Below are 57,307 nucleotides of genomic sequence, written 5' to 3' on the forward strand. Positions count from 1 at the left end.
ATGACCATGCGCGCCTGCTCGGAGAGCTGCACGCCCGCATCGAAGTACTTCAGGCTGAACCAGCGAATCTTCAGGTTGATGAAGGCGTTCGCTTCGGCGTTCAGGAGGCCGTCGAGGGTCACGTAGTTCGTGCTGGGCACCTGGCTGCGCAGGCCGTTTGCGTCGCCGTCGTCGCAGTTGAGGGTGCGGCCGCCATCGTGGTTGTACAAGCAGAACGGCGTCTTGTTGAACGAGAACAGCTTGAAGGTCTTCTGCGCCTGCAGGTTGCGCTGCTGCGCCTGAATCATCGCGCCGGACCGTGCGTAGTCGATGTTGCTGCTGCTCAGGTCCGCGCTCGCCTCGATGTCGCCGTCCTGAATGATTTCCTCAAGGGCCACGTCGGTGGTGTACACGAAGGTGGTTGCGCCGGACGGGACGATGCCCGTGACCTTGCCGAGCACGCCGTTCGGCGCGGCAGGCGTGGGGCGGCTGGCGACCGTGTGGCCAGGTTGCAGCGTCGCGAGGACCGGGCTGCTGCTGCTGAATTCCAGGACGCGGCCGTCCGGCGAGACGCTCAGCAGGCCGGCGCGGTCCTGCTCGCCGAGGACGCGGGTGGTGGCAGGCACGACGGTGTCCTGCTTAGCGCCGTCGCTGTTCCAGGGGTTGGCGTTCTGGTCGTTGATGGCGACCCAGAAGCGCGTGGTGGCGGGGACGGTGCCGTTCGCGTAGAAGCGCCACCCGCCGGGCTGGCCGTCCGCCTGGCCGTCGTGGAATTCCGCCATGCGCCAGCCGGCGCCGAACTCGGTGGCGCACACCTGGTTGGCGACGTTCAGGGACGTGAGGGCGCGACCCGTGATGGGCGGCGTGACGCGCACCTCTCCGCCCGCCCAGCCGTTGTAGAAGTCCACGGCGAGGCCGGCGGGGGCGGGGCGGCCGTCGGGGTTCAGGCACAGCAGCGGCAGTTCGGTGTCGGCGTCGGTGTCGCCGGCGTACGGGTCGGTGGCGGCGTCCGCGCCGACGCGCACCACGCCGTTCTGTTCGTCGAGCAGGCGCCAGGTCATGCCGCGCCACGCGCTGGGGCTGGCCGGGGCGGGCATCATGGCGTTGCGCACGGGAGCGCGGTACTGCGCGGGGGCGAGGTCCTTGGGGGCGGTCATGGTGCCGGCGGTGGCCTTGGTGGGCGTGGGGGCCGTCTGGGTGCTGCAGGCGGACAGCAGGGCGGTGAGGGTCACGGCGGCCAGGGTGAGGTGCTTCATGGGGACTCCAGGGGTGAGTGAGAACGTGGGTGGGCGGCGGGCCGGACGGTCCGGCACGCAGTGGTGGTGGAGCGGGGTGTGCGGGGCGCCCGCTGGGACGCGCCGTGGTGGGCGCGCCCCAGCGAACGCGGGGCGTGAGGGGGCCGCGCAGACCCGGCCGGAACCGGACCTGAGGGGCGCAGAGCCAACCGCCCGGGCGGGGCCGGGCAGCGCTCAGTGGGGTGCGATGAGGGGTGCGGCGTGACGTTGCGGGCGCATTCGCCGTCTGCTGGGTGCAGGCGCGGAGGGGCGGTGACCGTTCCGGTCACACGGGCGCCGCAAGCCCCTACGGGGAACCAGTACGGGTGGGAGGACCCTCAGGACAGCCAGGGGAACGGGAAGCCGCCCGTGATGCAGCAGACGGGGTCGCCGTCACCGGGGTTGCTGAGCGTGTCGGCCTGGGAGATGGGGGCGAGCAGGAGGGCCAGGGTGGGCAGGAGGACCAGGAACTTTTTCATGCCTGCAGTGTGCCGGGCAGGGGGTTAATCGGCGGACAATCCCCGGGCACACGCCGGTGGAGGGGGCGCGGCGCGCCCCCTCCGGCGGTCAGGACGGCGTCACGCCGAGTTCCTGCGCGAACACGCGTTCGTAGCGGCGGCGCGTCAGGTCCAGCTGGTGCGGCGCGTCACCGCGCTCCAGGCTGCGCAGAAGGCCCTGCCAGCCGCGTTCCTCCAGCGGTTCGAGGTCCACGGCGCGCGTGTACGCTTCGCGTGCCGCGAGCGGCTGCGTGTTCAGCAGGGCGTCGCCGACGCTGAGCGCGCAACTCAGCGCCGCGTCATGGAAGCGCAGGCGCGCGTCCTGCACCCACTCGCTGGTGCTGTGCGTCAGGAACTCGCCGGTGTAGAGCGCGAGGGCGCGCTGCCACTGGCGCAGGTCGTGCGCGCGGCTGGCGGCGTCCACGTCCGCCGCGTCGAGCTGCACCGTCCAGCAGGGGTGCAGGTGGTACTGCCCGCCCTGGTGAATGATGGGTTCCTCTCCGTCCGGCACGAACGCGCGCAGCGCGGTGCGGAGCGTGCGGACGGCCTGCTTGAAGTACGATTCCACGCCGGGACGGTCACTGCCGTCCCACAGGGCGTCCACGAGCGTTTCGCGGCGGGTGGGACCGTGCAGGGCGAGGTGCACGAGCAGTTCCTGCGCTTTTTGCAGGCCGATGCGGATGGGCGTGCGGTCCACGCGGACGGCGAACGTCCCGAACGTCTGGAGGGTCAGCGTCACGTGGTTCTGCCCGGCGCGCTGCGCGAGCCGCTCGAAGCGCCGCCCGCCCAGGCCGCGCGCGGCGCACGCGGCGTACAGCGGCGCGAGACGGTCGAGGTCGAGGGTCAGGGCCGGTTCGCCGCCGACGGTGTCCAGCAGCGTGCGCAGCGGCGCGACGTGGGTCTCCTCCAGCGGGCCCTGCGCGCGTTGCAGGTCGAGCAGGAACGCGTGCGCGCGCAGCCGGAAGCTGTCCATCAGGGCGAGGCCGTCGGCGGCCTGCTGCAGGGACGCGCGCGCCTCGGGCGCGCCCCGGCGGTACTGGCACAGGCCGCGGTAGAAGTGCAGGACGGTCGCGTCGAAGCTGCTGAGCGGCAGCAGGGACTCGATGGTCTCCTCGAACGTCTCGAACGTCCACTCGCCGGCCCGCCAGTGCGCTTCGGCCTGCAGCGCCTGAATCACGACCGTGAAGCGGTGGCGCGCGGCGCGCTGCTCGAGGGCGCGGACCGCCTGGAGGTCCTGGAGGGCCTGCGTGAACTGCGCCTGCAGCACGCCGAATTCCGCGCGGATCAGGAGCGCTTCGGCCATGCGGGCGTCCTGGTGTTCGGCGGCGAGCGCGATGGTGCGCTGCAGCAGTTCGGTCGCTTCCGGCACGCGGTTCAGGTAGAACGAGCGGTAGCTGAGGTCCAGCATCAGCGCGAGGCGTTCGCGGTGAATGCCGAGCAGTTCGAAGAGGCGCATGGCTTCGCGCGCGGTGGCTTCCTGCTCCGTGAAGCGTTCGGCGGCGGCGTACGCGCCCTGCAGGAAGTACAGGCAGCGGGCGCGGGCGTACAGGTCGTCGGCGGGCACCTGCGCGAGCGCCTGCTCGGCGACGTGCACGCCGTGCGTCACCTCGCCCAGCTCGATGTGCCCGCGCGACTGGCTGCAGCGCAGCCACGCCGCGATGTGCGCCTCGGGCGTGGCCTCCAGGCCGCGCACGGCGTGCTGGATGCGCTGGCGGTGGTTCTGGCGTTCGCCGGCGAGGAGGCTCAGGCCTAACCACACGCGCGCGTCCGCGTTCGGCTGCGCGGACAGGCGCAGCAGCGCGAGTTCCGCTTCGTCCACCTGCCCGAGCTGGTAGTGCGCGAACGCCTGCTGCGCCTGCGCGCGGGGCGTGCTCGGGGCCTTGCGACCCAGCAGGCGCAGCACGTCGGCATACTGACCGCGCCGTTCCGCGTCGTTGAGGGCGTCCGGCGGGGTGGGCGCGGCGTGTTCGCCCGCGGCGACCGGGTCGAGGCGGACGTACCACGCGCCGGCAGCGTCGACGCTGAGCGTCCCGCCCCGCCAGGGGCCGGCGTCGCGCAGGAGGTGCCGCTGGTAGTTGCCGAGTTGCAGGCCGCAGCGCACGCGACCCTGGCGGGTCCAGATGCTCACGGTTTCATCGTCGGGCTGCACGCGCAGCGCCTGGCCGTTCAGGTGCACGCCGGTGCGTTTCAGGCCGCCGCGTCGGGTGTGGCGCGCCTGCTCCACGGGGCCGCTCAGGGTTTTGAGCAGCGCGGGCGGGAGGGTGTCGGCGTCGGGTAGGCCCTGCAGCAGGGCGAGCACAGGCGTGTGCAGGTCAGCGCGGGCGCGGCGCAACGCGAGGTTGCCGAGACGGTGCAGGGTGTCGCGCAGGTCGCCGAGGGCGGCGGCCTGTTCAGCCGTGACGAGCAGGGTGAGGCGGAGCGCCATGCCTCAGCGTAAAGCAAAAGGGGGGTTCAAAAGGTCATGACTTCGTCCTGCGCGGCATTTTTCACATAAATTTAAGACTCATAAATCAGGCTTTAGGTTGCGTTTTCGCTGTGCAGTACGTGGCGCACGCGCCGGACTCAACGAACGCCGCCCACGCCGCCTGCACGGAGGCCAGACGCGCCGCATCCCTCGCTCCCAGACGGGGTGCCGCGCCGCGGTTGCACCAAGGGCGTCCGTGGCACAGCAAAGCCCCACACAAAGGCGAGTGGTGCTCGCTCCCCCTGGGTGCCCTCATCACGCGGGCTTCAGGCCATGCCGGTGCCCGTAAGCTTTTCCGCGACTTCCAGCACGCCCTTGGGGTTCAGGACGCCCTTGAAGAAGATGACGCGTTCGTCGAAGTCGCTGGGGTCCACGCCCGCGCGTTCCAGGTTCAGGCGTTCGCTCACGGCGACGATCACGTCAGTGCGGCCACTCTTGCGCAGCAGGTCGAATTTCTTGCGGAGGTACTCGGGCCGCCAGTACCCGACGATTTCCAGCAGGACGCTGCGTCCGCCCTCGTGAACCAGGCGGAAGTCGGGGATGATGACGCCGCCGGGCACGGGCACGAGGTCCACCTCACGTTCCAGCGTCCACGGGCCACTCAGTTTGGTGAAGCGGTCCGCGAAGCCGCTCTCCAGGGCGCTGTCGTGCTCGTCGGGCACCTTGTAGTGGCTGACGTAGCCGTCGTCACTGGTGAGCTCGAAGCGCCACTCGTCGTCTTCCGGGTCGACCCATGCGAGGTCCCGGCGGGGTTTGAGGGCGGCGGTCAGGTCCCATTTGGTGACGTGCAGCAGCGCCGGGAGGAATTTCGCCATGGCGAGGCCGTAGCGGGTGGTGCCGCCGAACAGGCTGGTGGGGCCGTCCATGGTGAGCGTGAAGCCGTAGTCGGCGTCGCCCTCCACGGTGACCATCAGGCCGAACAGCTTGGTGTACTTCAGGAGCTGTTTGTAGCGGGCGGGTTCGTTGCGGCGGGCGGTGATGATCAGGCTGTACGCGCGGTACAGCACGCCCTGCGCCTGCGCGAGGTTGAAGCGGTCGATGAGCGTGCCGGGTTCGGGCGCGTCGAACTGCACGAGCGTCTGCTGGTCCGGGAGGTCGGCGTACAGGGCTTCGCCGAGTTCCTCGGGTGTGAGGGGGCCGCCGCCGAGCGCGGCGGCGGCCTGCGCGAGCACGTCCGCGCGGCGCGCGCGGCTGGGCGGGTGGGCCTGCGCGAGCTCGAACACCTTCGCGCGGATCAGGGACGGTTCGAGCGTGCCGCCCGTTTCGAATTCGGCGTGGTCGCCGGCGAGGATGTGCGCGAGGCCGCGCACGACGCGGTAGTCGCTGCGGCCCGCTTCGAGGGCCTTGAGGGCGTCGTTGAGGGGGGCGCGTTTCTCGCCGACGTGCGCGGTGAACGTGTCAATCAGGGTGGTGATGAGCGTGAGGTTGCCGGGCGTGGGTTTCAGGCGGCGCGGTTCGACGATGCCGGCTTTCACGCGGAACATCAGCAGGTCAGTCGGAAGCATTGATGTCCTCCCAGAAGTTCACGCCGGCGTCCATGCCCAGGTCGCTCCGGGGTTGCCACTGGCCGCGGCGTTGCTGGCTGACGCGTTCCTCGCTGGTGCCTTCGGTGACGACCTCATACAGCACGGCCCGTTTGTCTTTCGCCTGGCGGAGGATGCGGCCGAGGCGCTGGATGTGTTCGCGTTCGGTGGCGGTGCCGGACAGGACCACGGCGACGCTCGCTTCGGGCACGTCGACGCCTTCATTCAGGACGCGGCTGGTGACGATCACGCGGTACTCGCCGCTGCGGAACTTCTGCAGCAGCGCGTGGCGTTCCTTGACGGGCGTCTGGTGCGTGATGGCGGGAATCAGGAATTCGCGGCTGATGCGGTACACGGTGGCGTTGTCGTCCGTGAAGATGAGGGTGCGGTCCTTGGGGTGGTTCGCGAGGATCTCTTCGAGCACGCGGAGTTTGCCGTCGGTGCCGTACGCGAGGGCGCGCGCTTCGCGGTGCGCGAGCATGGCCTTGCGGCCGTCGGGGCTGCCGCTCTGCATCACGAACTGCTTCCAGCCGTCAATGGAGCCGAGGCGGATGCCGCTTTTTTCGAGGAAGCGGTTGCGGGTGCTGATGAGTTCGGCGTAGCGCTCGGCTTCGCGGGGGCTGAGGCGCACGAGGATGCGCACTTCCTGGTAGTCGGCGAGGGTGCCGCCGCGCAGGTCTTCGGGCGCGCGCGCGTACACGACGGGGCCGATCAGGTCGTTCAGGTCGCGTTCGCGGCCGTCGCTGCGTTTGGGCGTGGCGGTGAGGCCCAGGCGGTACGGGGCGAGGCTCATGTCGGCGATGACGCGCGTGAAGTCGGATGGGAGGTGGTGCGCTTCGTCGAAGATCAGCAGGGCGTAGCGTCCGGCGAGGTCTTCGGCGTGGATGGCGGCGCTGTCGTACGTGGCGACCAGGATGGGCGTTTCGTCTTTGCTGCCGCCGCCGAGCAGGCCGATGTTGGCGTCGGGGAAAGCGGCGAGCAGGCCGGAGTACCACTGGTGCAGCAGGTCGAGGGTGGGGACGCAGATGAGGGTGGGACGCGGGGTGTCGCGCATGGCGAGTTGCGCGACGAGGGTTTTGCCGGCGCCGGTGGGGAGGACGACGAGGCCGGTGCGGCCCGCGCGTTTCCAGGCGCTCAGGGCTTCTTGCTGGTGCGGGTAGGGTTGGACCTCGCGCGCGAAGGGGAGTGTGAGTTTGTCGTACGTGGCGGCCTCGTCGCGGTAGGCGACGAGGTGGTTGCGCAGCAGTTCGCTGATCGTGCGGTAGGCGCGTCCTGGCGCGCGGTGCGTCTGGGCGCGGGCGTCCCACGTGAAGAGGTGGGCGACGACGTCGGGCACCTCTCGCATCACGAGGGTGCCGCGGTCGAGGCGGAGCACGGGCGTCACCTGCGAATCCTAACGGGTCGCGGTGTGGGGGACCGTCGGGCGGGCACGTTCTGATTATTACAGAAAATGACTACGTATTATGCCCAAGGCGAGTTTGGCCATGCTCATGAAGAAAGCCTCAGCCACCCCACCGGCCCTCCCCCACTGCCCTTTGGGCAGACCTGAAGCCCCCACACACAAACCCCAAAGCCCCAAAACGCCGTCCAGCACGGCCACTCCCAGAAACGTTAGCGGACGCCACCCCCAAACAGGCACGCTTCGCGTGAAGCGCCGTAAGGCGCCCCCTCAGCCCAGCCTTCAAACGACTCAAGACGCCCCGACCCGCCACCCATCCGCCTCCGCAACCGCCCGAGTTCAATAACAACCGTCGTCCAGTACGGCCACACCACCCCCCTTCGGAGGAAAAGCGCATGTTCTACCACGACAACAAACTGCAGTACACCGTCCGCGTCGATACCCCCGACCCCCGCTTCGCCCGCCTCCTGCAACAGGCCATCGGCGGCGTCGAAGGCGAAATCCGCGTCATGCTGCAGTACCTCTTCCAGGCGTGGGGGAACCGCGGCCCCACCAAATACCGCGACATGCTCCTCGAAACCGGCACCGAGGAAATCGGCCACGTCGAGATGCTCGCCACCGCCGTCGCCCTGAACCTCGAAGGCGCCCCCGCCAGCCTGCAGGAACAGGCCGCCACCACCAACCCCATCGTCGGCGCCATCATGGGCGGCATGGACCCCCGCCAGTACCTCTCGGCGGGCATGGCCGCCCTCGCCAGCGACGCGAACGGCGTCCCCTTCGACGGCTCGCACGTGTACGCCAGCGGCAACATCGCCGCCGACATGTACTCGAACGTCACCGCCGAAGCGACCGGCCGCGCCCTCGCGTGCCGCCTGTTCGAACTCACCGACGACCCCGGCATGAAAGACATGCTGCGCTTCCTGATCGCCCGCGACACCATGCACCAGCAGCAGTGGCTCGCCGTCATCGAGGAACTCGGCGGGCACAAGGGCGTCCTGCCCATCCCCAACAGCTTCCCCGACAGTGAGCAGGTGCAGGACGTCGCCTACGACTTCTTCGCCACCGGCATTGAGGGCGTCGAACCGCCCGCCGGGCGGTTCACGAGCGGCCCGTCCCTCGACGGCAAAGGCGAATTCCGCCTGCGTCTCGCGCAGCCCATGGGGCAGGAGCCGAAACTCGCGCCGCCCATCCCGCAGGCGTACGCGCAGACCGAGCAGCTCCTGGGCGCCGACGCCATGAGCGCCGACGCGACCACCAGCGTCATCACCACCGACCCCGACGACACGAAATAACGCCCTCACGAGGACGCCGCCGGGCCATGGCCCGGCGGCGTCCTCAGCGCGTTCCAGCGCGGCCAACGTGGCTCAAGTCGGACGCCTGTCAGATCCCGCGGCCTACACTACAGGTATGCCCGCTGCGCCCCGCCCCGAGAACGAGTACGCTCGCCTGCTCGACCTCGCGCGTTACGACATCCTCGACAGCGCCCCCGAGGAGACCTTCGATCGCCTCACGCGCCTCGTCGCCCGTACCCTGCGCGCACCCGCCGCCATCATCAACTTCGTCGACCAGTACCGTCAGTGGGGCAAATCCTGCTTCGGCACCGGCGACTCCACCGGCCCGCGCGAACACTCCTTCTGCGCGTGGACGATCCTCAGCGACGACGTTATGGTCGTCGAGGACGCCACCCAGGACGCCCGCTTCGCCGACAACCCGCAGGTCACCGGCGCGCCGCACATTCACCTGTACGCCGGCGCGCCCCTCATCACCCCCAGCGGTCACCGCCTCGGGTCCATCTGCGTCATCGACTCGCAACCCCGCACCCTCGACGACGACGACCGCCGCGCCCTGCAGGACTTCGCGGCGCTCATCATGGACGAACTGGAATTCCGCGTCCGCAACAAGGAACTTCAGCAGGAAGTCGGCGCGCAGGCGCAGGTCATGCGCGAACTGCGCCGCACCGCCACGCACGCCCACACCCTCGAAGCCGTGAACGCCCTGCTGGACGCCCCCCTCACCCCCGAGGACGCCACGCTCGCCGCCGCCCGCGCCATCGGCGAAGCCATCCACGCCGATTGGACCGGCCTCGTCACCGCCGTGAACGGCGCCCCCACCGTCCAGACCGCGCATCACCTCCCCGACACCCCCCCGGCCCTGCTGGACTTCGCCGCGCACCTGCAGGAGTACCAGGGTGTCACCAGCACGCTGCTCGACACCACCACGCCCACGTACATCGAGGAGTACGCCCTCCACCCCAACGCCATCGGCATCGCCGTCGAAGCGGGCCTCAGCGCCGCCGCGTGGCTGCCGCTCGGCCGCTACGACGACACGGTGTTCCTGCTCGTCGCCGTCCGCGCGGACCGCGGGCGACGCCACGCCTGGCGCGCCAGCGACCGCGCCCTGCTCGACGCGGCCGGCCGCAGCGTCCGCAGCGCCCTGGACCGCCGCACCGTCCAGGCCGCTGCCGAACGCGCCGCACGCCTCGACACGCTCACCGGCGCCGGCAACCGCCTCAGCTTCGAGGAGGACCTCAACGCCCGCATTCACAGCGGCGCGCCGTTCACGCTCGCCGCCATCGACCTCGACGGCTTCAAATCCGTCAACGACACCGAAGGGCACGCGCAGGGCGACAAACTGCTGCGCGTCTTCACCGCCACCCTGCAAAGCGAAATCAGCGACGCCGGCCGCGTCTACCGCCCCGGCGGCGACGAGTTCGCGCTGCTCAGCCCCCTGAGCGCCGAAGAGATCGAGGAGATCGTGGACGTCGCGGTCGTGGCCGCGCGCGGCGTCACGACCGCCCGCGTCGGCGCGAGCGTCGGCGTCACCGCCTTCCCGGACGACGGCACCACCCCGGACACGCTGCTGCGCACCGCCGACGACCGCATGTACGCGGTGAAGCGACGCCGTCAGGCCCTGCGCGACGACACGCCCGGCACGTAAGGGCCGCGCGAACTCACAGGAAACGCTTCAGGGCGCGCCGTTGCTTCAGGGCGCGCCCTCGTCACACCATGAGGCATGACGCCCGTGGAAGCCGGCCTGTACTGGTTCTGCCTCGCCGCGCTGCTCGCGAACGTGGTCCTGATCATCACGCTGCTCGTCCGCCGACGGTGGCTGACGGCGCTCCTCACTGCCGTCCTGGTCGGCGCAGGGGCGTACGTCATCGTCGTCCGTCCGTGGTTACCTCCACACGACGTGAACCTGCTCGAACCCTGGAAGACCGACGGGCGAGCAGGATGAGGCCCCGTGCGCATCTGGCGGAGGGGGCGTGCGCTTTCGTGCTGATCACCGTCCCCCAACCGCTAGACTCCTCGTGGCCGCTCTGAGCTGCCTGTGAGGAAACCATGAAAAACCTGCTCCCCCCCCTGAGCCTCGCGCTCGCCCTCGCGGCCTGCTCCCCTACGCCCGCGCCCGCGCCCGCACCGGCCCCCGCCGAGCCCCCTCCCGCCGCCACGTACCCCTACAACCCCAGCGCCAGCGCCCAGGAAAGCGCCGACCCCCGCATCCCCTACGCAGGCGAGTGGGTCTGGCTCGCCGTCTTCAAAGACGGCACCACCCAATACGGCAAGATGAACGTCGACGAACGCTTCGCTCCCGTCGACAAGTTCACGAACATCGGCTCGGCCTGGAACGTCCTGTGCGTCGATGCAGACACCTGCCCCACCACCCCGTACGGGCAGGATGAAGCGATCATTGCCACCTACACCGATGCCGGGAAGTCCTTCCTTGCCGTCACCGGGTACGCAGCGGCCAGCGACAGCCCGCAGTTCGGCATCTTCGACGAGGACGGCGTGGTCACGGTCGAGGACGGCCATGCCTGGATCGAAGGCACAGGCGTGTGGGCCGACGACCGCGAGATCGGGTTCGCCATGATGCAGGTCCACGCGGGCCTCAGCGCCACCAGCACCGGCAAGACCAGCGTCGGCGCCCTGAAGGTCGCGCCCACGATCCGCAACGTCCACGCGCAAGGCACCGCGTCGCTGACCGCGAAGGCCGTCCAACTCCTGAAAAACACGTTCTGAACGCACAGGCGGCTGAGTCCTCAGCCGCCTGCACATGCAGAAGGCCTCGCGTATGCGAGGCCTTCTGTTGTGGTGGGTCGTGTAGGACTCGAACCTACAACCCGCTGATTAAGAGTTATGCCAATGATAACCCCGCCTCAATACACGCAGGACGTGAAATTCCTTAAATAAAATTATAGTAGGATTCGACATCACCGGATCAAGCTGGCGAACTCTGTAACTAAGAAATTTAGTGAAAGTTTTCACGCTTATGCTGCCGCATGATTTGGATCATGATCTGAACTTGGTGGAGGTCATGGTTCGGTCGCCTCGCGCGTCCATTTCCCTGCCCTGCCGTCCTCGGCTCGGCTGCCTTCGTCCCCCAGGCCGCTGCCCGGTCGGTGCCCTTCTCTCCGCCAGCTTCCAGCCCCTTTAGCGCCTTCCGCCGCGCTAACAGACAATTTTTCTATTACGGATAAATCCGAGAGAAAAAGCTGGTGCCCCTTGAGCCTACCGAGCACGTTAAGTCGTGTCAACAGCTTTTGGTGGCGGGAAGGAGGTACGTTCGTTTTTGTAAACAACAACAGAGTGACTAGGTTTACCAGGTCGTTTGAGTCTCAATGACCTTATCCGCTACATAACCTTACTGATCAAGAGCTGGAGTGACGGAGGACCTCCTAGCTCTCAAGAGGAGGCTGCGCAGGGAAAAACACCCCCGGGCTATAGTCAATAGCTTCAGCGCAATGAAGATGTTTTGTCTGCATGACCAGCAAGACTGGCCTACAGCTCGTCTTCAAGTACCTTCATACCGCTTGAGATCAAATGTTGCACGAGCGACAGCTCTAGCCGCTTCCCGATAAGTACAAGAGCAGGCGCGTTCTACAGCTTTCGTCAGATCAAGCAGGCCAACCCCAACTTCGTTACGCACTGCCCGGATTGCATCATCCAGTAGCTCGTCTCTAGCTAGACGCTCCTGAAGTTGAAGCATAGCTTCTTGTGTACGTCGAGGCTTAGGCATGGCTATCACGGTAGCTCAGGTCTCTTCTTCCTAGGTGTTGTTATGTGGCGAGATGTATTTGAAAACTTCACACTAATTCCTATCAGTGCTAGACCGCCATGCTTTACATACATTAAGTCATATAAAAGCGTGGATAGTCTCTCGACTATCACAGTATCTATCTGTAAGCGTCCCCAAAGGGACGCATTTTCTTTTAATCCACAGGAGCATTGTGAGAGCTAAGCAATTTGAGCAATGGCTCCTTACACCTGGAGCTGGCAAGCCTAAGCCGGCACTAGAGGATGTTGCCGACTGGTTCTTCTCTAATGCAGGCAATTACCGAGTTCCTCGCAATGTTCTTGAAGGTGCTCGTCGATGGATTCTTTGGTGTTTAGAGGCTCTATCCCAATAAAGCGTAAGTACAGAAGGGATTGATTTTCGTTCGAAGCGTGATCCGTTCAACCGTAAACGAGTTCTTGTCGTTAGGTATTGTGGGGATCACTTCTTCGTCTACTACGCTCTATCCAAGAACCGAGACAAGAACATCAAGTATTACGCTTTACAGGTCCTATCAGGACAGGAGGAATGAACGTCAGTGAATGACGGGTAGGCCTACTCTCTCCTTACTAAAAGCTGGTACAGCATCTATACGCCTGCCTTACAGGTCCTCATTGAGGACAGGAGGCGAACAACGAGAGCCGGGCAGGAGCATAAGCAGCACAACTTGATGAAATAACAAGCATTAGGCATATGGAGATGTCCCTCCCTTCACCCCTAAATCCCCTCGCGTTCCTTTGGAACTCATAGGGGACTTGGTTTCACCTGCTGACAGGTCCCCTTGGGGGGACAGGAGGAGAGAACGAAGGTGATCGACGGGTAGGGCTAATACACCAACAAGTAAGTACAGCGGCAGCACAAAGGCGAGTAGGCGAGTAGCTTACTCGTCATTTTCTATTTAAGAGACAGGAATCAAGCTTTCCTCGTCCTACACGACGAATTCGCTTGATTTTCATAACCCAAACTTTTCAAGGAGTCGTTATGAGCATTACTTTCATTGATAGCGTGATGGGTTCCGGTAAATCCACCTATGCCATCAAGTACATCAATCAGCATAAGTACACCACGAAAATCATAGTGGCTTCCCCAATTCTCGACGAGGTGGATCGGTACGCACATAACTGTGGCATTCAACAACCGCTTGATATTCCAAGCAAGGCCAGCAATTTACGGCGTCTTCTCCAGCGAGGAGAGAGCGTTAGCATCTCGCACGCTCTGCTTCTGAACATAGACGAAGGCATGTTAGGTGAGATCAAAGCCCAAGGTTACGAGCTCATTCTCGACGAGGTAATTGCCGACGCGATCAATGTTCATTACACCAACAAGGACACCTTGGAAACGATGGTTCGAGCCGGGCTCGTCAATGTCGACCCTGATACGCAAAAGATTACGTGGTTAGAAGCCGAAGACTACGAAGATCACATGGATGTCCGAGACGCCTGTCGCGAGGGAGAGGTATACGCGGTGGACAATCAATACATTGTTTCCCACCTCAACACGAGCATCTTCGAGGCGTTCTCAAAAGTACAAATTATGACCTACATGGCGCCTTACTCCATGCTTGCCAAGCTCTTTATGGTTAAGAGCGTCCCCTTCAACATCGCTACCCTTGACCAGGGCAGAGTAGTCTTCCAGACACCCATGTACTCTGGAAAGCAGTTTGCTTCTCTGATCCATCTTGACAACACACCACGCCGGCAGCTGAACTTCAAGCTTTCGGTCAGTGGTCAAGGCAAGCTCTCCAAGACTAAGCGTAATCGGCTCTCCAGTTATACCAACGGTTTTTTTACACGGTATGGCAAGGGAGTACGTCGATCTGAGCGAATTTGGACGACCTATCGTGCTTATGCCGAAGCTCTTGTCCCTACAGGCACGAGACCACAGTTCGACATGAATAACTTTGTGCAGCACTCAGCAAAGGGCACTAATCAGTACTCGAATGCTTCTGTAGCTGCATACCTTGTCGACAAGCACCCGCATCCAGCAGTGGAGAAATACCTCGTTAAACATAGGGTACCGTTTGCCCGTGGAACGAAGAGCGTCCCCGGGGACCAAGGCTTATGGGCACTGTCTGAGATGATTCAGTGGATATGGCGAACTCGAATTAGAAATAAGGAGTCTATTCGTTTGTACGTTCCTAGTAAGCGCATGAAAAAGCTCCTAGAAGGTTGGCTGCAGTAACAACGAAATTTATAGAACTATTCCGTGGGGTACACCTAACCTTTTTAGGGAAAAGGATTCCCTCGGCACTGCTGGCGCGAAGGGTGACCATACCCCACCGGGTTACTCGTGCCCTCTCCAGGCTTTTGGTATGCCTCCATACCCAGTCCAGGGTATACAGAAAGCGTGCCATTTTTAGGTTCATCTTATATTCTGAGCTTCCACAGAACTTTACATCGCTCACGTCTCTTTTTCCGCCAACTTCGCAATGACCAGGATCTTCTGAATCTTGCATCTATGACGTTGAAAAATGCCACGGAATGGCAAGAAAATAAATACAGAAGTAAGGAGATATAAACATGAGACAAATAGAAGATGATTTTACAATTGAAAATATTGGCGCAAGTCTTTTAGAAGAGTTAGCGCGCGGCTTGTATGAGCCAGCCACAGTGTTACGAGAATACATTCAAAATGCCGTTGACGCACACCGCGACTACCGAAATAAATATGGCGACCTTCCAGATCAAGAAATATTGATTGAGTTTGACGACGATGATATTAGAATTATTGACTTTGGCATTGGTATGGAATTAGCAGAGGTCAAAGATGTGAAGTCGATAGCAATTTCTAGCAAACGAAATCGGAGTTCTGATCTTACAGGACGCAAGGGCGTTGGCATTTGGTCTGGATTGAACTTCTTTTCAAAAGTACACATCAAAACTTCCAAAAAAGGCGTTCCCAATGCATACATCATTGAGATTAATTTCGCTGCTATTCTAAAACACCTTAATTCTGATCAGGTAGTGAATATGAATATTAAGGAGGTAGTAGCTCCAAATTATGCCATATTTGAGACAGAGGAAGCATCCGACAAGCATTATTCTATTGTAACTCTGAGTGCGCCGATTGAAGTCGAATACAGGAAGCAGCTGCTTGATCCGCAAAGTGTCAAGAAGGTAGTTGCCGACATTTGTCCCTGTCGAGTACAACCCGATTTCATCAAGAGACAAGACTTACTAGATTGGTATACTGAGAACGATATCGATCAATTTGGCATTAAAGTTAACGGCGAAGAAGTTTACAAAGCGTTCCCAAGCGCGACTGATGAATTTATCAAAGGTGAGATTAACGTTGATAGCAACGTAGTAGCTAAATACTGGCTTATTCCTCATAATCCCGCAAATAGACAAAACGGGAAATTTCCCGAAAGCAAAGATTACCTTACAGGCGTAAGACTTATTCAGAAGGGTTTCGTTTTAGGAGCTGCTAATCCTTATAGCAAGGACACAATGGAGGGTTATATAACTATTCGCCCTCAATCTTACCTAGATTGGTATGCAGGCGAAATCCATATTCTTGACGAGAGTCTTCAACCAACCTTGGCACGCAACGAACTCCAAAGCACCGAGAAAGAACGGCGTTTTATAAATCAGTTACGCCAATTCTATGGAGATTTAACGACTGACACGCGCGAGGTCGCTTCACTCCGTCAAACAATGTGGAAAATAGTTAAATTCAACACTTTTATACAAGAAGTAGTAGATAAAGGAGAATATACTGAAACAAAAAAGAATGAGGCTATAATCGATGAGATTTTAGATTTTAAGTTTGCAGATAATATTCGCGCCGCAGAAACTAGCGCCAAAAAAGCCAACTATTCATACAAGGCTCTCAAAACATATAAAAATCGCCTATTAAGGGACATAAAAAGAGAAAAGGCAGAGATATTTGATAATTGGAGTGCACTGCAAGGTCTTGTCATCAATTTACCTGACCTATCAGATAGCTCCAACGCTGGCAAACGCGTCAAAACTGTCAATGAGGGTACCGAAAACTCTGCAAGCCAAGCTACACCTCTTCCCAATCCAGTTGTAGGACCATCGGTTAACACCGTAAACACCGACACACCTCCTAATTCTCTGAATACTCAAAGCCAACCCGCACCCAGCGTACAGCTTCAACCAGCTGCCATCTCTCCGAATGTACAGGTTATAACCGATATTACTTCCGAGGGCTTTAAAACAGTTGATTTAAATATTGTGATGGGCATCGTTGCTGAGGTGTTAACAGAAATACTGTCAAATGAACCAGAAAGACAAAAGAAGTATTATAATCAAATTCTCGAGCAGATCAAGGGAAGTGGATCTTGAGCGGTAATCAATTTCCAGAAAGTGACTCAAAAAGAAAACTTCGATTAGAGCACCTGCGAACATTCTCAAGCTTTAGTACAGAAATAGGCAACAAGCTTGTGTATTTCGGCTTTCCATCAGCCGAAATGAAAGATGTTATTGTATGGCAAGGATTGCTGAAGAGAGTTGTCGCTATTGAACGCGACCGTGATATAGCTACGTCAATTGCTATGACGGCAGAGAGCATAGGACTCAGGGATAAAACAGTTATCATTAGGAGAGATCTTTTAGAAGTTTCGGAATGGCTTAGCTTAGACCCATCCCATCGTTCGGCGGCTATCAGCTCGCTTACGCCTTCATTGCAAAGTAATATTAATTTGATATCAAAAGATCACTTTGACATAATCTATCTTGATATGTATGGCGGTTTTGTTTATTTAGATGATCAAGGGAATAGTTCCAATGTCAACATATTGAATAATCTTCTTCGCTATCAAGAGCAATTTCGGAAACCATTCTATATACTAGTTACTTATAATTTACGAGATACGGGAGCAGGCGAGTATCGCAGGTTTGTTGCAGATACGCTATCACAATTGGCAGATAATCAGAATATAAAACCCGACAACCTCGAAAAGGTTAAATCTTTCTATCAAAGCGAAGAAAACGACACAATACCTGCAAGCTTAAGACGAATACGCTTCTCCCTGCCAATTTTTCTAATGAACTCTGCGCGTCACAGTTATGAGATATCGGAGTTCAAATCATGGTATTATGTTAGCAGTAACCATTTCTTTCACGCCTCGCTGCGCTTTACTCCCCGTGACCGTCGGTCACCTCTAGGTAGCACGTGGCCTCACTTAGATGAAATTAGACTTCTTATAAACGAACCTATTATAAAGCTATCAACGGAAAACGGAACAACAGTAGAGCACATCATAGAGACTCCGACTTTATAAGGCGGGAATTATGTCTAGCACAAAAACTACCATAGAATGGACAGACAAAACTTGGAATCCCACAACGGGGTGCACCAAAGTGAGTCCTGGATGCAAATTTTGTTACGCAGAAGGTATCACACGCAGGTTTAAACAAGCCTTCCCTTCAGGTTTTGATTTCGCAATTCACAGAGAAAGACTTGATCAACCAAAAAAATGGAAAAGGCAAAGCAAAATATTCGTCAACTCCATGAGTGATGTTTTCCATGAAGATATGCCTTATGAATTTCTGGCCGAAATATTTGATGTTATTATTAAGTGCCCACAGCATATATTCCAGATCTTAACGAAGAGATCTGCAAAACTGTCCGAACTTGCCTCTGCATTACCATGGCCCGACAACTTGTGGGTAGGGGTTTCCGTAGAGTCGCAAAAACAAGTTTTTCGTGTAGATGACTTACGACGGGTTCCTGCAAGAGTTCGCTTCCTCTCCTGTGAACCACTACTCGGACCTCTAGAATTGGACCTTACTGGCATCCATTGGGTCATCACAGGAGGTGAATCAGGAGCTTCAGCACGACCAATAGATCCTGAATGGGTACGCTCCATACGCGATCAATGCGTGGAGCAGGGTGTTGCCTTTTTTCACAAGCAGTGGGGAGGCAGAAGCCCAAAAGCAAACGGCCGCCTTCTCGACGGCCGTCTTTGGAGTGAATTTCCTGTCGTTGAACAACCTGTTTAGATAAAAAGGCTGCTTCTTAGCCAAGAGAGATCTCTACCGATTACCAATTCACTCATCACAGCATGATGGGTATTTTTCATAGGAATTGCCTCATATTCAAATCCATGTGAATGGGCCATTGCTTTAATTTCCTCAGATACATGGTATGTCATCAAAAAATCACCCGTCAGCTCTTGGGTAACTTTGAAAAGCATCTCGTGATCTAGCTGCCAATGTGTATACAAACGCCGCCCTGCAGCTTTGCCTGTCTCGCTATAGGGAGGGTCAATCAGGAACACAGCAGATTTATTATCTGCTTCAGATTCCATGTGCTCTATTGCATCTCCATTTGAAATAGTGACTCTCTTTTTGAACTGACTCAAATATAGTATTCGGTTTGATAGAGTTGTAGGATACCACCGAGAATGGAGACCCCTGCCAGCTTCGCCATGCTTTAATATCCCGGCACCGGGAGCCATAATGCCACCACGGCTAATCCTATTTCTCACTAATGTATAAAGAGCATCTTTTATCGAATCATTGGGCTTATCATCAGATAAGACAATTTTTACATTCTCTTCAGTAAGGTTATATTCAAGAATGGCTTCTGCCAACAGATGTGCATGATCAGAAAATATCACTTTCCACAAACTCGAAATTCTTTCATCCTTCTCAACTAGCAGAATATGATCGGCAAGGTTGCGGTCAAGGACAGCGCAAGAAAGGCTTGCACCGCCAGCAAACGGCTCAACAAAAAGCGTCGGCCGCTTTTTCCGACTGGACATCCAGTTGACAAAACGCGGGACAAACCAAGTTTTTCCTCCAGGATATCTAAGAGGGCTAAGCATTTTAGAGGAACTTACATTTGACGCCTTTATATTCGCCTCCATATTTACAATCCAGAAATCTTCTATTGGAAATGAGCCAGGGAATCTAAATATGAATAAATTATATCACATTATTTAAAAAATAGTACTCACAGTTAAATTATTTAAATTTCAACTCTCACAAGTATATGTTTGCATAAAAACTATCTCTTCTGGGAACTTAAGCGTGCATTGGTTAATGGGGAGTGCGTTATATGCGACTTTTTCAAGTCTTCGAAATTTAAGTTTACATAACGCTGTGTAACAATAATAGAACTGTGCCCCAGTGTTTCCTGTAAAGCCATAGGGTTACCGTTTGAGGCAATGTAGCTTCGTGCGTATGAGTGTCGAAGCTTATGGGGGCCCACAATTTCTCCAAGCCCAGCACGTTTCCCCGCGCTCATCAGCAGCCCATGCAACCATCGACGGTTTAGCGCACCTCCGACCTCACCCTTGACGACATGAAAGAACCAGGGGGATTCTACGTTACGCTGCTGTGCCCACTTCCGAAGATCCCTAAGGGCTGATGGACTGAATGGCACGATACGATCCCGCCCACCCTTACCGTTTCTGACATACACACAACGATTAACCAGATCGACATCTCCCACCGTCAGGTTGCAAAGCTCCTTACTGCGAATACCTGTATCAAACAGAAGCGCAACAATGGCCTTATCTCTAAAATTACGACAAGCGTTAAGCAATTTGAGAACTTCAATCTCGCTTAACGGTTGCTTTTTCTTAAACGGCGCTCGAGGGTTCTTCAGGCGGGATGGATCAAATTCTGAGTACTCCTCGACATAACACCACTTCAAAAAAATTTTTAGTCCACGCCACCGTGTTGCTATCGAAGACGGGGTGTGGGTAGCCTGAAGAGAAATCAAGTATTGTTGCAAGGTCATTCGGTCGACTGTCGGCTCTTCACCAGAATACTGTTTAAACCTTTCCCAACACTGCCGGTAGTACCTCAATGTCTCAGGAGAAAGGCCTTGATACTCGCGGTCTCCTATAAATAAGTTAAAATGTTGGTTCCAGTTCATGCTGCCTCCTAGTCCTTGACCATGACTCCTCATGGTGGTTAGCTCAATCGGTACCCAGGAAATTGAAAATTTCTTGGCGACCTTGGCGTAAGCCGAGAAGGGGCTGCTGACGATATCAGCGGCATAAAAGCAAAATTCCCCTCCTTATGGAGAGGAATTTCTTCGTCCTGGTGGGTCGTGTAGGACTTGAACCTACAACCCGCTGATTAAGAGTCAGCTGCTCTACCAATTGAGCTAACGACCCGTTAGCTCAGGGAGTATATGGGCTGCGTTCGGCCATGTCAAGCAGGTGGGGGCGGAGGTGGCCGGCGAGGTGGAGGCTGCCCGCAACGATGAGGGTGCCGCCAGGAGGCGTGAGCGTGAGGGCGTGCCCGAGGGCGTGGTGAGGGTCGGGGTGGGCGTGGCCGCCATGTTGCCGGGCGAGGGGGTGGGGGTCGCTGCCGCCTTCGGGGGGGGCGGTGAAGACGCGGGTGGGGGCGACGTTCAGGAGGGGGGCGAGGGTGGCGGCGGCGTCCTTGCGGGCAAGCGCGGCGAACAGGAGGACGTCGGCGTGGGGGACGGCGGTGGCGAGGGCGTGGGCGGCGTGGGGGTTGTGCGCACCGTCGAGGAGGACGGTGCGGCCGTGCACGTGGAATTCCTCGAGGCGCCCGGGGTGCTCGGCGTTCAGGGCGGCGGGGACGCCTGTTTCGTGCCCGAGGTGGCGGAGGGCGGCGAGGGCGAGGGCGGCGTTGGTGTGCTGGTGAGGGCCGCGCAGGCGTGGGGGGTGGGGGACGTGGAAGAGGTGGGGGTGCGTGGCGGGCGTGTACAGGGGCGCGCCGATGTCGGTGGCGACCGCCTGGATGACGTTCAGGGCTTCGCCGGTGGCGGTGGTGAGGAGGGGCACGCCGCGCTGAGCGGCGCGGGCTTTTTCGCGCGCGATCTGCGGGATGGTGGGGCCGAGGGTGGCGGTGTGGTCGAGGGCGACGTTCGTGAGGAGGACAGCGCGGACGCCGTGGAGGGCGTGGGTGGCGTCGCGTTCGCCACCCACGCCGGCTTCCATGATGGCGAGGTCCACGTGGTCCTGCGCGAACGCTTGCGCGGCTAACGCGAGGGTGAGGTCGAAGAACGCGGCGTCGGGAGCGTGGTGCTGTGCCCAACGCACGAATGTGGCGGTGCGGTCGGGGTGGACGGGCTGGCCGTTCACGCGGACGCGCTCCTCGAAGTGCGTGAGGTGAGGGCTGGTGAAGCGGCCGGTGCGGAGGCCGGCGGCGGTGAGGCCGGCGTCGAGCATGGCGCTGACGCTGCCTTTGCCGTTCGTGCCGACCACGCGGAGGTTGGGGAAGTGCTGGTCGGGAGCGCCGAGCGCGTCGAGGAGGGCGCGGGCGGTGGCGGGGTCGCGGTCGCGGCCCGCGCGCGTCTGGGCGTACAGCCAGTCGTACACGCCGGTCATGCCGCTCAGGGTAGCGCTCCCGTATGCTGAGCGTCGATGAGTGACGTGACGCCGCTGGTGGGTGTGGTGATGGGCAGCCGCAGCGATTTTGAGACGATGCAGGGGGCGCTGGAGGTCCTGCGGGACCTGGGGGTGCCGTACGAGGTGCGGGTGCTGTCGGCGCACCGCACGCCGCAGTTGCTGCCGACGTATGGGGCGCGCGCGGAGCGGCTGGGCTTCCGGGCGGTTATTGCGGGCGCGGGGGGTGCGGCGCACCTGCCGGGGATGCTGGCGGCGTTCACGCGCGTGCCGGTGCTGGGCGTGCCGGTGCAGTCGCGGGCGCTCAGCGGGCAGGACAGCCTGCTGAGCATTGTGCAGATGCCGGCGGGCGTGCCGGTGGCGACGTTCGCGATTGGTGCGGCGGGCGCGCGCAACGCGGCGTTGTTCGCGGCGGCGATGCTCGCCACGACGGATGAGGGCGTGCGTGAGCGCCTGGAGGCGTTCCGGGCGCGGCAGACGGCGGCCGTGATGGAGGATCCGTTTTTCGAGGGGCACCCGCAGGCGGGTGAGGCGTGAGCCTGTTCACGGGGCGGACGGTCGGCATCCTGGGTGGCGGGCAGCTGGCGCGGATGCTGGCGCTGGCGGGGCTGCCGCTGGGGGTGCGCGCGGTGGTGCTGGAGCCGGACGCGCAGGCGCCCGCGCGGTTCTGCGCGGAGCACCTGCACGCGCCGTACACGGACGCGGCGGGCCTGGATCGCCTGGCGGCGTGCGACGCGGTGACGCTGGAGTTCGAGAACGTGCCGGTGGAGGCGCTCGCGGCATTGCAGGGGCGCGTGCCGGTCCGTCCGGGCGGGCACGTGCTGCACCTCAGCAAGCACCGCGCGCGGGAGAAGGCGGCGCTGCGCGAGGCAGGGGCACGAACGGCGCCGTTCGTGCCCCTCGAGGCGCCCGGGGACCTGGCAGGCGCGCTCGCGGCCGTGGGGGGCGAGGGCCTGCTGAAGACAAGCGAGCTGGGGTACGACGGGAAGGGGCAGGCGCGCGTGCGCAGTGACGCGGACCTGCATGCCGCGTGGGCGGAGCTGGGCGGGGTGCCGTGCATATTGGAGGGCCTGGTGCCGTTCGTGCGGGAGCTGAGCCTCGCGGTGGCGCGCAGTTCGCGCGGGGAGGTGGCGTTCGGCGGGCTGATCGAGAACGTACACCGGAACGGCGTGCTGCGCGCGAGCACCTTCGTGCCGGGCCGCGCGGCGAACGAGGCGGCCGCGCGGGACATCGCGCGCCGCGTGGCGGAGGCGTGGGGCCTGGAGGGGCTGCTGACGCTGGAGTTTTTCGAGCTGGCGGACGGGACGCTTCTCGTGAACGAGGTGGCGCCGCGCGTGCACAACAGCGGGCACCTCACGCAGGACGGCGGGAACGTGTCGCAGTTCGAGGCGCAGTTGCGGGCGGTGCTGGACCTGCCGCTGGTGGATTTCGCGCCGACGTTGCCGAGCGGCATGGTGAACGTCCTCGGCTGGCCGGACGGGCAGGAGCCGGACTGGGACGCGGTGCTGCGCGCGCCGGGCGCGCGCCTGCACCTGTACGGGAAGGCGCACCGGGCGGGCCGCAAGGTCGGACACGTGAACGTCACCGCCCCGGACGCGGCAATCCTGGCGGAGCGCATGGCGCACGTGGAGGGTCTGATTCCCTGAGCGCGCGGGCGGTATGATGCCGGGACGCATGAACAGCACCGAACACCTGCTCGTGTCGCTCGGGGACCTCGCGTGGGACGTCCTCGCCAAGCCTGACACCCTGCTCCTCGCGGGCGGCGACACCACCGGACGCCTGGAGTTGTGGGGGGGCGGCAGCGCCGCGAACGCCGCCGTGTGGGCCGCCCGGGCGGGCGCGCGCGTGGCCTTCACCGGCAAGATCGGCCGGGATCATTTCGGGGAGCTCGCCGTGCGGGAGTTGCAGGAGGAGGGCGTCGCGCCACACGTCATCGAGAGTGACGAGCACCGCACGGGCGTCATCCTGGGCCTGATCGACCGTGCGGGGCAGCGCGCGATGCTGACCGGGCAGGGCGCCGACTGGGAGCTGCTGCCCGAGGAGCTGCCGGAGAGCGTGTTGCGCCGCGCGCGGCACCTGCACCTGACGGCGTGGAGTCTGTTCCGCGATCCGCCGCGCGCGGCGGCGGTGCGGGCCGCGCAGATCGCGCGGGAGGCGGGCGCGACGGTCAGCCTGGACCCGAGCAGCTTCCAGATGATTCAGCAGCTGGGCCGCGAGCGGTTCCTGGACGTGCTGGATCAGGTGCCGTTCGATGTGCTGTTCCCGAACGACGACGAGGCGCAGGCGCTGAGTGGCCTGACCGCGCAGGACGCCGTGATGGACTGGCTGCGGGAGCGCTACCCGCAGGCGCTGATCGCGCTGAAGCTGGACGCGCGCGGCAGCCTGATCGAGGGGCCGACGACGCCGCGCACGGCGGTGCCGGCCACGCCGGACCGCGTGCTGGACGCGACGGGCGCGGGTGACGCGTTCGGCGGGGCGTTCCTGGCGCAGTACCTGACGCATGGGGACGCGGTGCGCGCGGCGGAGTGCGCGTCGCAGGTGGGCGGCTGGGTGGTGGCGCGGTTCGGGGCGCGCCCGCCGGCCGATGATGAGCTGCGCGCGCGGCTCGCGCCATACCTCACGGCGGTGGCGTCGTGACGCGCCTGCGTAGGCGCCGCACGGTGGTGTGGCGCGTGCTGGGCGCGCTGCTGCTGCTGGCCATCCTGGCGGCGCTGGGCGTGGCGGCGTATGCGTACACCCTGACGCGCCCGACGGGCGGCGGGAAGTACACGCTGGAGGTGAGGCCGGGCGACACCCTGGCGGTGGTCACGTCGCGCCTGGAGCGGGCGGGCATCGTCCGCTCGGCAGACGCGGTGCGGCTGGTCATGCGCGCGAACGGCACGGCCGGGCGGCTCAAGGAAGGGTACTACGACCTGAGCGGCGCGCAGGACGCCCTGCAGGTCGCGGACACGCTCGCCGGGGACGCGCGGCCCCGCGTCGTGAACGTCACGATTCCCGAGGGGCGGCGCCTGAAGGACCTGCCGCCCATCTTCGCGAAGGCGGGGTTCACGGACGCGGCCGGCCTGAACGCGGCCCTGAACGACGCGGCGCTCAGCCGGTACGCGCGCGGCAACTTGGAAGGGTTCCTGTTCCCGGCCACGTACCCGTTCCGGCCGGAAGCGACGCCGAAGGAGATCGTGGAGGCGCTGGTGGGGCGCATGCAGGAGGAATTCACGCCGGCGAACGTGGCGCGCGCGAAGGCGCTGGGGCTGGGCGTGCGCGACTGGGTGATCCTGGCGAGCCTGGTGCAGGCCGAGGCGGGCAGCGCCTCGGAAATGCCGTCCATTGCGGGCGTGTTCCTGAACCGCCTGCAGGACGGCATGCCGCTCGGCAGCGATCCGACCGTCGCGTACGGCCTGGGCAAGGACCTGCCGGAGCTGGACCGGTATGCCGGGGACTTCAAGAAGGACACGCCGTACAACACGTACACGCGCGCGGGCCTGCCGGCCGGGCCGATCAACAACCCGGGCGCGCAGGCGCTCATGGCGGTGCTGAGCCCGAAACGCACGGCACCGAACGGGCAGCGGGCGCTGTACTTCCTGCACGGCCTCAAGGGCGAGTTCCGCCTGAACAGCTCGTACGCGGCGCACCTGCGGGACGTGGACACGTACCGCTGAGCCCCCACCAAAAGCGCGCGGCCTCCGCTCTCGGAGGCCGCGCGCTTTTGGTCACTCCGCAAGTCCGCCGGTTCAGTCTTCCGGAACGACGAGCAGGCGGCCGTTGTGGCGGCTGATGGTGGCGCGCACGCCGTACGCGGCGCGCAGGTTCGCGGGCGTGAGGACCGTGGCGGGCGTGCCGCTCGACAGCACGTGCCCCTGGTGCAGCAGGATCAGGTGGTCGGCGCGCGCGGCAAGATTCAGGTCGTGCAGGACGGCGATGACGCCCATGCCTTCTTCGGCTTCGTCGTGCAGGTAGCGCAGCAGGTCGATCTGGTACGCGAGGTCGAGGTGGTTGGTGGGTTCGTCGAGCAGCAGGTATTCCGGCTGCCCGGCGAGGGCGCGCGCGAGGGCAACGCGTTGCCGCTCGCCGCCGCTGAGCGTGCCGATGGTGCGCTCGGCGAGGCTGAGCGCGTCGGTCTTCTCAAGGGCGGCCTGGATGATGGCCGCGTCGTCCGCCTCGCGCGCTTTCGGGTTGGGCAGCAGGCCCCACAGCCAGTCGTGCGCGCCGCGCCCGAGCGCGACGACGTCCCGCGCGACAACGTGCTCCGGGAGGGGTTCGTCCTGCGCGAGGTACGCGAGGCGGCGGGTGCGTTCGGCGCGGCGCATCTCGTGCAGGGGGCGTTCGTCGAGGGTGATGCGGCCGCGCGTGAGGGGCGTGAGGCCCAACAGGGCGCGCAGCAGCGTGCTCTTCCCGGCGCCGTTCGGGCCGATGATGGCGCTCACGCGGCCGCGCTCGAAGGTGACGTTCACGGTGCTGACGGCGGGCCGGTCCGCGAGGGTGACGGTCACGTCGTAGGCGCGCAGCGTCACAGGCGACTCCCGCGGCGCAGCAGCGACAGGAAGAACGGCCCGCCGATCAGCGTGGTGACGATGCCGACCTGCGACAGGAAGGTGGTGCGCGCCACGAGGTCCGCGAGGACCAGCAGCGTCGCGCCCGCCACGGCGCTGACCGGCAGGAGCACGCGGTGGTCGGCGCTCCACAGGCGGCGCACGACGTGCGGGACGATCAGACCGACGAAGCCGATGATGCCGACGTAGCTGACGGCGGCGGCCGTGGCGAGGCTCGCGGCGATCACGATGATCAGGCGCAGGCGCTCGACGGGCACGCCGAGGCTGCGGGCGGTGAGGTCGCCGAGCGCGAGGGTGTTCAGCGCGCGGGCGAGCAGCATCAAGGTGGCGGCGCCGATCACGGCGTACGGCAGGACCGTGAGGATGTCCCGCCAGCCGCTGAAGGACAGGTCACCGAGGGTGTACGCGAGGACCTGGCGGGCGCGGTCCTCGCCGCGCAGGATCAGGAAGCTGCTGGCGGCGCTGGCGATGCTGCCCACCACGACGCCCGCGAGAATCAGGCGATTCGGGGGGAAACGGCGGCCTTCGCGGGCGAGCGCGAGGGTCACGAGGACGCTCAGGAACGCGCCGATCATGGCGAACACCGGCACGAGCGCGCGCGGCCACTCCGCGACGATGCTGACGGTGGCGCCGAGCGCGGCGCCGCTGGCGACGCCGATCAGGTACGGGTCGGCGAGGGGGTTGCGGAAGACGCCCTGGTACGCGCCGCCGCACACGGCGAGGCTGGCGCCGACCAGCAGGCCCATGACGACGCGTGGCAGGCGAATCTGCCAGACGATCACGTCGGTGCCGCTGAGGGGGGTGCCGTTCAGGCCGTGCCACAGCGCGCGGAGCACGTCGCCGAGGGGCACGTGCACGCTGCCGAACGCGATGGCGCACAGGATGGTGAGGGCGAGGGCGACGAGCAGCAGGGGGGTGCGCGCGGCGCGGACGAAGGGTCGGGCGGTGAGGGTCCCGTCTTGCACGCCTTATTGTTCTCCTTTCCGATGGGGGCGCGCGCACGTGAACTTCACGTGCGCGCGCGGGGCGGGCGTGGGGCCAGTGTACCCGCGCCCGGCGCCGGGCGCGGCGGACGGTTTATTTGCGGAACAGTTCGGGGTGAAGGATGCGCGCGAGGCCCGCGAGGGCCTGCGGGAGGCGCGGGCCGGGGCGGCCCAGGATGGTGTTGAGGTCCTTGGGGATGTCCATGACCTTGCCGGCGCGCACGGCGCGCAGGCCCGCCCAGCCGGGGCGGGCGGCGGCGGTCTTGAGGTCCAGGCCGAGCATGAGTTGCGGGTTGGCCTTCACGACGAGTTCCGGGTCGATTTTCGGGAAGTCCCCGAGGCTCGCGGGGATGATGTTCGCGCCGCCCGCCTTGCTGAGCACGACGCCTATGAAGCTGTTCGGGCCGATGCTGTACGGCGTCGGGTCGATTTCGACGTACGTGCTGACCTTGGGGACGCTGCGCGTGAGGATCTCGATGCGGGCGATGTCGCGGCGCATCTGCGTCACGAGGTTCTTCGCCGGCGTTTCGCGGTTCACGAGGCGGCCGAGCGTGAGGGTCTTGCTGAACACCTCGTCGTACGTTTCGGGGTTCACGGCGACGACCGTGAGGCCCGCCTGCGTGAGCGGCTCGGCGAGTTTGCCGTACTTGCTGACGATCACGAGGTCGGGGCGCTGCGCGATGATGCCTTCGAGGTTCGGGTTGTACAGGCCGCCCACCTTGGGCAGTTTCGTGACCTGCTGCGGGTAGTCGCTGTAGTCGTCCACGGCGACGAGTTTGCTGCACGCGCCGATGGCGCACAGCGTCTCGGTGGTGCTGGGCAGCAGGCTGACGATGCGGGCGGGTTCGGCCTTCACGGTGACGGTGCGGCCCAGGTCGTCCTTGAGGGTGAGGGGGTAGGTGGCGGCGAGGGCGCTGCTGGCGCCCAGCAGCGCCAGGGTGGTCAGGATCGTGCGCATGAGTGTTCCCTTCTTCCCGCCCATGCGCCCCGCCGGGCGTTCCGGCGGGGCGCATGGGGCGACCAGGGTGCTGGGCGCACCTCCACACCGCGGGAGGGGGAGCCGGGCCCGCGGTGGTGGCGGGCCTCACGGGGCAGGCGTTCGGACTTCCCCGCGGGTGGGGTTACCGTTGCGCGACAGTGCCGGATTCCCACCGGGCTTTCCCTGCGCTTCCGTTGGGTGCAGCCTAGCGCACGTGGGCAGGGGGAGAAAGGGCGGAAAGCTTCACAGCGCGCAATCTGCTCTGAGCGTATTCTTGAAGGGATGTTCCGCGCTGCTCTGCTGCTGGCCTGCGCCGCCCTCACCGGCGCGGCCCTCGCGCAATCCCGCTACTCGTTCACGTACCAGGCGACCGGCGACCGCGCGCCCCTCACCGCCACCTTCACCGCCACCGGGGTGCCTGCCGACCAGCGCGTCGTGTGGGACTTCGGCGACCGCACCCCGCCCGCCACCGGCGCCACCACCACGCACACGTACTACCAGCCAGGCACGTACAGCGTGAACGTCCAGATTCAGGACCGCCTCGGCACGGTCGCGCAGGGCCGCATGAACCTGCGCGTCGAGAGTGCAGGGGCCGAGGCCGCGCGCCTCACGCTGCTGTTCGGCAACGGCGACGTGACCCTCAGCAGCGTCGGTAGCGTCGCGTACGCCAGCACGCAGGCGGCATTCACCCTGGACGGCCGCCCCAGCAGCGCCCGCGCCGCCGTGGGCGAGGGCACGCACACCGCCCGCGTCACCCTCACGGGCACGCGCGCGCCGCTCAGCGCGAACGTTAACTTCCGCACCTCTCGCGTCACCGAACGCGAAGCGTTCAACCTGGAGGTGCTGCGCCTCACGAACGACGCGCGCGCGCGCGGCTGGAACTGCGACCTGAAACGCTACGGCGGCGCGCCCCAGCCGGCCCTGCGCCGCAACGCGCAACTCGACGTGGCCGCCCGCTCGCAGAGCATCGGCATGGCCGCGAACAACTACTTCGCGCACGAGAGCCCCGTGGACGGCAGCCGACCCGCCGACCGCGTGCACGCGAGCGGCTACGACTACCGCGCGACCGGCGAGAACATCGCCGCCGGGCAGCGCAGCCCGCAGGAGGTCGTGAACGGCTGGCTGAACAGCCACGGCCACTGCGTGAACATCATGGGCGACTACACCGAGATCGGCCTGAGTTACGCCGAGCGGCCCGGCAGCACCTACGGCACGTACTGGACGCAGATCTTCGGCCGGAAGTGAGCCCGGAGCGGCAAGGCGGTCATGCCCTACATTGAGCGGCATGACCGCCTTGCCCGTTGACCTCACCGATGCCGCGCAGGCGTCCGCCTTCACGGCGTGCCTCGCGGCGCTGCACGGCGCGCCCGCCGAGGCGCTCACCGACGTCGTGGCCACGCTCGAACCGCGCGCGTGGGCGCTGCCGGAACCGGACGGCGCGTGGCGCGGCGTGGTCGGCGTGCGGCGCACGCCCGCGCCCGCCGCGGAACTGGTGGGCGGCGTGCACGCCACCCTGGACTGGACGGACGACACGGCCGCGCTCGTCACGGCGGCGCACGCGCACGTGGGCGCCGTGTACGCCTACGCGGACGAACACGCGTGGAGCCTGCCCGGCCTGGAACGCGCCGGGTTCACGCCCGTGTCGCAGTACCGCCGCGCCGCCGGGTGGCCCCCGACCGACGCGCCCGAGTGGCCGGACGGGTTCACGTGGCGCACGCTCGCGCAGCACCCGGACCCGGCGGCGCTCCTGGAGGGCCTGCGCACGTACGAGGGCCAGTGGGGGCACCACACGGTCACGCCCGCCAGCGCCGCCCTGGACGCCTGGGCGCCGGAACTCAGTGTCCTCGCGCTCGACCCGTCCGGGCAGGTGGCCGGGGTGTGCCGCGCTGCCCTGGACGGCGAGATGGCGCACGCCGACGCCCCCGGCGTGCGCGCGGACCTGCGCGCCGGCGGCGCGCTGCGCCGGGCGCTGCTGCTGACGGTCAGCGCCCTGCTGCGCGAGGCGGGCGCCACGCACCTGACCCTGGAAAGCTGGGGCGAGGACGAACGGGTCAGCGCGCAGGACGCCGCGCTGGGCCTGCAGCCCGAGATGGTCACGGAAATCCTCGCGCGCGCCTGAAGGTCACCTCGGGCCAGGGGGCACCCGAGGCCCTTCTATTCAGTTCAGACGCGCCACAGGCCCGCGCCGTCCGCGGTGCGCGCGGCGGCTTTCGGGTAGTCGCGGGCGTTCAGGACGTGCCCGTCTGCGCGGACCGCGCGGGTCAACGCGAGGTCCAGCGTGGCGTGCAGCCACGCCGGCTCGTTCATGCGGCCCAGCGCGAGCAGCCCGTCGGCCGGCAGGCCGTTGTCGCTGGGCGTGTACACCCCGGCGGCGCCGCTGTTCTTGTCGATGGCCTCGGTCCAGGGGGCCTCGCCGACAAGGGGCGCGTGCACGGCGTACACCTGATTCTCGAGGGCGCGGGCGAGGCTGCCGGTGCGGACGCGGTGGTACCCCCAGGCGCTCTCGGTGCAGCTGGGCACCAGCAGGACTTCCATGCCTGCTTCGGCCTGCGCGCGCGCGAGGTGCGGGAACTCGCTGTCGTAGCAGATGTTCACGCCGAGCCGCCCGAGCGCCGTGTCGAACACGCTCAGGCCGTGGCCGGGGTTCACGCCCCACTGGTCATCCTCGAAGCGGGTCATGACGAGCTTGTCCTGCCACGCGCGCGTGCCGTCCGGACCGTACAGGTGCGCGCGGTTCACGAACACGTCGCTCGCGGCCTCCACCGGCACGCTCCCCCCCAGGATGTACGTGCCGGTGTCCCGCGCGAGGCGCTCATGCAGAGCGTGCAGGGCCGGCAGGAACGCCTGCATGGCGGGCAGCTGCGCGCGCACGTCGCGCTGCACGGCTTCGCTGCACAGGCTGACGAGTTCCAGGCTGGCGTACTCCGGGAACACCAGCAGCTGCGCGTCCGCGCGGGCGGCGTCCTGCACCCAGGTGCTGAGTTTGGCTTCGAAGTCGTCCCAGTGCGCGAAGTACCCCACGGGGTACTGGGCGCTCGCCACGCGGATCACGTCAGGGGTCACGCGCTTCAGTATGGCGCGGTGCGCACCCAGAACTGCATGGGTTTGGGGGTCGGGGCGGCCTCATCGAGGTCCCGCCACGTCATGGTGCCGCGCAGGTCCGCGCGGGGCGCGTACCCGCGGCGCGTCCAGAACGCGTCGAGCGGCGTGTAGTCGGCGGGGCGGCGCAGGTGATCGTCCGGGCGCACCACGGCGCAGAACGCGGTGGTGGGTTTGCCGAGCGTGCGGGCGTGCGCCTCGCGCGCATCGAAAAACGCGTGCCCCAGGCCGCGCCCGCGGTACTCGGGCAGCAGGACGCTCTCCCCGAAGTACAGCACGGCGTGCACGTCCTCCCCGGCCCGCTCGAACGGCGCGCGCACGTCCGGCATCTCCCCCGCGAGGGGCGTGGCCGTGCTCGCGCCAACCACCCGGTCCCCGTCGCGCGCGACGACGATCAGGCTGCCGGGCGCGTCCAGGTACGTGCGCAGGTACGCCTCCTCGTACGCGGCGTCCCCGTCGTACAAGTACGGGTACGCGCGGAACACCGTCTGCCGCAGCCGCCCGAGGTCCGCAAGGACGCCGCGCGCGTCCTCACCGCTCAGGGGCGTGACGCTGAGCGTCAAGCGCCGACCTGCTGCAGCCAGTCCTGCAGGTTGTAGTAGTTCGTGACGCGCGCGATGCGTCCGTCACGCACGTCGAAGAACGCCCCGCCGGGCAGGACGTACGTCTGCCCGTTCGCCTCGGGCAGGCCCTCGTCGGTGCGGAGGTACGTGCCGTGCACGGTGTACTCCGCGGCGGCGCGGGTGCCGTCGGCACTCACGAGGACGGTGACGTCACGCAGCTCCTCACGGTAACTGGCGTCCATGCGCGCGAGGAACGCGCGGAAGGCGTCCACACCGACCTCGCGCGCGCCTTGGTTCAGGTCGTGCTGCACGTCCGGCGTGAGGCACTCCAGCATGCCGGTCCAGTCCTGACGGTTGAAGGCCGCGTAGTACCGCTCGATCAGTGCGTGCGTGTCGTTCATGCGCACCAGCGTACCGGCTTCACGGAACCTGCACAAAGCGTACGCAGAACCGGCAAGAAACGTGCACGCGCGCTTTACAGGGCCCACCGACCATAGGGGCATCAAGCGGCGGGCGCGCACGCGCCCGCCCTCCCTGAAGGAGGGACCCCATGCGTAACTTCATCCTGACCCTGAGTCTTCTTGGCAGCACCCTCGCCGGCGTGAGCAGCGCCGCGCCCGCCAGCATCGTGAAGGTGCAGGACAGCGGCGACGTCCTCGGCTACAGCGAGCTGTACACCGAGTCGGCGTGGCAGACGATCCTCGTGGACGGCGCGGGCATCGGCCTGCCCAGCGGCAACGACGTGGACGTGACCGGCCAGCTGGAACTCACGTCGGACGCGCCGAGCGGCGTGAACGTCAGCCTGGACAGCGCAACGCTCGGCGCCGGCCTCGCGCTCGGCGTGACCGTGACGCGCGCCGACACGTCCGTGGCCGTGAATCGCCCCGTGACGTTCACGCTGAAGAACACCGCGACCGGCCAGAGCATGACCTTCATGCTGCCGGTCGTGGGCACCGCTGAGCAGGACACCAGCCTGATCCAGACCGTGTGGGCTGACGAGTAACCCGGGTCAAAGGGGCAGGGCGGGGCACCGTGCAGGTGCCCCGCCCTGCCCCTTTGGCGCTCAGTGGTGGTGCCCGCCACCCGCCTTGGCGCTCATGCGCTCCCGCACCTCCGCGACGAGCAACGTGCACGCCTCCGGGCACGGAATGCCGCCGGGCACGCCGTCGAACACGGTGCTGTCGAGCTTCTGGCTGGCCCACAAGCGCGTCTTGAGGCAACGACTGCAGACGTCGCGCGCGGCGGCCTCCACCTGCTCGGCCGTTGCGGACTGCACCTTCGTGTAGATGCCGGTCTGGCGGCGCGCGGTCGTCGCCCACGGCGTCGTGTGCAGCGCGTGCGTGTGACACGCGAACGACTCCTCCACCACCGCCGGGTACAGGTAATGCACGGCGCGCGGGAGGTCCTCGGCGCTCAGCACCGCCCGCCACCCCCTCGGGAGGTTCCGCAGCGTGTGAACGGGCCGGTGGTGCCCGCCTTCGTCCTCGCGGACGACGTCGCGGACCCCTTCGGGCGTGACGACCGTGTGCAGGCCCGCGTTCCCGCGTCCCTCGTCCAGCATGTGCCGCAGCTCGAACACGCCCGCCTGCGGCGTGATGACGGCCTCCCCGAGGCGCACGCCCCCCTGCGCGAGGCGCATGAACGTGTCCCACGCCTGCGCGTGGTGCGCGTCCACGTCGCCGCCCTGCAGGCTCTGACCGCGCGCGCCCTCCGCGAGGTTCAGGACGACGTCCGCGACCATGGCGTGCGTGCCGGTCGGTTTGCTGTAGTACACCGTCTGCGCCCCGAACGTCGTCACCTCACCGGTCAACCCGAGATCCTCGGGGATGGTCTCCAGGGTGTGCCACCCTTCGGACGCGAAGAACGGCACCATCACGACGCGGGGGCTGCGCACCACGTCCGTCCAGGTGCTGAGGCGTGGGTCCTCGTCCAGAAACAGCGCGTGCACTTCCGCGAACAGCCCGGCGGCGCGCAGCCGCTCGGCGTTCTGGTGAATCACGCGGTTGCTGTTCTCGTTGCGGGTGGTGCCGTGCCCGATGATGACCAGCGCGGTGTCCTGCGCGTTCGCGTCCGGCAGCGCCTCATGCGCGCGCGCCAGGATCACGTCGCTCATGCTGGCGTGCACGCCGTACGGCAGGGTGTACCGCACGGTCTTCCCGCCCAGCACGCGCGCGATGCCCTCGGGTGGGACTGGCCCCTGATGCCCGAGGCCCAGCTCGCGCGGAATCACGGTTTCCGTGAAGTACCCCTCGCTGATGAACATGGGAATCACGGTCACGTCCGTGTACCGGCACGTGCGGAGCACCTGCCGCAGGCTCGGCTCCTCCTTCCAGTACCCCTCGACGACCTCGTCGAACAGGCCGCGTTCGCGCAGCAGTTCCGCATAGCGGTACACCGCGCCCGCAGACTCGGAATTCAGGTGGGAGCCGTGACCGATCAGCACGAGGGAACGCATACGGTGTCCACTGTAGCGTCGTGGCCCGCCGGAACCGTAACCCCCTGCGCCGTCCGGGACGTTTCGCCCACGCGAACTCTCAATGCGGCTTGGCGCGCCCCTCACAGCCCACCAAAACGCGGCAGTTAGCGTGACGGCAGAACCACCCGCCCGGCAGGAACGCCGGCAGAAGGAGCGTGAGCGATGTTCGGTGATCTCTTCAAAGGCCTGCAGGAACAGATGGGCCGCGCCCAACGCGGCGACCTCGACGAACGCGAAGCCGGTCAGGTCGTCACGCAGTACATGCAGCAGGCGCCCGCGGAACAGCAGCGCGACGCGTACCGCGACTTCGTGCGCACCCTGTCGCCCGACCAGCGCTCCGCGCTCGCGCAGGCGATCAACGCGCACCCGGACACCCCCGTGACCGCCGCCCGCCACGACGACGACGACGACCTCGCGGGCGCCATCCAGCAATCCGGCCCGGCCCTCATCCAGAAGCGCGGCCCGCAGACGCAGGACGGCCGCAGCCCCCTCGAGGAGATGTTCGCGCCCGGCGGCACCCTCGCCAACCCCATGGTGAAAGCCGGCCTGGTCGGCCTCGCCGCCGCCATCGGCTCGCAGGTCCTGCGCGGTCACCGCTGACCCCCGCACCCGCCGCCCTGGACGACCGGGGCGGCCCTCCCAACCTGATTCGTGTGCATGCATCCTGACGGACCCCCTCCCCCACCGCCCGGCGCGCCGCCTGCCCCGAGCGAGGCGCTACACTGTGCGGGCATGCCGCTGTCCTCCCTCCAGGTGATCGCGCAAACGCCCGCCCCCACCTTCCAGGAAGGCGAGCGCGCCGCCCTCATGACGCGCCTCTGGACAGATCTCGGCTACGCCCCCACCACCGACGAAGCCGGGAACGTCATCGTCCGCGTCGGCCCCACCGACGGGCAGGCCCTGGTGCTCGCCTCGCACCTCGACACCGTCTTCCCCGCCGGCACGGACGTCACCGTCCGTGAACACGGCGGGCGCCTCGTCGGGCCGGGCATCGGCGACAACAGCGCCAGCCTCGCCGTGCTCACCGCGTTCCTACGCGAGCTCGACGCAGCGCGCCTCACCCGGCCCCTGTGGGTCGTCGCCAACACCGGCGAGGAAGGCCTCGGGGACCTCAAGGGGGCCAAGCACCTGCTCGCGCAGCACGCCCCCCGCATGGGCGCCTTCGTTGCCGTGGACGGCTACCTCGGCCTCGCCGTCACGCGCGCCGTCGGCGTGCGCCGCTACCGCGTCACGTTCACCGGCCCGGGCGGGCACTCCTGGGGCGACCAGCAACCCAGCGCGCTGCACGCCCTCGGCCTCGCCATTACCGCCCTGTACGCCCTGCACACGCCCACGTCCCCCCGCACCACCCTGAACGTCGGCGTCGCCAGCGGCGGCAACAGCGTGAACAGCATCGCCGCGACCGCCGAGTGCCTCCTCGACCTGCGCTCCCTCGACCCGGAAGCCCTGGAGCGCCTGTGCGAACGCGCGCAGCACGCCATCAAAGGCGCCGCCCGCCAGGGCGGCGTGAGCGTCCGCATCGACCAGGTCGGCGACCGCCCCGGCGGGGACCTGCACGCCGACGACCTCCTCCGCCTCGCGCGCGCCGCCGCCACCGTCGGCGGCCTGGAATTGCGCACCGCCAGCAGCAGCACCGACGCGAACGCCGCCGCGCCGCACCACGTAGCCGCCATTGCCCTCGGCGTATACACCGGCGGCAACGCCCACCGCGAAGACGAATGGGTCAGCCCCGGCAGCCTCGAACGCGGCCTGAAATTCCTGCAGCGCTTCGTGCGCCTCTACCAGGACCACCCCATCGCCTGAACCCCACCGGCACGTATGCTGAGGCGCATGAACGACCAAGCGCCCGGCATCCTGTCCATTCAATCGTGGGTGAGTTACGGCCACGTCGGCAACGCCGCCGCCATGTTCCCTCTCCAGCGCCTCGGCTTCGACGTCGCTGCCATCCACACCGTCCAATTCAGCAACCACACCGGGTACGGCGCGTGGCGCGGCAACGTCTTCCCGCCGGAAAACGTCGCGGACCTCGTTGAAGGCATCGCGGAACGCGGCGCGCTCGGCAGTATGCACGCTGTCCTCAGCGGCTACATGGGCACCGCCGAAACAGTCGACGCCGTCCTCGGCGCCGTGGACCGCGTGCGCGCCGTCCGCCCGGACGCGCTGTACTGCTGCGACCCCGTCATGGGCGACGTGGGCCGTGGCGTGTTCGTCCGCCCGGAAATTCCCGACGCGCTGCGCGAACGCGCCATCCGCGCCGCGGACATCGTCACGCCCAACCAGTTCGAACTGAACCTCCTGACCGGCGCGGACGTCCACACCCTCACGGACGCCCTCAGCGCCGCCGACACCCTCCGCGCGCAGTTGCGCGCAGGCGGCCCCCGCATCGTGATCGTCACCAGCCTCGTCCGCGCCGACGCCGCCCCCGACACCATCGAGACGCTCGCCGTCACCGACGCCGGCGCGTGGCTGTGCACCACGCCGCTGCTGCCCCTCGACCCGCCCCGCAACGGCACCGGCGACGCCATCGCGGCGCTGTTCCTCGGGCACTACCTGCGCACCCATGACGCCGGGCTGAGCCTCAGCCTCGCCACCAGCGCCCTGTACGCGCTCCTCGACCGCACGCACACTGCCGGCACGCGCGAAATCCAGCTGATCAGCGCGCAGGACGAGTACCTGCAACCCCGACAGGTTTTCCCCGCCACGCAAGTCCGCTAGGGGATGGACGCAGAAGGAGGGCCTGGTCGAGCACCAGGCCCTCCTTCCTGTTGACCACCAACAATTCGAGGCAGCGCAGGTGAGTGATGTTTGAAAGGAAGATGAGTCACTATCGCAGCGGCCAACAAGCACGTTAGGATGAGGGGCAACTTCAACTTAGCGCCCACACAGACGAAAGGTCGTTCTCTCGGCTGTTCTGCTGTTGTGGCACACCCAAGGAGTGAAGATTTTGATGCACCCTCGCAAGTTCGCCCTGCTCGCGTTGGCCATTCCGCTCGTGATGGCCGCGTGCACCGACACCAGCACCCCCCCGCTGCCGGCCCTGAAGGTTACGCTCCAGGCTGACCCTGCCACCGTCAACCTTCCGGGTGCGACCACCCTGACCGCCACGACCAGCCGCACGATGGGGGTCCAACGGGTGGAGTTCTATGAAGGCACCACCAAGCTGGGCGAAGACAGCACCGCCCCCTATACCTTCACAGCCACTTACACGTATGCGAACAACGGTGCCCACACCTACACTGCACGCGCCGTCGAAACCAATGGAAAGACGGCTGACGGCACCGCCACGGTCACCGTGAACATTGCTGATGCATTCGAACCCAACGATTCGGCGGCCGCAGCGGCACCGCTCACGTACGGACAGAACGTCACGGGAAGCATCGCCGGTCAGGACCGCGATTACGACTGGTTCAAGTTCACCGCCAAAGCCGGCGATCAGGTGCTGATCCGGGCGCTTGGCAAGAACACCAACCCGACCAGCACCCTCGACCCTGTCCTGTATCTTTACGCCCCTGACGGCAAAACCCTGCTGGAGCGCGATGACGACGGCGGCACTGGCTTGGACAGCGAAATCCGTTACAACGTCCTCACGGACGGCACGTACGTCATCGGCCTGACCAGTTTCACCATTAAGGACGACGCGACGGCCAAGGACAACAGCACCACCAACACCTACCGCCTGGAACTCAGCCTCCGCTGAACGCTGAAGGAGCATGCCCTTGAAGAACCTGAAGATCAAGGCCACCGGCCTGTTAACGCTCGCTATCGCGCTCACTGCATGCAGCCAGAACACCACACCCGCTCCTAACGCCTCGGCGCCCATCGGCGGCATTGACGTCGGCACCGCCGGCATTCATAACGCGTGGATTGTTGAACTCGAGGGTGACCCCACGGCCCTGAACGCCCAGAGCGTCCGTACGCAACACGCCCAGTTCAAACAGCAGCTCGCGCAGAGTGGCCTCCGCGTTCAAACCACGCACGAGTACAACACGCTGTTCAACGGGTTCGCCATTAAGGCCAGCGACACAGAAGTTCGTCGTCTCAGCCGCCTTCCGGGCGTCCTGAACGTCTACCCGGATGTCCGCGTGGATCTGCCCAAGGACACGGTCGGTGAAGTACCGTCCGAGCCGGAAATGTTCAGCGCGGTCACCATGACCGGCGCCGACATTGCCCAGAACGAGTACGGCCTGACGGGCAAAGGCGTCAAGGTGGCCATCATGGACACCGGCATCGACATCGATCACCCGGCGTTCGCTGGCCGAATCATCAAACAGCATGACTTCGTAGGCGACGACTTTAACGGTACCACCAAGACCCAGCGCGTCGAGGACGAAATCGCGGATGACTGCGCCGGTCACGGTACGCACGTGGCAGGCATCGTCGGCGGCAACGACCCCGCTACTGGGTTCAAGGGGGTCGCTCCGGGCGTGTTCTTCGGCTCCTACCGCGTTTTCGGCTGCGCGGGCTCCACGAGCTCCAGCATCATGATCGAGGCCATGGAGCGCGCGTACAAAGACGGCATGCAGGTGCTGAACATGAGCATCGGCGCGTCGTTCCAGTGGCCGGACTACCCGACCGGCAAGGTCGCCAGCCGCCTCGTCAAGCAGGGCATGGTCGTCACCGTTTCGGCCGGCAACAGCGGCGACAAAGGGCAGTTCGCCAGTGGTGCACCGTCGCTCGGCGAAAATGTCATCGCCGTGGCGAACGTCGCGAACCTCAAGGCGACCGTCAACGCGTTCAAGCTGCAAGATGGCAGCAGTGTGTACTACGACGGGAAAACCGGCAGTCCTGCGGACGTCCCGGTTGCCGGCACCGTCGAGGTGGTCGCCGTCACCCCCACGCAAGGGTGCAAGACGGCCAACGGCACGAACCCCTTCGCCGCCGGAAGCCTCACTGGCAAGGTGGCCCTGATCAGCCGTGGCACCTGCACGTTCTACGAGAAGGCCCTCAATGCCCAGCAAGCTGGCGCCAGCGCCGTCATCATCTACAACAACCGCGCCGGCTACATCGGCGGTATGGCCCTGACCGGCACGACGCCCATTGACATTCCAGTGATCGGCATTCAGCAGGCGGACGGTCAGAAGATCGCCGCGATGCCGCAGCCGGTCATGATGACCTGGACGAACGAAACTTCGCTCGTGCCGAACGTCGGTGGCGGCGGCACCGCGGCGAGCAGCTCTCTTGGCAGCAGCCCAGACCTGGAACTGAAACCCGACGTTGCCGCCCCCGGCAACAACATTTACTCCACCTACCCGCTGTCCAAGACGGCGGGCGGGTACGCCGTCCTCAGCGGCACGAGCATGGCAGCCCCCCACGTCGCCGGTGCGGCGGCCCTGTTGCTGGAAGCCAACCCGAAAATTGCCAGCAAGGACATGCGCGCACTCTTCCAGAACACCGCCAACCTGCGGTACTTCTACACCGCTGCGGGCCAGCCCACTACGGCCCTGGATTACGTGCAGAAGCAGGGCGCCGGCATGATCGACATTGTCAGCGCGTACAACGCGACGGTCAGCGCCACGCCCAGCAAGCTGTCCCTCGGCGAAAGCGAAGGGATGACGACCAAGAGCAAGGTGGTGGTGCTGCGCAACAACGGGCTGCGAGACGCGACGTACAGCGTGACGCACAACGCCGCGCTCACGCTGGCGGGCACGACGTTGGCCCCCACGCCGAACATGGGCGCAGCCACCGTGAACGTCAACGGGCACCCACTGACCTCCACGCAGGGCATCGACATTACGGTTCCTGCCGGCGGGCAACTCGATCTGAATATTGAGATCACCGCTGATGCGTCCATCCCTGATCTCGCGCAGTACGGTGGGTACATCGTGCTCAAGAGCCAGCGCGTCAACAGCATCGTAATCCCCTACAGCGGCTTCCAGGGCGATTACCAGAAGCTCGTGGTGCTGAAGGACGCCATGATCAACGGTCAGACGCTGCCTTTCCCTCTGCTCTTCAAGGATGGAGACGTCGCCGACGAGAACACCACGTATACGCTCCAGAATGGCGACGAGCCCAGCGTTGGTGTGCACTTCGCCCACCAGTCACGTCGCCTAATGGTCACCGTCGTCAATGCCTCCGGTCAGCAAGTGGCGAACCTGCAGACCAGCGAGTACTGGGGCCGAAATGCGGACGACAACTGGACCAGCAACGACAGCGACGTGTGGGACACGTTCACCTGGGACGGAACCCTGGATGATGGCCAAAAAGCCCCAGACGGCACCTACCGTGTGAAGGTGCGCGTGCTCAAGGCGCTTGGCGACGCCGAAAACCCGGCGCACTACGAGGAAGACTTCTCGCCCGCATTCAACATCAAACGCAACTGATCAGGTGCATGTGTATAGCCCCTCGCTTGCGCGAGGGGCTATACACATGCACTGCGGAGCTCGTGATAACGCCCGGTTCAGACAAGCCTGATTCTCCTGGCTGTTACGCCTCAAAGAGGGGGCGCCCACTCACGGTCAGTTCCCACCCGTCGTCAACGCATCCTCGAGCCAACCGAATAAGAGACCCCATGGGGTCTCTCAACGTGCCAGAGGCAACGACCTGGCTTGAAAGGGCGTATCCGAGCAGACAGGAAGCGGGCCGGGGTACAGTACCCCGGCCCGCTTCCTGTCGAACAACGCTGATGTTAGCGTTGCGTCAGTGTGACGCGGTACTTGCCATTGCTCTGGCCCTCGGGATTCTGACCACCGTAGTTGCCGACCACGAGGTAGTACTGCCCAGCCGCAGTCAGCGTGTACTGCACCGTCGAGTCTTGCGACTTCGTGTCGTCGTTGCTGGCCAGGGTTTTGCCGTTGGCGTCGACAATGGCCAGGATCGTGTCAGGATCGCCGCCGATCTCGGTGTTGATGTCCGCGAGGAGCTTCTGGCCCGCGGTGCCACTGAACGCGTAGATGTCCACGTCCGTGCCGGCGCTGAGTGCGCCGTCGCGCGTCTCGCCGACGTTCAGCGTGTTGGTGGCGCTGAGGTCGAGGTTGGCGAACACGTCATCGGTGATGGTGCCAGTCCCGTTGGGTTCGGTTTCCTGACCGACGAGGCGGCTCAGGGACACCCAGTACGTGTTGAACGGGTTACCTGCACTGTCGCTTGTGACACGAATGTAGTACTGGCCCGTGCTGGGAACGTCGAAGACCAGCGCGGCGTCGGTCGTGCCACTGCGGAACGCCGAGTTGCTGGCCAGGACCGTCCCGGCGCTGTCCAGAATTTCGACTTTCGTGTCGGCATTGCCGCTGACGGCCTGCGTGTTCACGAAGGCGCGCTCACCAGCGGTACCACTGAACGTGAAGATGTCAGCGTCGCCAGCATCGAGCACAGCGTCACGCGCCTGACCGAAGCTGATGGATTTCGCCTCGGCGAGGGTGTTGTTCGGCTCGAAAGCGTCCGTGGGTAGCGTGACGCTGATCGGGAAGACGCCACTGGCGTTACCGAAGATGATGTCGTCACCTGGGGCCAGGTCAACAGTCTGGACCGTGTTGCCGGTGGTTCCGCCAGCGATGACGGTCCGGGGGCCGGAGGCGTAGAGCTTGTAGAGACCGGCGTCCACTTCGAAGAAGTTGACGGTGCCCGTCTCGAAGACGGCGTCCCCCGCGGCCGACTGGGCGTAGAGCAGCTGATCCGGTCGTTTGCCGCCGGCCATGGTGACGCCCACCAGTGGCACCCCGACGTTCGGGTTGCTGGCGGCGACGAAGCGCATGCTGACGCTCGCGCCCTTTTCGACGGTGTTCGCGGCGTCCTGCGTGGCACGCAGGACGGCCTTGTCCGCGCGGACGACGCCGTTGCCCACGTCCGTGCTGTACGCGCCGGTGGGTTTGTACGCCGTGTCCTCGAGGATGTGGCGAACCTGTGCTGGCGTCAGGTTGATTTTGTTGATGGTGCCGTCGGCGTTTTTGCTGGCGGACGCCTGGAGGATCAGTGCGGCAGCACCGGCCGTGGCGGGGCTGGCGAACGAGGTGCCGTTGACGTAGCTATAGTGAACTTCATTGGGGTCGCTCGGGTTGTTGCGAACGGCGGTCACCCAGATGTTTTCGCCCGGCGCGCCGACGGACAGGTGCCAGCCACGGTTCGAGAAGTCTGTCCGCTCGTCGCGGGGGGTGGTGGCGGCAACGCTGATCGCGCCGGGTGTCCAGGCGGGGCTGGCAGGGCCGGTGGTGGGGGTGTTGCCTGCCGAGGTCACGAAGACCACTTTGTGCGCCAGCACGAAGTCGATGGCTTCTTTGCTGAGCTGCGAGTAGTTGCTCCCCCCGAACGAGTAGTTGATGATGTCGACGTAGCCGTTGTGGCCGGCGGGTGTATCGGTGTCGCCCGTTTCGCTGGGGGCTTTATCGTCCGGGCCGACAACGCCGAAGATGAACGCCATGGCGGAGTCCACGTTGGACGCGCCAGTGGGGTCGTGCGTGATGGTGAGGGGCACGATGCCCGCCTCGCGCGCGACACCTGCGCCGCCGATCCCGTTGTTGCCCACAGCGGCGGCCGTGCCGGACACCCAGGTGCCGTGGTCGCCGGTTCCGTCGTAGGGCGTCTGGTCGGTGATCAGCGTTCCGTTCGGCGCGTCATACCCAGGGAACACCATGTTGCCGTACAGGTCCGGGTGGTGGCGGTCAATGTCCTCGTCGGCAATCCCGATGCGGATGCCTTTTCCGGTCGCGGTTTCCCAGGCTTTGTACACGCCCATGTTGTTCAGGAACCATTGACGACCGAGTTGCGGGTCGTTGAGGGTTGCCTGCGCGGTGACGCTTTGGGCGTTCATCTGCGCGGGCTTCGCGTCGGGACGGGTCATGAGGTAGTTCGGTTCGGCGTAGCGTGCCAGGTCGCTGTTCGCGAAGATACGCACGGCTTTCTGGACCGACATGCTGTTGGGCAGGCTGATGAGCGCCGCGTTCAGGTGCGGGAGGGCGCGCAGGACACGGCCGCCCACTTTCGCTGCCGCGCTTTCAGCGGTGACTCCCTGCTCCAGCCCCACAACGACCTGATTGCTGATGAAGCTGTGGGTGGGGTCGACCACGAAGTGCGCCGGTTGTTGCGCCGTGGGGGCGTTGGTGGTGGTTTGGCTGCACGCGGCCAACAGGAGCGCGGCAGAGAGGCTCAAGCTACCGATTTTCTTGACGTACATCAGAGTCCTCCGGTGACGAATTCATTCACGGGGCCAGCCTGCACGGAGTCCACACCGCTCGGCGTGATGCCAAAGAGGTTGAAGAAGTCCGCGCCCAGAGAGACAGCGGTGACTTTGCTGGCGTCTTGGTTGTCCGTGGTGAGTGCCGCAAGTTGCCAGTCGTAGGCGTGGTAGGCCTGCAGGCTGGTCAGGGCGGCGCGGCCATCTTGGTTGTAGACGGCGGCCGTTTCGTTGGTGATCAGGTTGCTCCGCCACGCTGTGGTGTTCCCCTCAGCCTGGGTGCGGTCGAAGACCAGCACGTAGTACAGGCTGCTGGCACCTGCGCCTGTTGCATTCCAGCGGAAGATGGGGCGACGGTCAACGCCGGTGGTCCCCTGACCAGGGCTGACGAGGTTCACCTGGAAGCGGTTGAGCGGCGTGACGCTGACACTCGCGGAATCGGCGTTGCCGGCATCGCTGACCGCACGAATCTTGTAGTAGGTTTTGACGCCCGGCGTGAGCTCGGCGCTGGTGTCGCGGATCAGGTAATCGCCGGTGGTCTTGTTCTGGACGATGTCAGATGGGTCGACGGTGACCGCCTTGGTGTAGGTTTTGTCGTCGAGCGAGCGGTACAACTCGAACGCGCGCGGCGCGGGCTTCGTGGGGTCGTAGGTGAAGTTGACGTCCACCCAGAGGATCGTGCCGTTCGGCGCGGCCTGCGGCGTGACGGTGGCTGCCGAGGTCTTGCGCAACGCGTTGAGGGGCGCAGCGTTGCCCTTCAGGAGGGCCTTGAGGGCGGCGCCTGCAGCGGGGTTCTTGCCCAGAGCACCGAACGTGCCGGTGTCCGCGAAGGTCACCGCGAGCGGCGCAAGGTTCGTCGGTTGCGTCACGGCGGCGTTGTTGGCGGCCGCGCTGACTTTGACGTGGCGGATGACGTGGGTGCGGTTCCCGTTGAAGTCGTAGACCGTGACGTGCACATCGAGGTCACCGGTGTACGCAGCGAAATCCGCAGCTTTGATGGTGAAGGTGTCGTCGCCGGTCAGGTCGAAGCTGGTGCTGCGGGTGCGGCCAGCGTTCAGGTAGCCGGAGCTGCCCGCGGGCACTTCGAGCGACACGATGCCAGTCGCGGGCGCATTGACGTCCGGGCTGCTCGTGGTGGTTTTGACCTTCAAGACGAGGTCCTTGTCGCCCACGGTGGCGCCGTCCTGGAGGTCGACCGTCACGGTCGGGGGCGTGCTGGGCAGGTTGGGATCAAATGAGCGCCGAAGGATTTCTTCCACCTTCTGGTCCTTGCTGGTGTCGATGTTCTCGACCCGCGTGGACGCATAGCCCTCTTTGGTAATCAGCAGGTTGTTGGTCTTGCCAGTGGCGCGGAGGCTGAAGTGGCCGGTGGCGTCCGTGGTGGTTTTGGTGTTGGTGCCCACCACCGTGACGGTGGCGCCTTCCGCCGCGGCGCCAGCACGCCCCACGCTGACTACGCCGCTGAGCGTCGTTTGGGCGGGGGACGTTGGGGAGGCCGGGTTGCATCCTGCAAGCGCAAGAGCGCCGATCAAACCCAGGAGTTTGGTGCTCTGTTTCATGGTGTCTCTCCAAAAGGGGGGAAAGAAGATGGGCGGCGGTACAGGCATGAAACATGGCCCGAACCGCGCGGCGGAATAAAAGGTGTACTCGGAAAACATAGGCTATGCGCTGGGCAGAATCAAGACAAAACACACAAAGTCCAGAAGTACCTCTCATCGACTCTGTCCTTGCTCAAGACCAGTCCCCGGCCTTCCTCAAGGGAAGGCCGGGGACTGGTCTTGGTTTTCTGCCAAAGGCCGTGACCTGTATGACCCAAATCGGGTGATGTTGATTTTCCCGAACGCTTGGGCCCAGAGCGGGCTAAGTCAGGCGGTGACGAGCTGCTGAATGGCTTCGCCGAGTTCGGCCGTGAGGGTTTTGATGGTGCCTTGCGGGGGCAGGGGGGGGCCGAAGCGGACGGTCCAGACGCGGCGGTGGAGGCGCAGGCCGACGGGGACGATGGGGGCTTTGCCGCGCAGGGCGATGAGGGCGACGCCGCCGTTCATTTCGCCGCCGCCGCGGGTGCCTTCGGGAAAGATGCCGAGCATGCCTTCGGCGTTGAGCACCTTGATGGCGTTGCGGATGGCGCCGACGTCGTTGCTCTGCCGGTCGACGGGGAAGCTGCCGCCGCCGCGGACAATGCCGCCGATGATGGGGTTGCGGAAGATTTCCTTTTTCGCCATGAACTGGATACGCCGCGGTCTGGGGATGGCGTTGGCGATGACGAACGGGTCGAGGGCGGTGACGTGGTTGCCGGCGATGATGACGCGGCCGCTGAGGGGTACGTGTTCCAGCCCTTCGACGCGGAGGCGCCCCTGGAGGTGCATGGGGATGCTGGTGGCGAAGACGACGAGGTTGTACAGGAAGGGGTTGATGGGGATGATGCCGGCGTCCTTGGGGGCGGGGGCGGTCATGCGTGGGCCGCCTGGACGCGCTGGAGGATGAGGTCGATGACGCCTTGGAGGGTAAGGGGGCCGGTGTCGATGAGGTGGGCGTCGGGGGCGGGTTGGCTCTGGCGGGCGTCGCGGCGGTCGCGTTCGCGCAGGGCCGTTTCGATGGCGTCGATGTCAGCGTCGCGTTCGTTGACGCGGCGTTGCGCGCGGACGCGGGGGCTGGCGGTCAGGTAGAACTTGGCGGTGGCGTGCGGGAAGACGTTGGTGCCCATGTCGCGGCCTTCGGCGACGAAGGGGGCGGGCAGGCTGCGGAGGTGGTCGTCGATCCAGGCGCGCACGCCGGGCAGGGCGGCGACGGCGCTGACGGCGTCGTCGACTTCGTCGGTGTGGAGGTGGGGGGTGAGGTCGGTGTCGCCCTGGTAGGCGCGGTTGCCGTCGGCGCGGGCGTCGAGGCGCAGGGGGTGGGCGCGGAGGTGCGCGGTGAGGGCGGCTTCGTCGGTGAGGGGCAGGCCGGCGTTGAGGGCGGCGCGCGCGGCGGCGCGGTACAGCAGGCCGCTGCTCACGTAGGGCACGTGGAGGGCGCGGGCGACGCCGGAGGCGACGCTGGATTTTCCGCTGGCGGCGACACCATCTATCGTCACGATCACGGTGGCATTGTACGTCTGCGTGCGGTGGGGTTGGCGGGCGTTCCTCACGTGAAGTCGGTAGACTGGGGCGATGAAAAACGCCGCCTTGTTGGCGCTTCTGACGCTGGCGCTGGTCGCCTGCAAACCTCAGGGTCAGAACGCGCAGAGTACCGATACGAAGGATTCGACGACGTCCACGACCGCGCAGGCGGACACGAAGACGGACAGCAGCGCGCAGGACAGTGGCAGCGAGAAGCCCGCCGCGGCGAGCAGCACGGCGCAGACGGCGAAGCCGGCGGCGCTGCCCGCGGGGTACACGGAGGTGCCGGCCCTGTCGGCCACGCCGAAGCGGACGTTCAAGGTGGAGCCGGCGTTCTCGCTGGCGGACGGGAAGGATTACTTCGCGGTGATCGACACGAACCGCGGGCAGATCGTGGTGGACCTGCTGGAGAACGACACGCCGACGACCGTGAACAACTTCGTGTTCCTGGCGCGGAACCATTTCTATGACGGGACACGCTTCCACCGGGTCATTGAGGGGTTCATGGCGCAGGGCGGCGACCCGAACAGCGTGGACGAGGGCAAGAAGGACACGTGGGGGCAGGGCGGCCCGGGGTACAGCATTCCGCTGGAGGTGCGTCAGAACCTGAACTTCGATGATGCGGGCGTGCTGGGCATGGCGCGCAGCGCGGACCCGAACAGCGGCGGCAGTCAGTTCTACCTGACGCTGGCGCCGGCGTCGTTCCTGAACGGGCAGTACACGGTGTTCGGGAAGGTCACGCAGGGGTTGGAGGTGCTGAAGAGCCTGACGAAGACGGCGTCGAGCGGTCAGGGTGGGGAGACGCCCATCGAGGGGGCCGTGCCGGACAAGGTGCTGACGGTGCGGATCGTCACGAAGGCGTAACGCGCGTTCGTGCAGATGATCGGGCCCGGGTGAACGCCGGGCCCGTTCGCGTGTGGGCGTCCCTCATGCGCGGAATGTCAGAATGCGGGGCATGGACCTGTACATTCCTGACGGTTACCGCCTGACGCCGTTTTTCAGCGACGAACGCACCACGCAGTTCAACGCCGCGCCGGAACTCGGTGACGGCATCGAGCCGGGCAAGCAGTACCGCGCGGTGTTCGAGACGAGCAAGGGCCGCCTGGTGATGGACCTGGACGCCGAGGAGGTGCCGGTGACGGTGAACAGCTTCGCGTACCTGTTGCGGCACCATTACTACGACGGTATCGTGTTCCACCGCGTGATTCAGGACTTCATGGCGCAGACGGGCGACCCGACCGGCACGGGCCGTGGCGGCCCCGGCTACCGCTTCGAGGACGAGGCGACGCCGCACCGTCACGACCGTAAGGGCGTGCTGAGCATGGCGAACGCCGGGCCGAACACGAACGGCAGCCAGATTTTCATCACGTTCGGGCCGACGCCGCACCTGGACGGGCGCCACACGGTGTTCGGGCGCATCGTGGACGGCGTGGACGTGCTGGACCGCATTACGCGCATCCAGCCGGGCTACCCGGGCACGCCGGACGTGATCGAGCGCGCGTACCTCGTCGAGCGGGACGCCTGAGCGTTCACGGTTGACCGGGCGGGCCCATGGGCCCGCCCGTCGCGTTTGGGGGTCAGTGTTCGCTGCGGGCGGCCTGGCCCTGCAGGTAGAGTTCGAGGATCTGCACGGCGGCGGCCTCGTCGAGGTCGGCGGCGCCGAGGTCGCGGGCGCGCTGGGTGGTGAAGCGTTCGTCCTGGTACTGAACGGTATGGCCGGCGGCGCGCAGGGCGCTGCCGAAGCTGCGGACGCGGTCGGCGACGGCGCTGGGGGCACCGTCCGTGCGCAGGGGCAGGCCGAGCAGCAACAGCGTGGCGCCTTCGTGGTGGGCTTTCTTGGCGACGGCCTTGAGGTCGGCGCTGAGGGTGGTGCGGTCGCGGCTGCCGCGGCCGAACGCGAGGTCGCCGACGTTCACGGCGTACCCAATGCGGGTTTTGCTGACGTCCAGGGCGAGCACGACGGGTGGGTTCATCCGCTCAGTGTACGGGCCGAACGGTCGTTCGGTTATGGTGGGCGCATGACCGACACCGCTGTGCCCGTGGTGGCGCGCGCCCTCGTGAATGGCGTGCTGACCCTCACCCTGAACCGACCGGACAAGTTGAACGCCGCGAACGACGCGCTGCTCCTCGAGCTCACGAAGGCCCTGCGGGACGCGGAGCGCGACGCGGACGCGCGCGTGATCGTCATCACGGGCGCCGGGCGGGGCTTCTGCGCCGGGCAGGACCTCGGGGACGTGAGTGGGCGCAGCATGGGCTTCGCGGAGCACCTGGAGCACACGTACAACCCCCTGATCCGCAAGATCCGCGGGATCGAGAAGCCGGTGATCACGGCCGTGAATGGCGTGGCGGCCGGGGCGGGCGCGAGCCTCGCGCTGAGCGGCGACATTCGGCTGTGGAGCAGCGCGGCGACGTTCATTGAGGTGTTCAGCAACATCGCGCTGGTGCCGGACAGCGGCAGCACGTACTTCCTGCCGCGCCTGGTCGGGTACCACCGGGCGTTCGAGCTGATGAGCCTCGCGGAGCGCGTGAACGCGGAGGACGGTCTGCGCTTGGGGCTGTGCGAGCACGTGTTCCCGGCGGAGACGTTCGCGGCGGACGTGCAGGCGTACGCGGAGCGGCTGGCGACGCGGCCGGTGCGGGCGCTGGGCCTCACGAAACGCGCGCTGAACAAGGCGCTGAGCGGCACGCTGGACGACGCGCTGACGTACGAGGCGCACCTGCAGCAGGCGGCGGGCACGCACGCGGAGCATCAGGAGGGCCTGCAGGCGTTCCGGGAGAAGCGCGCGCCGGACTTCCGGAACCTGAAGTAGGCGGGCGCGGCCCCCATGACGCGCCTGTGGTGGGGGCCGCCGGGGGATCAGGCGCTGCGGCTGATGCTGGCGTTCAGGAGCGCGGCGGCGTCGGCGGGCGGGACGGGCCGCGCGAGCAGGTAGCCCTGGACGCTGTCGCACCCGAGGGTGTGCAGCAGGTCCCGCTGCTCGCCCGTTTCGACGCCCTCGGCGGTGACGTGCAGGTTCAGGCCGTGCGCGAGCGTGATCATCACGCCGACCAGCAGGGTGGCGTCCACGCGTTCCTCGGGCGTCGCGGCGTTCATGAACGACCGGTCGATTTTCAGGAAGTCCAACGGCAGGCGGCGCAGCACCGCGAGGCTGCTCTGGCCGGTGCCGAAGTCGTCGAGGGCCACGCGCACGCCCAGGGCACGCAGCTGTTCGATCTGCGCGATGGCGCGGTCCGGGTCGCGCAGCACCAGGCTTTCGGTGAGTTCCAGGATCAGGCACTCGCCGCGCAGGCGGCTGTCCTGCAGGGCGTGCACGACGGTCGTCACGAAGTCCGGCCGGTCGAACTGCACGGCGGAGACGTTCACGGACACCGTGAAGCCGCGCTCGTTCGCGCCCCACGCGCTCGCCTGCCGGCACGCCTCGCGCAGCACCCAGGCGCCCAACGGCACGATCAGTTCGGTGGTCTCCGCGATCGGGATGAACTTCGCGGGCGGCACGAGGCCCAGGCGGGGGTGCTGCCAGCGCACGAGCGCCTCGAAGCCGTTCAGGGTGCCGGTGGCGACGTCGAACTGCCCCTGGTAGTGCAGGCGCAGCTCGTCGCCGTGCAGCGCGGCGCGCAGGTCACGTTCCAGGTCCAGCTGTTCGGTTTCCTGCTCGCCCATGCTGGCCGCGAAGGTGCGCACGCCGTTCTTGCCGCTCTGCTTGGCGCGGTACATGGCGATGTCGGCGTGCTTCTGCAGGGTGGTGACGTCCAGGCCGTCACGCGGGGCGAGGGCCACGCCGATGGACGCCGTGACGAACAGCCGCTGGCCGCGCAGCTCGAACGCGCCGGTGAGCGCCGTGAGGAGTTTGCGGGCGACGCGTTCGGCGTCGCGCTCGTCGTGCAGGTCGCGCAGCAGCAGCGTGAACTCGTCGCCGCCCATGCGGGCCACGAGGTCCGCAGCGCGCACGTTCGCGCGCAGGCGGCGCGCGACTTCGCGCAGCAGTTCGTCGCCGACGTCGTGCCCGAGCGTGTCGTTGATGTGCTTGAAGCGGTCCAGGTCGATGAACAGCACGGCGATGGCCGACTCGCCGCGTTCCGCGAGGGCCCGCTCGACTTCCGCGTGGAAGTGCGCGCGGTTCGCGAGGCCGGTAAGGGCGTCGTGCGTGGCGCGGTGCGCGAGGTGCTGCTGCGCTTCTTGCAGGGCGGTGTTCGCAGCGGCGAGTTCCTGGCTGCGACGGCGTTCCACCTCGGCTTCGCGGCGCAGCATCTCGACCTGCATCTGGGCGCTCAGCACCTTGGTTTTGCGGTCCACGTCCTGCGCGTGCAGGGCGCGCTCCAGGTCGTGGTACGCGCGCATGTGGGAGTATGCGGCGTGCCAGTCGCCGCGCGCGGCGCACAGGTCGCTCAGGTGGTGGTGCGCGTCGCGTTCGCGCAGGCGCAGGGTGTGCGCGCCCGCGGCGTCCACGGCGGCGCGCAGGTGCGCCTCGGCGGCGTCGAAGGTGCCCAGCGCGTGGTGCGCGCGTCCGAGCGTGATGTGCACGTGGCAGATGTAGTCGTAGTCGCCGACGTCCGCCACGAGGGGCAGCAGGGCGGTGGCGGCGTCCAGGGCGTCCGCGGCGCGGCCCAGGTCCAGCAGCGTGAGGGCGCGGTACGCGCCGACGACGACCTCATGCTGCGGCAGGCGCGCGTCCCGCAGGGTGGCAATGTGTTCGTCCGCCACGGCGAGCGCCTGCTCGTACGCGCCGAGGGTGTAGTGGTCGACGACGGCGTTCGCCATGGCGCTCGACTCGATCACGCGGTCCCCGACCACGCGGGCGGCGTCGATGATTTCCAGGTGCGCCTGCAGGGCACGGTCGTACTCGCCGAGTTCCGCGTGCGTCACGGCGATGTTGCTCAGGACGCGCAGGCGCCCGCGTTCATCGCCGTGTTCCTGCGCGACGCGCAGGCTCTCCAGGAAGAGCTCCATGGCGCTGCCGTAATCGCCGAGGCGTTCCTCGGTGATGCCCAGGCCATTCAGGGCGCGTGCCTGCAGCGCGCCGTCGCCGGCGCGGCGCCCCAGGTCGAGGGCGCGGTGGTAGGCGTCGCGCGCCTCCACGAAACGGGAGCGGAAGTACAGCGACGCGCCGTGCAGCACCCACGCGAGGCTCTCGAGGGCGACGTCGCAGAGGGCCTGCGCGGCGACCTGCGCGTCTTGCGCGAGGGCGCTCGCGCGGGGGGCGTCCACCAGAATCAGCGCTTCGGCGTCGCGCAGCAGGGCCGCCACGCGGGCAGCTTCATCCGGCGCGGGCGTCATCAGGGGCGCGGTCGAGGTGCTCATGGGTGCCCCCAGGGTAGCGGGCGGCGTCTTACAGCCCTCTTGCCGCGCCGCTCGGCGTCGGCGTGGTGGGGCGCGCGGCTCGTACACTGTGCGTATGCGTTTCGCGGTGGCCGACGTCGGCACGAACTCCTGCCATCTCCTGCTCGCGGAGGCCCGCTCGGGCGGGTACCGGGTGCTGGACGCCCTGAAGGTCCGCACGCGCCTCGGCGCGCACCTCGATCAGGGCCGACTGAACGAGGAGGGCGTGGCGCGCCTGGTGGAGGCGGTGTCGCACTTCCGGGACCTCGCGCGCGCCGCGCAGGTGCACGAACTGCGCCTGTACGCGACGAGCGCCGTGCGGGAGGCCCGCAACCGCGATGAGGTGCTAGCCCGCGTGGCGCACGCCACGGGCGTACCCCTCACGGTGATCAGCGGGGAGCGCGAAGGGCAGCTCACGTACCTGGGCGCCGCGCACAGCGTGCAGTTCGGGCCGGACAACGTCCTGCTGGACCTGGGGGGCGGCAGCCTGGAACTGGCGCGCGGCGACGAGCGCGGCGCGCACCACGTCGTGAGCCTGCCGGTGGGGTCCGAGCGGATGCGCGCGCTGCTGGACCGCGACCCGCCCAGCGAGGGGGCCGTGCGGGAAGTCATGGCGACTGTGCGCGGCGCGCTGCTGCCGCACCTGCAGGCGTTCACGCCCGGGGCGGACACGACCGTCATCGGGTCGAGCGGGACGTTCGAGGCGGCGGGCGCGCTGCTGATGGCCCGCGCGGGCGCGACGGGCAGCGTGAACGGCTTCACGTTCCCCGTCGCGGACCTCGCCGCGCTGCTCGCGGATCTGCGCAAGCTCGGCCCGGCGAAACGCGCGCGCGTGCCCGGCCTGGACGTGCGCCGCACCGACATCATCATTCCGGGCCTGGCGGTGCTCGTCGCGGCGCTCGAGACGCTCGGCGCGGGGCGCGTGACCGTCAGTGAGGGCGCGCTGCGCGAGGGCATGCTCGTGGAGGCACTCGCGCAGGAGGCCGAGTGGGAAGCGGGCCTGAGTGCGCGCGAACGCAGCGTGCTGGACGTCGCCGCACGTTTCCACGCGGACCTGCCGCACGGTCGGCACGTGGCGCGCCTCGCGCGCGACGTGTTGGGGCGGCTCGCGGCGCACGGGGAGCGGTTCCCGCCGGAAAGCGCGGACCTGCTGGGCGCGGCGGCGCTGCTGCACGAGGTGGGCCTGGCGGTCGCGCAGAGCAGCCACCACAAGCACAGCGCGTACCTGATCCGGCATGCGGGCCTGCGCGGCTTCTCGCCGACTGAGGTGGAACTCATCGCGCTGCTGGCCCGCTACCACCGCAAGAGCGCCCCGAAGCCCACGCACCCGGAGTTCACGTCGTTGAGCGCGGAGCGGCAGGGGCTGGTGCGGCGCCTCGCGGGGGTGCTGCGCGTCGCGGACGGCCTCGACCGCAGCCACGCGCACGCGTCCGCCGTGCAGGCGCTGACGCGCGCGGGCCGGACGTGGACGTTGACGGTGACGGGCGCCCGCGACCTCGACCTGAGCGGCGCGCGCGACAAGGCGGACGTGTGGGGCGACGCGTTCGGACCGCTCACGCTGCAGCGCGCCTGAGCCGAGGGGCGCGGCCACGCCGCGCGCACGTCAGCGGTCCCCGCCGCGGCGCGCGGTGCATACCCTTGACGCCCGCTGCATCCCACGGTATCCTATGATTATCACCGCCTGAAAGGGCGGCTTTTTTATGGCCGTGCGTCCCGGTGCCTTCCTCACGGGCGGACGGTACGATGCGTGCACATGACCACGCCCGCCCCCCGGAAGCGCGTCCCGAAAACCGTCTGGGACCTCGTCTTCACGCTGCTGATCCCCATTTTCATCCTCAGCCCCACCGGCCTCGGCTCCGGCGTCGTCGTCAGCGACCTGCTCGGCGGCGGCACGCGCGGCAACACCAACGCGTACCTCGTCGCGGCCCTTATTCCCGTCGCGTACGTCGCGTGGGACTTCATCCGCAACCGCAGCCTCTCCCCCATCGCCATCTTCGGCGGCCTCACCGCCCTCGTGAACGGCGCCCTCGCCTTCTGGACGGTGGACGGCTGGCAGTTCGCGCTCAAGGACAGCGCCACCCGCTTCCTGACGTTCGCATTCGCGCTCGGCAGCGTCGCCGTCGGCATGCCGCTGTTCCGCATCTTCCTGGACGTCGTCAGCCTCACCGAGAAGGAAGAAGGACGGCGCGCCACGCAATTGGCCATGGCGCACCCGAACGTGAAACGCGCGCTCGGGCACGCCACGCTCGTGCTCGCCGTCGTGGAACTCATCGCCGGCATCATCAACTACGTCGTGAACCTGCACCTCGTGCAGGCAAAATTCGGCACGGCCGCGTTCAACGCGCAGGTCGCCGAAGCGAACGCCGTGCTGCGCCTCCCTGCCATGGGCATCTTCCTGGTGGGGTTCGCGCTGGGCTTCTACGTCATCACACGCGCCGTCACGCACACGTACGGCGCGGGCGTGAACCTGTTCGAACCGGACGCACTCGCCCAACGCCTGCGCGAACGCGGCGAACTCACGTAAACGCCACGTGACCCTGCCGGGACCTGCGGGTCCCGGCTTTTCCCTGCAGGGGCGCAGTGCGGTACGGTAACGCATGCGCTTCGACCGTGCTGAGCTGTTCGTGGTCCGCCTCCCCCTGAAATTCCGCTTCGAGACGAGTTTCGGCGTGCAGACCGAGAAGGTCATCCCGCTGCTGGTCCTGCACGCCGACGGCGTGACCGGCGTCGCCGAAGGCACCATGGAAATGGCGCCCATGTACCGCGAGGAGAACATCCCCGGCGCGCTGCACCTGCTGCGCGAGGTGTTCTTGCCGCGCGTTCTCGGGCGGGACTTCCCGAACCCCGAAGCGGTCGCGGCCGCCCTCGCGCCGTTCCGCGGGAACCGCATGGCGAAAGCCATGGTGGAGATGGCCGCGTGGGACGCGTGGGGCCGCGCGCTCGGCACGCCCTTGTGGCAGCTGCTCGGCGGCGTCCGCGACCGCGTGCCCGTCGGTGTGAGCCTCGGCATTCAGGCGGACGAGGCGGCCACCGTGGACGCCGTCGCGCGGCACGTCCAGCAGGGGTACCGCCGCATCAAACTCAAGATCAAGCCCGGCTGGGACGAGCAGCCCGTCCGCGCCGCCCGCGAAGCCTTCCCGGACATCAACCTCACCGTCGATGCGAACAGCGCCTACACCCTCGCGGACACCCGCGCGCTCACCGCGCTCGACGCGCACCACCTCACGTACATTGAGCAGCCGCTCGCGTGGGACGACCTCGTGGACCACGCGACGCTGCAGGCCCGACTGCGCACCCCCCTGTGCCTCGACGAAAGCATCACCAGTGCCGCCGACGTCCGCAAAGCCGTGCAGCTCGGCGCGGGCCGCGTCGTGAACCTCAAAGTCGCGCGCGTCGGCGGGCACGCGGAAGCGCGGCGCGTGCACGACCTCGCGAGCGCGAGCGGCCTGCCCGTCTGGTGCGGCGGCATGCTGGAAAGCGGCATCGGCCGCGCGCACAACATCCACCTGTCCACCCTCGAGAACTTCCGCCTGCCCGGCGACACCGCCAGCGCCAGCCGCTACTGGGAGCGCGACATCATCCTGGAGCCGCTGGAAATGCACGACGGGCACCAGCGCGTGCCGCAGGGGGCCGGCACGGGCGTCACACTAGACCGCGCGTACGTGGAGGAGCTCGCCGAGATTCGTGACGAGGTGCGCGCTTGACCGCGCCCTACACCATCCGGGACGTCACGGACCCTGCCGCGTTCCGCGCACTCGAAACCGTGCAGATCGCCGCGTGGGGGTACGCGGACCGCGAGGTGCTGCCCGGCACGATGCTGCGCATCAGCGCCGCCACCGGCGGCATCGTCCTCGGCGCGTACCCCGTCGGCGAGGACGTGCCGTTCGGCCTCGCGTACGGCTTCCCGGCGCTGCACGGCGACGCGTGGTGGCACCACTCGCACCTGCTCGCCGTCGACCCCGCGTGGCGCGGCAGCGGCGCCGCCGTCGCCCTCAAGCACGCGCAGCGCGAGCGGGCGCTCGCGCAGGGCCTGACCCGCATGACGTGGACGTTCGACCCGCTCATCGCCCGCAACGCCCGCCTGAACCTCGGCAAGCTCGGCGCGCGCGCAGTCAGTTACCACCCCGGCTGGTACGACCTCGGCGGCGTCGTCCCCGCGGACCGCCTGATGATCGAATGGGACCTCACGCGCACGTTCGTGCCGCACGCCCCCCGCGAACCGGACGGCGCGTACGCCCTGCAGGCCGACGGGCCGCTGCCCGGCACGCCGGACCTCACGCTCACCGCCGACCACGTCCTCGTGGAGGTCCCCACCGACAGCGACGCCCGCCCCGAAACGGAACGGCTCGCGTGGCGCCTAGCGCTGCGGGACACGCTCATGCCGTACCTCGTGTACGGGTACGCCGTCACGGACCTCGCCCGCGCCGGTGAACGCGCGTACTACGTCCTGAGCCGAGACGCGTGACGGAGGCACGGGAGCCACCCGTGCCTCCCGCCGGAACGCGGACACCACCTGCAGACCCGCCGCGCCTCGGGCCCTGACCGGCCCAACCCCGCAACGTCACCGGGCTGCACCGATGAGGAACGCCAGACGCTCCTCATCGGTGCAGCGGGCCGCCGGCTGCAGGCCCGCTGCAACAACCTACCGGCCCAGGTGCCCGTGCGTGCGCATGAACGCCTCCTGCGCGCTGTACTCCCCGGCGAGCTTCGTGTACCGCCCATCCGTGCGCAAGTCCCACGCGCCACGCTCATCCGTCCACTCCGCGTCCAGGATGCTCAGCAGCGTCGCGCGGTGCCGCTCATCCCGCACGGGCGCGATCACTTCCACCCGCCGATTCAGGTTCCGGCTCATCCAGTCCGCACTCCCGATAAACACCTCCGGATGCCCCGCATTCGCGAACGCGTACACGCGCGCATGCTCCAGGAACCGCCCCAGCAGACTCTTCACGCGGATCGTGTCACTCAGGCCCGGCACGCCCGGCCGCAGGCAGCACACCCCACGGATGATCAACTCCACCCGCACGCCCGCCGCCGACGCGTCATACAACGCGCGAATCATGCCCGGGTCGGTCAGCTGATTCATCTTCAGGCGCACCCACGCGCTGTGCCCCGCACGCGCATGCCGCGCCTCCCGCTCCAGCAGCGCCAGGAACCCACTGCGGGCCGTGTCAGGCGCCACCAGCAACTCATCGTACTCCGCGTCCGCGTACCCGGTCAGGTGATTGAACAACCGCCCCACGTCATCCCCCAACTGCGGGTTCGCCGTCAACAGGCTCAGGTCCGTGTACAACCGCGCTGTCTTCGCGTTGTAATTGCCCGTCCCGACGTGCACGTACCGGCGAAGCGTCCCGCCCTCCCGGCGCACCACCAACGCCACCTTCCCGTGCGTCTTCAGGCCCGCGAAGCCGTACACCACGTGCGCGCCCGCCCGCTCCAGCTTGCGCGCCCAGCTGATGTTGCGCTGCTCATCGAACCGCGCCTTCAGCTCAATCAACGCCACCACCTGCTTGCCCTGCTCCGCCGCCGTCCGCAGCGCATTCAGCAGACGCCGATCATCGCCCGTGCGATACAGCGTCTGCTTGATCGCCAAGACGTGCTTGTCGTTCGCGGCCTCCTCCAGGAAATCCAGCACCGCGTCGAAACTGTCGTACGG

Annotated in this window: 49 protein-coding genes and 1 tRNA gene (2 of these 50 cut by a window edge); 27 read left to right on the forward strand and 23 right to left on the reverse strand. The window is 66.0% G+C overall.

Translation table 11 applies throughout. The features are described from left to right. The 5 genes from DEIMA_RS17120 to DEIMA_RS15835 all read right to left on the reverse strand — a co-directional run. On the reverse strand, nt 1–1,235 hold the 5' portion of the coding sequence (locus DEIMA_RS17120; protein WP_013558289.1) for a hypothetical protein. It extends 946 nt beyond the left edge of the window; only the first 1,235 of its 2,181 coding nucleotides appear in the window; its start codon is at nt 1,233–1,235; its stop codon lies beyond the left edge, outside the window. A gap of 356 nt (nt 1,236–1,591) precedes the next feature. Next, nucleotides 1,592–1,732: a hypothetical protein gene (locus DEIMA_RS18390; protein WP_013558290.1), complete on the reverse strand. Its 141-nt coding sequence runs from the start codon at nt 1,730–1,732 to the stop codon at nt 1,592–1,594. Between the two features lie 88 nt (nt 1,733–1,820). Then, nucleotides 1,821–4,175, reverse strand: coding sequence for an AfsR/SARP family transcriptional regulator (locus DEIMA_RS15825; RefSeq protein WP_013558291.1), 2,355 nt, complete (start codon nt 4,173–4,175; stop codon nt 1,821–1,823). Between the two features lie 305 nt (nt 4,176–4,480). Continuing rightward, nucleotides 4,481–5,719 (reverse strand): DUF790 family protein, encoded by a 1,239-nt coding sequence (locus DEIMA_RS15830; protein ID WP_013558292.1) that lies wholly within the window; start codon nt 5,717–5,719, stop codon nt 4,481–4,483. Continuing rightward, complete coding sequence (locus DEIMA_RS15835; RefSeq protein WP_013558293.1) at nt 5,706–7,121, reverse strand: DEAD/DEAH box helicase family protein; 1,416 nt, start codon at nt 7,119–7,121, stop codon at nt 5,706–5,708. The genes DEIMA_RS15830 and DEIMA_RS15835 overlap by 14 nt, the downstream gene beginning before the upstream one ends. A gap of 410 nt (nt 7,122–7,531) precedes the next feature. On the opposite strand from DEIMA_RS15835, the gene DEIMA_RS15840 reads away from it, so the two are divergent. The 8 genes from DEIMA_RS15840 (at nt 7,532) to DEIMA_RS15860 (ending at nt 18,154) form a co-directional block, all read left to right on the forward strand. Then, nucleotides 7,532–8,428 (forward strand): manganese catalase family protein, encoded by an 897-nt coding sequence (locus DEIMA_RS15840; RefSeq protein ID WP_013558294.1) that lies wholly within the window; start codon nt 7,532–7,534, stop codon nt 8,426–8,428. A gap of 115 nt (nt 8,429–8,543) precedes the next feature. Next, entirely contained in the window at nt 8,544–10,073 is a 1,530-nt protein-coding gene (locus DEIMA_RS15845) for a sensor domain-containing diguanylate cyclase (protein WP_013558295.1), read from the forward strand. 75 nt (nt 10,074–10,148) lie between these two features. Beyond that, complete coding sequence (locus DEIMA_RS15850; RefSeq protein WP_013558296.1) at nt 10,149–10,370, forward strand: hypothetical protein; 222 nt, start codon at nt 10,149–10,151, stop codon at nt 10,368–10,370. Nucleotides 10,371–10,474: 104 nt separating this feature from the next. Further along, on the forward strand, nt 10,475–11,152 hold the full coding sequence (locus DEIMA_RS18450) for a hypothetical protein (RefSeq protein WP_013558297.1): 678 nt from the start codon (nt 10,475–10,477) through the stop codon (nt 11,150–11,152). 2,014 nt (nt 11,153–13,166) lie between these two features. Further along, nucleotides 13,167–14,366, forward strand: a complete 1,200-nt coding sequence (locus tag DEIMA_RS18075) for a hypothetical protein (RefSeq protein ID WP_013558298.1) — start codon at nt 13,167–13,169, stop codon at nt 14,364–14,366. A gap of 338 nt (nt 14,367–14,704) precedes the next feature. Further along, on the forward strand, nt 14,705–16,495 hold the full coding sequence (locus tag DEIMA_RS17630) for an ATP-binding protein (RefSeq protein ID WP_013558299.1): 1,791 nt from the start codon (nt 14,705–14,707) through the stop codon (nt 16,493–16,495). Continuing rightward, nucleotides 16,492–17,433, forward strand: coding sequence for an RsmD family RNA methyltransferase (locus DEIMA_RS18080; protein ID WP_013558300.1), 942 nt, complete (start codon nt 16,492–16,494; stop codon nt 17,431–17,433). Before DEIMA_RS17630 ends, DEIMA_RS18080 begins: the two co-directional genes overlap by 4 nt. Before the next feature lie 10 nt (nt 17,434–17,443). Next, nucleotides 17,444–18,154, forward strand: coding sequence for a DUF5131 family protein (locus DEIMA_RS15860; protein WP_013558301.1), 711 nt, complete (start codon nt 17,444–17,446; stop codon nt 18,152–18,154). Here DEIMA_RS15860 and DEIMA_RS17470 read toward each other — a convergent pair. The 4 genes from DEIMA_RS17470 to DEIMA_RS15875 all read right to left on the reverse strand — a co-directional run bounded on the left by DEIMA_RS17470 (nt 18,151) and on the right by DEIMA_RS15875 (nt 21,468). Then, a complete protein-coding gene (locus DEIMA_RS17470) occupies nt 18,151–19,023 on the reverse strand; it encodes a DNA adenine methylase (RefSeq protein WP_013558302.1) in 873 nt (290 codons plus the stop codon). The two genes, DEIMA_RS15860 and DEIMA_RS17470, sit on opposite strands and share 4 nt — an antisense overlap. A 140-nt stretch (nt 19,024–19,163) precedes the next feature. Continuing rightward, entirely contained in the window at nt 19,164–20,039 is an 876-nt protein-coding gene (locus DEIMA_RS17475) for a tyrosine-type recombinase/integrase (RefSeq protein WP_013558303.1), read from the reverse strand. Between the two features lie 168 nt (nt 20,040–20,207). Next, nucleotides 20,208–20,283 (reverse strand) — tRNA-Lys (locus DEIMA_RS15870). A 6-nt stretch (nt 20,284–20,289) separates the two neighbouring features. After that, nucleotides 20,290–21,468, reverse strand: coding sequence for a glutamate ligase domain-containing protein (locus DEIMA_RS15875; RefSeq protein WP_013558304.1), 1,179 nt, complete (start codon nt 21,466–21,468; stop codon nt 20,290–20,292). Between the two features lie 36 nt (nt 21,469–21,504). Between DEIMA_RS15875 and purE the strand changes: the two genes are divergently transcribed. The 4 genes from purE to mltG are packed head-to-tail and all read left to right on the forward strand — an operon-like array spanning nt 21,505 to nt 25,142. Beyond that, entirely contained in the window at nt 21,505–22,023 is a 519-nt protein-coding gene (gene purE / locus DEIMA_RS15880) for a 5-(carboxyamino)imidazole ribonucleotide mutase (protein WP_013558305.1), read from the forward strand. After that, entirely contained in the window at nt 22,020–23,132 is a 1,113-nt protein-coding gene (gene purK, locus DEIMA_RS15885) for a 5-(carboxyamino)imidazole ribonucleotide synthase (RefSeq protein ID WP_013558306.1), read from the forward strand. The genes purE and purK overlap by 4 nt, the downstream gene beginning before the upstream one ends. 28 nt (nt 23,133–23,160) lie before the next feature. Beyond that, a complete protein-coding gene (locus DEIMA_RS15890; RefSeq protein WP_043816858.1) occupies nt 23,161–24,123 on the forward strand; it encodes a carbohydrate kinase family protein in 963 nt (320 codons plus the stop codon). Continuing rightward, complete coding sequence (gene mltG / locus DEIMA_RS15895) at nt 24,120–25,142, forward strand: endolytic transglycosylase MltG (protein WP_013558308.1); 1,023 nt, start codon at nt 24,120–24,122, stop codon at nt 25,140–25,142. Before DEIMA_RS15890 ends, mltG begins: the two co-directional genes overlap by 4 nt. 72 nt (nt 25,143–25,214) lie before the next feature. On the opposite strand, the gene DEIMA_RS15900 is transcribed toward mltG, so the two are convergent. From DEIMA_RS15900 to DEIMA_RS15910, 3 genes are all read right to left on the reverse strand, one after another. Beyond that, entirely contained in the window at nt 25,215–25,994 is a 780-nt protein-coding gene (locus DEIMA_RS15900) for an ABC transporter ATP-binding protein (RefSeq protein WP_013558309.1), read from the reverse strand. Next, entirely contained in the window at nt 25,991–26,998 is a 1,008-nt protein-coding gene (locus DEIMA_RS15905) for a FecCD family ABC transporter permease (protein WP_013558310.1), read from the reverse strand. The genes DEIMA_RS15900 and DEIMA_RS15905 overlap by 4 nt, the downstream gene beginning before the upstream one ends. A 112-nt stretch (nt 26,999–27,110) precedes the next feature. After that, complete coding sequence (locus DEIMA_RS15910; RefSeq protein ID WP_043816860.1) at nt 27,111–27,974, reverse strand: ABC transporter substrate-binding protein; 864 nt, start codon at nt 27,972–27,974, stop codon at nt 27,111–27,113. Between the two features lie 303 nt (nt 27,975–28,277). Here DEIMA_RS15910 and DEIMA_RS17125 point away from each other — a divergent pair, with 303 nt between their 5' ends. Continuing rightward, nucleotides 28,278–29,240, forward strand: a complete 963-nt coding sequence (locus DEIMA_RS17125; protein ID WP_013558312.1) for a CAP domain-containing protein — start codon at nt 28,278–28,280, stop codon at nt 29,238–29,240. A gap of 40 nt (nt 29,241–29,280) precedes the next feature. After that, nucleotides 29,281–30,114 (forward strand): hypothetical protein, encoded by an 834-nt coding sequence (locus DEIMA_RS15920; RefSeq protein WP_013558313.1) that lies wholly within the window; start codon nt 29,281–29,283, stop codon nt 30,112–30,114. Between the two features lie 44 nt (nt 30,115–30,158). Here the strand turns inward: DEIMA_RS15920 and DEIMA_RS15925 are convergent, their stop codons facing one another. Genes DEIMA_RS15925 through DEIMA_RS15935 form a run of 3 tightly spaced genes read right to left on the reverse strand, consistent with a single transcriptional unit; the run spans nt 30,159 to nt 32,058 of the window. Further along, the gene (locus DEIMA_RS15925; RefSeq protein WP_013558314.1) at nt 30,159–31,058 is read right to left on the reverse strand and encodes a carbon-nitrogen hydrolase family protein; all 900 of its coding nucleotides are present in this window, start codon (nt 31,056–31,058) and stop codon (nt 30,159–30,161) included. A 5-nt stretch (nt 31,059–31,063) separates the two neighbouring features. Then, the gene (locus DEIMA_RS15930; RefSeq protein WP_013558315.1) at nt 31,064–31,657 is read right to left on the reverse strand and encodes a GNAT family N-acetyltransferase; all 594 of its coding nucleotides are present in this window, start codon (nt 31,655–31,657) and stop codon (nt 31,064–31,066) included. Then, nucleotides 31,654–32,058 carry a ketosteroid isomerase-related protein gene (locus DEIMA_RS15935; RefSeq protein WP_013558316.1) on the reverse strand — a complete coding sequence of 135 codons (405 nt, stop codon included), beginning with the start codon at nt 32,056–32,058 and terminating at the stop codon, nt 31,654–31,656. The genes DEIMA_RS15930 and DEIMA_RS15935 overlap by 4 nt, the downstream gene beginning before the upstream one ends. Before the next feature lie 149 nt (nt 32,059–32,207). On the opposite strand from DEIMA_RS15935, the gene DEIMA_RS15940 reads away from it, so the two are divergent. After that, a complete protein-coding gene (locus DEIMA_RS15940) occupies nt 32,208–32,660 on the forward strand; it encodes a hypothetical protein (RefSeq protein ID WP_013558317.1) in 453 nt (150 codons plus the stop codon). Nucleotides 32,661–32,720: 60 nt separating this feature from the next. On the opposite strand, the gene DEIMA_RS15945 is transcribed toward DEIMA_RS15940, so the two are convergent. Further along, nucleotides 32,721–34,112, reverse strand: a complete 1,392-nt coding sequence (locus DEIMA_RS15945) for a DR2241 family protein (RefSeq protein ID WP_013558318.1) — start codon at nt 34,110–34,112, stop codon at nt 32,721–32,723. 183 nt (nt 34,113–34,295) lie between these two features. Between DEIMA_RS15945 and DEIMA_RS15950 the strand changes: the two genes are divergently transcribed. The 5 genes from DEIMA_RS15950 (at nt 34,296) to DEIMA_RS18895 (ending at nt 40,453) form a co-directional block, all read left to right on the forward strand. Further along, nucleotides 34,296–34,733, forward strand: coding sequence for a hypothetical protein (locus DEIMA_RS15950; RefSeq protein WP_013558319.1), 438 nt, complete (start codon nt 34,296–34,298; stop codon nt 34,731–34,733). Nucleotides 34,734–34,865: 132 nt separating this feature from the next. Beyond that, on the forward strand, nt 34,866–35,936 hold the full coding sequence (locus tag DEIMA_RS15955) for a M20/M25/M40 family metallo-hydrolase (protein WP_043816862.1): 1,071 nt from the start codon (nt 34,866–34,868) through the stop codon (nt 35,934–35,936). Between the two features lie 27 nt (nt 35,937–35,963). Beyond that, complete coding sequence (gene pdxY, locus DEIMA_RS15960; protein ID WP_013558321.1) at nt 35,964–36,848, forward strand: pyridoxal kinase PdxY; 885 nt, start codon at nt 35,964–35,966, stop codon at nt 36,846–36,848. A gap of 232 nt (nt 36,849–37,080) precedes the next feature. Next, a complete protein-coding gene (locus DEIMA_RS15965) occupies nt 37,081–37,830 on the forward strand; it encodes an Ig-like domain-containing protein (RefSeq protein ID WP_013558322.1) in 750 nt (249 codons plus the stop codon). Between the two features lie 19 nt (nt 37,831–37,849). Continuing rightward, nucleotides 37,850–40,453 (forward strand): S8 family serine peptidase, encoded by a 2,604-nt coding sequence (locus DEIMA_RS18895; RefSeq protein ID WP_013558323.1) that lies wholly within the window; start codon nt 37,850–37,852, stop codon nt 40,451–40,453. Between the two features lie 305 nt (nt 40,454–40,758). Here DEIMA_RS18895 and DEIMA_RS15975 read toward each other — a convergent pair whose 3' ends face one another. The 4 genes from DEIMA_RS15975 to cmk form a co-directional block, all read right to left on the reverse strand. Further along, nucleotides 40,759–43,239, reverse strand: coding sequence for a S8 family serine peptidase (locus DEIMA_RS15975; protein WP_013558324.1), 2,481 nt, complete (start codon nt 43,237–43,239; stop codon nt 40,759–40,761). Beyond that, nucleotides 43,239–44,798 (reverse strand): carboxypeptidase regulatory-like domain-containing protein, encoded by a 1,560-nt coding sequence (locus DEIMA_RS15980; protein ID WP_013558325.1) that lies wholly within the window; start codon nt 44,796–44,798, stop codon nt 43,239–43,241. The genes DEIMA_RS15975 and DEIMA_RS15980 overlap by 1 nt, the downstream gene beginning before the upstream one ends. 306 nt (nt 44,799–45,104) lie before the next feature. Continuing rightward, complete coding sequence (locus DEIMA_RS15985) at nt 45,105–45,692, reverse strand: lysophospholipid acyltransferase family protein (RefSeq protein WP_013558326.1); 588 nt, start codon at nt 45,690–45,692, stop codon at nt 45,105–45,107. Further along, entirely contained in the window at nt 45,689–46,318 is a 630-nt protein-coding gene (gene cmk, locus DEIMA_RS15990; RefSeq protein WP_043816868.1) for a (d)CMP kinase, read from the reverse strand. The genes DEIMA_RS15985 and cmk overlap by 4 nt, the downstream gene beginning before the upstream one ends. Before the next feature lie 70 nt (nt 46,319–46,388). On the opposite strand from cmk, the gene DEIMA_RS15995 reads away from it, so the two are divergent. Further along, nucleotides 46,389–47,201: a peptidylprolyl isomerase gene (locus DEIMA_RS15995; protein ID WP_013558328.1), complete on the forward strand. Its 813-nt coding sequence runs from the start codon at nt 46,389–46,391 to the stop codon at nt 47,199–47,201. Nucleotides 47,202–47,283: 82 nt separating this feature from the next. Then, a complete protein-coding gene (locus DEIMA_RS16000) occupies nt 47,284–47,862 on the forward strand; it encodes a peptidylprolyl isomerase (protein WP_013558329.1) in 579 nt (192 codons plus the stop codon). 52 nt (nt 47,863–47,914) lie between these two features. Here DEIMA_RS16000 and ruvX read toward each other — a convergent pair whose 3' ends face one another. Next, nucleotides 47,915–48,310, reverse strand: coding sequence for a Holliday junction resolvase RuvX (ruvX, locus tag DEIMA_RS16005; RefSeq protein WP_013558330.1), 396 nt, complete (start codon nt 48,308–48,310; stop codon nt 47,915–47,917). Between the two features lie 45 nt (nt 48,311–48,355). Here ruvX and DEIMA_RS16010 point away from each other — a divergent pair, with 45 nt between their 5' ends. Beyond that, nucleotides 48,356–49,147: an enoyl-CoA hydratase-related protein gene (locus DEIMA_RS16010; RefSeq protein ID WP_013558331.1), complete on the forward strand. Its 792-nt coding sequence runs from the start codon at nt 48,356–48,358 to the stop codon at nt 49,145–49,147. A 47-nt stretch (nt 49,148–49,194) separates the two neighbouring features. On the opposite strand, the gene DEIMA_RS16015 is transcribed toward DEIMA_RS16010, so the two are convergent. After that, complete coding sequence (locus DEIMA_RS16015) at nt 49,195–51,636, reverse strand: EAL domain-containing protein (protein ID WP_013558332.1); 2,442 nt, start codon at nt 51,634–51,636, stop codon at nt 49,195–49,197. 94 nt (nt 51,637–51,730) lie between these two features. On the opposite strand from DEIMA_RS16015, the gene DEIMA_RS16020 reads away from it, so the two are divergent. The 4 genes from DEIMA_RS16020 (at nt 51,731) to DEIMA_RS16035 (ending at nt 56,119) form a co-directional block, all read left to right on the forward strand. Continuing rightward, on the forward strand, nt 51,731–53,227 hold the full coding sequence (locus DEIMA_RS16020; RefSeq protein WP_013558333.1) for a Ppx/GppA phosphatase family protein: 1,497 nt from the start codon (nt 51,731–51,733) through the stop codon (nt 53,225–53,227). 180 nt (nt 53,228–53,407) lie between these two features. Next, entirely contained in the window at nt 53,408–54,178 is a 771-nt protein-coding gene (locus tag DEIMA_RS16025) for a VC0807 family protein (RefSeq protein WP_013558334.1), read from the forward strand. Between the two features lie 73 nt (nt 54,179–54,251). After that, a complete protein-coding gene (gene menC, locus DEIMA_RS16030; RefSeq protein ID WP_013558335.1) occupies nt 54,252–55,358 on the forward strand; it encodes an o-succinylbenzoate synthase in 1,107 nt (368 codons plus the stop codon). Further along, nucleotides 55,355–56,119 carry an acyl-CoA N-acyltransferase gene (locus DEIMA_RS16035; RefSeq protein ID WP_013558336.1) on the forward strand — a complete coding sequence of 255 codons (765 nt, stop codon included), beginning with the start codon at nt 55,355–55,357 and terminating at the stop codon, nt 56,117–56,119. Before menC ends, DEIMA_RS16035 begins: the two co-directional genes overlap by 4 nt. Nucleotides 56,120–56,296: 177 nt before the next feature. Here the strand turns inward: DEIMA_RS16035 and ppk1 are convergent, their stop codons facing one another. After that, nucleotides 56,297–57,307, reverse strand: the 3' portion of a protein-coding gene (gene ppk1, locus DEIMA_RS16040) for a polyphosphate kinase 1 (RefSeq protein WP_425358169.1). Its footprint extends 492 nt past the window's final position; the window shows 1,011 of its 1,503 coding nt (coding positions 493–1,503); its start codon lies beyond the right edge, outside the window — the gene reads right to left on this strand; its stop codon occupies nt 56,297–56,299.

This window comes from Deinococcus maricopensis DSM 21211 (assembly GCF_000186385.1).
GTDB classification, from domain to species: Bacteria; Deinococcota; Deinococci; order Deinococcales; family Deinococcaceae; genus Deinococcus_B; species Deinococcus_B maricopensis.

What these genes read in the sequence shown, in the direction of transcription:
- DEIMA_RS18390 (WP_013558290.1), bottom strand. Translation starts at nt 1,732, where the DNA reads ATGAAAAAGTTCCTGGTCCTCCTGCCCACCCTGGCCCTCCTGCTCGCC.
- DEIMA_RS15825 (WP_013558291.1), bottom strand. Translation starts at nt 4,175, where the DNA reads ATGGCGCTCCGCCTCACCCTGCTCGTCACGGCTGAACAGGCCGCCGCC.
- DEIMA_RS15830 (WP_013558292.1), bottom strand. Translation starts at nt 5,719, where the DNA reads ATGCTTCCGACTGACCTGCTGATGTTCCGCGTGAAAGCCGGCATCGTC.
- DEIMA_RS15840 (WP_013558294.1), top strand. Translation starts at nt 7,532, where the DNA reads ATGTTCTACCACGACAACAAACTGCAGTACACCGTCCGCGTCGATACC.
- DEIMA_RS15845 (WP_013558295.1), top strand. Translation starts at nt 8,544, where the DNA reads ATGCCCGCTGCGCCCCGCCCCGAGAACGAGTACGCTCGCCTGCTCGAC.
- DEIMA_RS15850 (WP_013558296.1), top strand. Translation starts at nt 10,149, where the DNA reads ATGACGCCCGTGGAAGCCGGCCTGTACTGGTTCTGCCTCGCCGCGCTG.
- DEIMA_RS18450 (WP_013558297.1), top strand. Translation starts at nt 10,475, where the DNA reads ATGAAAAACCTGCTCCCCCCCCTGAGCCTCGCGCTCGCCCTCGCGGCC.
- DEIMA_RS18075 (WP_013558298.1), top strand. Translation starts at nt 13,167, where the DNA reads ATGAGCATTACTTTCATTGATAGCGTGATGGGTTCCGGTAAATCCACC.
- DEIMA_RS17630 (WP_013558299.1), top strand. Translation starts at nt 14,705, where the DNA reads ATGAGACAAATAGAAGATGATTTTACAATTGAAAATATTGGCGCAAGT.
- DEIMA_RS15860 (WP_013558301.1), top strand. Translation starts at nt 17,444, where the DNA reads ATGTCTAGCACAAAAACTACCATAGAATGGACAGACAAAACTTGGAAT.
- DEIMA_RS17470 (WP_013558302.1), bottom strand. Translation starts at nt 19,023, where the DNA reads ATGGAGGCGAATATAAAGGCGTCAAATGTAAGTTCCTCTAAAATGCTT.
- DEIMA_RS17475 (WP_013558303.1), bottom strand. Translation starts at nt 20,039, where the DNA reads ATGAACTGGAACCAACATTTTAACTTATTTATAGGAGACCGCGAGTAT.
- DEIMA_RS15875 (WP_013558304.1), bottom strand. Translation starts at nt 21,468, where the DNA reads ATGACCGGCGTGTACGACTGGCTGTACGCCCAGACGCGCGCGGGCCGC.
- purE (WP_013558305.1), top strand. Translation starts at nt 21,505, where the DNA reads ATGAGTGACGTGACGCCGCTGGTGGGTGTGGTGATGGGCAGCCGCAGC.
- DEIMA_RS15890 (WP_043816858.1), top strand. Translation starts at nt 23,161, where the DNA reads ATGAACAGCACCGAACACCTGCTCGTGTCGCTCGGGGACCTCGCGTGG.
- DEIMA_RS15910 (WP_043816860.1), bottom strand. Translation starts at nt 27,974, where the DNA reads ATGCGCACGATCCTGACCACCCTGGCGCTGCTGGGCGCCAGCAGCGCC.
- DEIMA_RS17125 (WP_013558312.1), top strand. Translation starts at nt 28,278, where the DNA reads ATGTTCCGCGCTGCTCTGCTGCTGGCCTGCGCCGCCCTCACCGGCGCG.
- DEIMA_RS15920 (WP_013558313.1), top strand. Translation starts at nt 29,281, where the DNA reads ATGACCGCCTTGCCCGTTGACCTCACCGATGCCGCGCAGGCGTCCGCC.
- DEIMA_RS15935 (WP_013558316.1), bottom strand. Translation starts at nt 32,058, where the DNA reads ATGAACGACACGCACGCACTGATCGAGCGGTACTACGCGGCCTTCAAC.
- DEIMA_RS15940 (WP_013558317.1), top strand. Translation starts at nt 32,208, where the DNA reads ATGCGTAACTTCATCCTGACCCTGAGTCTTCTTGGCAGCACCCTCGCC.
- DEIMA_RS15945 (WP_013558318.1), bottom strand. Translation starts at nt 34,112, where the DNA reads ATGCGTTCCCTCGTGCTGATCGGTCACGGCTCCCACCTGAATTCCGAG.
- DEIMA_RS15950 (WP_013558319.1), top strand. Translation starts at nt 34,296, where the DNA reads ATGTTCGGTGATCTCTTCAAAGGCCTGCAGGAACAGATGGGCCGCGCC.
- DEIMA_RS15955 (WP_043816862.1), top strand. Translation starts at nt 34,866, where the DNA reads ATGCCGCTGTCCTCCCTCCAGGTGATCGCGCAAACGCCCGCCCCCACC.
- pdxY (WP_013558321.1), top strand. Translation starts at nt 35,964, where the DNA reads ATGAACGACCAAGCGCCCGGCATCCTGTCCATTCAATCGTGGGTGAGT.
- DEIMA_RS15965 (WP_013558322.1), top strand. Translation starts at nt 37,081, where the DNA reads ATGCACCCTCGCAAGTTCGCCCTGCTCGCGTTGGCCATTCCGCTCGTG.
- DEIMA_RS15975 (WP_013558324.1), bottom strand. Translation starts at nt 43,239, where the DNA reads ATGTACGTCAAGAAAATCGGTAGCTTGAGCCTCTCTGCCGCGCTCCTG.
- DEIMA_RS15980 (WP_013558325.1), bottom strand. Translation starts at nt 44,798, where the DNA reads ATGAAACAGAGCACCAAACTCCTGGGTTTGATCGGCGCTCTTGCGCTT.
- DEIMA_RS15985 (WP_013558326.1), bottom strand. Translation starts at nt 45,692, where the DNA reads ATGACCGCCCCCGCCCCCAAGGACGCCGGCATCATCCCCATCAACCCC.
- DEIMA_RS15995 (WP_013558328.1), top strand. Translation starts at nt 46,389, where the DNA reads ATGAAAAACGCCGCCTTGTTGGCGCTTCTGACGCTGGCGCTGGTCGCC.
- DEIMA_RS16000 (WP_013558329.1), top strand. Translation starts at nt 47,284, where the DNA reads ATGCGGGGCATGGACCTGTACATTCCTGACGGTTACCGCCTGACGCCG.
- ruvX (WP_013558330.1), bottom strand. Translation starts at nt 48,310, where the DNA reads ATGAACCCACCCGTCGTGCTCGCCCTGGACGTCAGCAAAACCCGCATT.
- DEIMA_RS16010 (WP_013558331.1), top strand. Translation starts at nt 48,356, where the DNA reads ATGACCGACACCGCTGTGCCCGTGGTGGCGCGCGCCCTCGTGAATGGC.
- DEIMA_RS16015 (WP_013558332.1), bottom strand. Translation starts at nt 51,636, where the DNA reads ATGAGCACCTCGACCGCGCCCCTGATGACGCCCGCGCCGGATGAAGCT.
- DEIMA_RS16020 (WP_013558333.1), top strand. Translation starts at nt 51,731, where the DNA reads ATGCGTTTCGCGGTGGCCGACGTCGGCACGAACTCCTGCCATCTCCTG.
- DEIMA_RS16025 (WP_013558334.1), top strand. Translation starts at nt 53,408, where the DNA reads ATGACCACGCCCGCCCCCCGGAAGCGCGTCCCGAAAACCGTCTGGGAC.
- menC (WP_013558335.1), top strand. Translation starts at nt 54,252, where the DNA reads ATGCGCTTCGACCGTGCTGAGCTGTTCGTGGTCCGCCTCCCCCTGAAA.